Raw genomic sequence first — 57671 nt, forward strand, 5'->3', positions numbered from 1 at the left:
ACATGAGTTATTAAGAGTAACAAGCATACCCCCGTTTTCCAAATTGAAAACGGGGGATGTATGAATTAGCGCTGAATATTCGGCTGGGGAATGCGCTGAGGAGCGCCATTTACTATCTCAAGGGCAAGAAACAGCCTTGCCCTTGCCACCCACTCTGGAATGATGAATGATGAATGATGAATGATGAATGATGAATGATGAGTGATGAGTGATGAATGATGAATGATGAAAAAGATTGTTGGATTAAATACGCGACCTATCCTATTTTTCCGATCTTTATTCAAAATCAAAAGGAATGTACAAGGTCAGAAAAAACTTTGCCTCATCGCCGTTGTAATTCAGGATATCTCAAGGGCAAGAAACAACCTTGCCCTTGCCACCCCGATATCCCGCCGCCCCGATTTTTAATGCTTGAAGCAACGCATTCCCGTGAAGACCATTGCCGCGCCCTTCTCGTTGCAAGCTTGAACGGCGTCGGCGTCGCGCAGCGAGCCGCCGGGCTGAACGATGGCGGATACTCCTTGGTCTAGCAGGGCGTCCACTCCGTCGCGGAAGGGGAAGAAGGCGTCGGATGCGGCTACGGCGCCTAAGAGGCCGCCTTTGGTTTCTTCCACCTCGTTTTCGATCTCGTCGAGGACGGCGCCGTTCATCACGCCGGTTTTCACCTCCAAGACCAGGGCGTCGAAATTCATGCCGTGATTTTGAATGGCGATAAGCGCCCGGCGGGAGTCGTAGGCTTTGTTGACGCATTGCTTGGCCATCATGACGCGATCCTGGCCGCCCGCGCCGATGGAGACGGTGGCCAGATTTTTGGCCGTAAGCACGGAGTTGGAAATTACGCCCGTTTCCACCATCCAGGCGAACCAGAGGTCTTTCATCTCCGCCGCAGACGGAGAACGCTCGACGGAGACGGTTTTATCGCTGCGAACCATCTTGCCGTCCTGCATTTCCCGGACGGGGAGGTTGTGCGGCGTTTCGACGTTGGCGGAAAAATCCTCGAAGGAACGAATGGGGACGTTGTTAGGGCCGACGGTAGGAACGTAGGACCATTGTTGGATCAGGGAGCCGTCGGAAAGGGTTTTCATATCCAAATAACGTTCGCCAAGAGAATCCTTAAGGCGGTCGATATTCTTGAGACGCACGATGCGCAGGTTTTTGCGCTGCTTCAGGATGTCCACGGCGCCTTTTTCGTATTCGGGAGCGCAGACGACTTCGTAGTATTGCGAAGCGATCGCTTCCGCCGTTTCGGCGTCGACGGCCCGGTTGAGGACGACAACGCCGCCGAAGGGCGCGATGGGATCGGCTTCCCAGGCTTTCGCGTAGGCTTCCGCCAGCGAGCCGCCCAAGGCGACGCCGCAGGGATTGTTATGTTTGATGATGACGACGCAAGGCTCCTCGTGGAAATATTTGAGGATGTTGAGGCCGCTGTCGATGTCGGTCAGGTTGGTTTTGCTGGGATGCTTGCCGAACTGGATAAGCGACTCTTCGTTCATCGAGCCGACCAATTCGCGGCCTTTGTGGATAAATTCGATGCCCGCAAGGATGATGTTGCCGTTGATGGGGCGATAGAGCGCCGCTTCCTGGCCGGGATTCTCGCCGTAGCGCAGCCCGCGCTCTTCCACGCCCCCTTCGCTAGGCAAAGACCAGGTAACTTTTTCGTAAAGGCAGACCTGAGCTTCGAAAGCCCGCAACGCATTAGGATGTTCGGGATCGTCAGCGAATCCCACGAAGTAGTATTTGGGAAAATGATCGTCAATGATCGTGTGGTATTGCTTAACGTTCACTAGTTTGCTCCTGGATTGGGTGGATTATTATATTTATTGCAATTTTCGAAAACGCTTAATTTATAAATTATCTTCCGTTATTCCCGCTTGTTTAAGCAAATGCAGCAACAAGCCTCGCTTTAAAGGCCGATTGGCATGAATGGGAACGGAAAGACGAATATCGCTTCCCTCTCTGCCATAGATATAATGGCTTCCATGTATGCGCAAGAGCCGCCAACCATGACGTTCAAGCGCCTGCGCCAGTTCTTTGCCGGAAATGCACTTCATATAGCAATTTCTACAACGCGCGAATGGTTATCGGCGGAAGGCGTTTTCAAATCTACCGAGAGGCATCCTTCGACGGCTTCATAAAGGTTAGCAAGAAGTTCTTCGAAGGTTTCGCCTTGCGTAGCGCAGCCTGGGATAGCGGGTACTTCCGCCCAATAACCGCCTTCCTCCGCTTCATGCACGATGACTTTGATTTTCATGGCGATTATTCCTTCCGCGTAGTTTTTTCTATTCGATTTGACATCAATACAATGTCGTTTACATTTCAAAATTTTGTTATTGGATCGGATGATAATTGTAAGTATTGATAGATGATTTTATTAGTATCGGATTATCATAATCTTTTTCTCGTTTTCAATTTTTCAATTTCACGAAGAAACCTATTGTTTAGCTATTTGATCGTCGCCTTATGAAAATCTTACCCATTTCATCTCCCTCGCCATAGGGAGACGGATAGCGAATCATAGCCTGACGTTCGATGTTTGGCGCATTCGCACCGCCGAAGAGATTATTGACGGATTTTCACTTTTTCGGCTTATTCAATACCCCCTGCAATAAATCGAAAGGATTAAACGGCGCGGTTTTGGCGGGCGTGGCGGCTTCGAGTTCGCCCGTGGCGGCGGCGGGGGAGGCTTTTTGTTTAAGATTGAACAGGGGCGCCAAATTGGGGAGGCCTTTTTTCTGCAATTGCTCCAGCCCTTTGCCCAGCAGAGCGTTTTGCAGGATCTGCGCCAGGCTGGCGTCGGGCGCCGGTTTGATGTTGGGAAAGGCGCCGCTCAACGCAAAGGGGATAGCGATGCGGTTCTTCTCGTCGGCGAGATAGCGGAATAAGCTCGCTTTTTGGATAAGGTTATCCGAAAAACCTTTGGATAAATTCAACACGCCGGTCGAATCGACTAGCCGGTCGAAATTCATCCATCCCCCTCCATTCACCGTCCAGTCCGTGGCGGAAATGACGAGATCGCTGAATTGGATTTTCCCATCGCTGACAGTGAAAATCGCTTGGAGCGCGTTGAAAAGCGTATTGCGCGAAGCGAATACGCTGGGGAATTTCGCTTGCAAATCGGGCGCGATGAAGTTGGTTAATCCGGGCATTCCCGTCATGCCTTTCAGTACGCCGTCGGCGATGTTCGCATCGAGAATAACGCCGTCGAGAATTTCGATTTCGCCGTTTCCTTTCAGGGTGGATTGAATCGCCTTCCATTCCGCTCCGTTTCCTTCCAAGCCCAGATTGAAATTCAAGCGGCCTTCCATGCTCTTGGGCAGGGAGGAACCGGCGCCGGTGAAATATTCTGCGATATTCAGTTTTTCCGCTTGCGCGCCGATTGCAAAGCGGGGCGGCGAAGCATTGAAATCGTATTCCGCTTTTCCCTTCAAGGCGCCGCTTAGCGTCTCGGCGGCGAGATTGCCTATCGTCAATACGCGCTTCGCTAAATTGAAATCTCCTTTCAAATTAGAGTAATCCATGCCGGAGAATCTGCCTTTGGGCGAGACGAGGTTTCCTTTCGCGGCGTATCCGCCCTTATCCGACCAGAAGCGCCCATCGCAAACTGCATCGTTGAGCATGTCCGGTTTGGCGGACGCTTCCGCGTTTTGCCGCAGATCGTCCAGATAGAATTCCGGCGCAGAGACGCGGAAGGTCAAGGCGGGCGGATTGATTTTTTCCGCCTGAGCGGAGAGGTTTACCGCCGATCGTCCGATGTTGAAGGAGCATTCTTTGACTTCCGCCTTATCTCCGTTGAGCAGAACTTGGGCGTTCAGGTTGGAGATGGGCTTGGTCAGAGAAGGAACTTTGGCTTGAACCTGCTTCAGCCCCAGCGTTCCTTGCAGCGAAAGCGCATCCCCTTTCCGCTTGATCTCCAATTGCGCAGCCAGGCTGCCCACCGGATCGTATTTGGCTAATAAGGGACTGATTCTTTTTATATTGTCCAGTTTGGCGGATGGCATTGAGAGGGAGAATTCCAGCGCGCCGTTTTTATCACGCGGAATTTTACCGGAACCGGTTATTTCGGTTTTATCGATCCGGAGGTTGGTTTTATCTATGGCGACTGGCGTTTCGGCGAGCCGGGCGTCGGCGATCCAGCGAAAGGCGGTTCCTTTGGGTTTACGATAATAATCGGCGTATGCCATTTCGCATTCGGTTCCATCGATCTCGCCATGAAACTTGAGATTGCCGGAATTGCCTTCAAAATGCGCCAAACCGCTCAAGGATCCCTCGGCCTTCCATTCCGCAGGCAACGATTTCGAAAGCAACGGCATTTTCAGCAATTTTCCCGCGTCGATGGAATCGAATTGCGCGTCGCCATTTATGTTAATATCTTTCACTGAAGTCAACTTTTCGATTTTCCCTTTAAATAAAAAATTGGGTTTGGCGGAGCCGAACAAACCCGATTGGAAATCGATCTCCGGCAAGGATATGTTCTTTTCGTACATTTGAAATTTGGCGTTGGCTTGCATAGAGCCGGAAAGTTCCAGCCCATCGGGCAGATAATCCATCAAAAAAGGCAAGGCGTTAACGATTTTGTCCATCGGTAGGGAATCGATTTTCAATCTTCCTTCGACGGGATAAACGCTAAATGCGGATTCGGCGCTTTTATCTTTGTTTCCTTCTCCTTGGACGTCCAGGTTTCGTTTATCGGATAGAATGGCGGCGGAAAGATGAAAATTGTAAGGCTGAAGAGTAGAAAAGAAATTGGTTACGGATAGATCGCATTGGCTGACGCGAAGTTCCTTTCCTCCTTGTTTATCGACGAAGCGCAACTCGCCGTTGCGAACCTGAAAATTCGACAACATCAGCCGTTCTGTACTCTTCGGCGCGGAGTCGACGGAAGCGGGTGAGGGAACGCCTCCGGTCTTCGACGCTTCTTCAGGCTTTCCCAAACTAGCGGCGTTCCATTGTCCTTTTTGATCTCGAACGATTTCGATAACGGGGTCTTGCAGAATGAACCGGCCGACGGCGATTTCTCGTTTGAACAATAACGGCCATAGTTGGAGATCGATGAGCACGCTAGGAGTTTTGATGAAATCCTTGACGGAAAATTTGGGATCGTCCGCCAAAGAGAAGTTCGTTAGCCGGACGCCGATGCCGCTCCACAACGTTACGTCGATTTTTTCGACGGAAGGTTTGCGCCCCAGCGCCTTTTCCGCCTGCGCTAAAAGAACCTCCTTGTTGGAATCGACCAATCTGCCAAGATTGAGAACAACGGCCGCTGCAGCTATAAGAAAAAGCAGGCAAAGAATTCCAATAGCGATCAGCGCTTTTCGGTTGAAGATTTTGGTGATGTCTATCATTTTCTTCTCCCTGTTCCATTGAGAACGAAATCGCCAATAATCCTTATCCATCATTGAAGATGGAGTTATTTTGCTTATCGTATTGAATCACGAAATTAAAAATAAAAACACGAAAAAAAGGGAAAAAATATTGGCGAAAGGAATCGCGTTAAGAGATGGATTTTTCCATAGAAATTCCAAATCCCGTTTTTACAATGAACGGTAAACAATCTTCCGGCTGATTTGTTATTGACTTCCCTTTATTTTTCATAATACCATAACGTCGAATTGCGGCGGCGTTACAACGGACTTTTGGAGGAAATTTATGCGAAGAAAATTATATCTATCCATTATATTCGTTTTATTGGCGGCTTTTCGCCAGGGCGCGTCTCAAGACCTTTCGGGTTTGGAGCAAATCAAGCCGGGGCATTCGCGCGCCGTCACTTCCGCCGATCCCGATCCCAATAGCAATGCAGATAGAATCCGATACGTAAAATCCGGTGAGACGGCGGTACTGGCGGATATCAAGGGACCGGCGGTCATCCGCCACATCTGGCTGACGTTCAACGAGGCGCGTCCTAACTGGCTGGAAGCGGAAGGCTCGGCGCGTCCGGATGAGATCGTAATTCGGATGTACTGGGACGATAACACGGAACCCGCCGTTGAGGCGCCCCTCGGCGATTTCTTCGGCGCGGGATTCGGCCTGCGCCGGGAAATCGTTTCGGCGCCGGTGCAGGTGGAGAGCGGCGATGGGTACAACTGCTATTGGCCTATGCCTTTTCACAAGCGCGGGCTGATTACGATAACGAACGAAGGCGTAAAAAACGTACGCAGTTTCTACTACCATATCGATTATACGCAGGATGAGAGCCTCTCGGAGAAGACGGGATATTTTTGCGCGCAATACCGGAATGAATTTCCGGAGAAAACGGGGGGCGATTACTTGATTCTCGATGCGGAAGGGGAAGGCCAATATGTCGGTACGGTGATGTCCGTCCGCTCGCGCAGCCCCTTTTGGTTCGGCGAAGGCGATGCGAAATTTTACGTCGATGGCGAGAAGAAGCCTACGATTCAGGGGACGGGGACGGAAGATTATTTCTTGATGGCGTGGGGGTTGAACGAGAGACTGTTTCCCTATTTCGGCTGCACGTACATGAGCACGGATTTTGAAGATTTGGGCGTGGAGTATTGCCTTTATCGCTGGCATATCCTCGATCCCGTGCGCTTTACGAAATCGCTGCGGTTTGAAATCGAGCATACGGGATGGATCACCGCCGACGAAACGGAGAGCGGGAAAATCGAAGGCCATGTGGAGCGGGAGGACGATATGGCCACGGTAGCTTTCTGGTATCAAATCGGCCAGCCGAAGCGCTTCGCCAAACTGCCGCCGCTGGCGGAGCGGATATTGCCCAATCTCGACATCGTCATCGAAGGCAAGATATTGCAACCGACCGTTCGGCATTCACCCGGCATTCTCGAACTGCAGAAGGGATACGACTGGACCGGCGACGGCCAGATTTTCTTCATGCCAGCGAGCAGCAAGCCATATCTGGAGGCGGATTTCCAGGTCGATAAGGAAGAATATCGCGGCTTGATTTTGCGTTTTACCTACGCGAACGACTATGGGATATACCGGATTTTTCTGGACGGCAAAAACATCAGTCAGCCGGAAGATTATATGGCCGGTCACAAACTGAAAGATTACGATTTCTACTCCAAGGAATTGAAAGTGAAGGATATTTATCTCGGCAGTTTCGCGCTCACGGCGGGAAAACATACGCTGAGGCTCGAATGCGTCGGCCAGAATCCGCTTGCGAACGGGAACTATGCCGGCCTCGATTCCGTAAGGCTTCGAGAACGATGGAATACGAAACGAAAAGCTTTGCAGTGATTTGGATTCACATAATAAATAGTGGATTTTATGTGTATTCCATTATTCCATGTTGAGGGAATGGGATGGCCGTTCATGATGGATTAATACAAGTCTTATTAAGAATGCGACCTAAAATTCCCTTGCCCTTTGGGCTGATCTTTACCTAGAAGTTATTGTTAGTCCGAATCAAGATGGCCAGGATGAAAGGATGACCAGGATGGCTCGATGGCGTTTATTGGATTGAATCGCGAAAACGCGAAAGAAAAAGAAGGACACGAAAAAAGAAAAGAAAAACGGTTAGCGAAAGGAATAGCATTGCGAACGGAATTTTCTGAGATAGGCAATAGAATCCGAGATATCCGTAATTCGAATATTTCGTGGAATTCGAGTTATTTCGTAGTTTCGCAATTCAAAAACGCTGCAGAAATAAAGTCCATGCGCAGTTCTGGGACGGTTTTTCCAAATTGCAGGCGGGACGCCTGCACTCCCAGGTTGCGTAACATGAGTTACTTACTCCATCCAGAATGGTTCGATGCGCTTCCCTGCGGGCTGAATAGAGGCGATGTCATTGCAAAATCGAATTACGCCTCCACGAGAAGGGCGTATCTCTCGCGGGCGGCGTTGCAGATGTTGCAGATAGAGAGCATGACGGGGACTTCCACCAACACTCCGACAACGGTCGCCAAAGCGGCGCCGGAATCGGCGCCGTAAAGCGCGATGGCCGTCGCCACCGCCAATTCGAAAAAGTTGCTGGCGCCGATCAAAGCGCCGGGACTCGCCACGTTATGAGGGACTTTAAAGCGCCCCATCAATAGAAACGTCAAAGAAGCGTTGAAATAGACTTGAATCGCAATGGGAATCGCGATGAGAATCACGTGGAACCAACGCAGCGCGATATTCTCGGATTGGAAAGAAAAGATGCAAACCAGCGTGAGCAGAAGCGCAACGATCGTTACGGGGTGGAAGAAGGGAACGAATGTATTGTCAAACCATTCCCGCCCTTTGGATTTAATGAGAAGCAGGCGGGATATAAATCCTGCTAACAAGGGAATGACGATGAACAGGATGACTGCGTAGAAGAGAACGTCATACGGAACTTCAAGATTGGATGCGCCGGTAACCAGGAATTTCACGATGGGCGCGAAGGCGAACAACATGATGAGGTCGTTGACCGATACTTGAACCAGCGTATAGGCCGGATCGCCGTCGGTGAGATAACTCCATACGAATACCATCGCCGTGCAGGGAGCGGCCGCCAGGATGATGACTCCCGCGATATATTGATCGGCCAATTCGCAGCCAATCCACGGAAGAAACAACCAATTGAAAAACAGCCACCCTAACAAAGCCATGGAAAACGGTTTGACTAGCCAATTGTCGAAAAGGGTGATGAGGAGGCCTTTGGGTTTTTTCCCGACGTTCAAGATCGACGAGAAGTCCACTTTGACCATCATGGGGTAAATCATCAACCAGATCAGCACGGCGATAGGGATATTGATATGGCTGCCGGAACCAAACTCCGATTCTCGCAGAAATTCGGTGAAATGGGGAAATATCCGCCCGATGAATACTCCCAGGATCATGCAAATCGCTACCCATAAAGTCAGATAACGCTCGAAGATATTCAATCGTTTTTTGCTCATCGAAAACCTCTTGGAATAAGCGATTAAGTTCTATAACGCTTAGAAAGAAAGCGGTGGGCGGCGGCTTACGACATCGGCTTACGGGCGGATATCGCCATGCTGGCGGCGTAATCGCCGAGTTTGGCGCCGGGAGGAAGCGCCTCTTTGATTTTCTTATAGAGCGGGTCTTGGATTTCCTTCATGGAATCGATATAGGACTCTCGTTTTTCCATGCGGATGTCCGTCAGATTCGCTTGCGCCATCATGCGCCGCGTCTCATCGGCCAGGACGGCTCCGGCGACGCAGCCGACCAAGGCTTCCACCATTTCGGAGATTATCGGCGGCAACGGCTGCAACAAAGCGATGTCGGAGACGGCGGCGCGTCCACCCGGCTTCAAGACGCGGTATATTTCTCGCCAGACTTGGGGCTTGTCCGGTGAGAGGTTAATGACGCAATTGGAGATCAAGACATCGACGCTGTTGTCGGCGAGGGGAAGATGTTCGATCTCGCCCAGGCGGAATTCCACGTTGGACAGACCGGTTTGCTGGGTATAAGCCGCAATATTCTTGCGGGCTTTGGAAAGCATTTCGGGGGTCATATCCACGCCGATGGCGCATCCAGATGCGCCGACTTTGCGGCCGGCGATGAAGATGTCGAAGCCGCCGCCGCTGCCGAGATCGACGACGGTTTCGCCAGGTTGGAGCGAAGCCAGGGCTACGGGATTGCCGCAGGAGAGGCCCATATTAGCCCCTTCGGGCAAGCCCGCCAGATCGTCTGTGGAATAGCCGATGGTTTGCGCCAGTTGGCTGGCGGCGTCTCCCGAGTCCGCGCTGCAGCAGGAGGAGGGGCCGCAGCAGGAGGCGCCGGGGCTTATGGCGATGCGGCCGTAGCCTTCGCGCACTTTTTGGCGGATAGATTCTTGGTCTTGGAGATTAGTCGTTTGATTCATAGTAAAAATTCCTTTTGGAAAAATAATGGTGAATGATGAATGATGAGCCAGTCTGCCGAGAAAAAACTATCGACGATTTCAAGCAGAAAAAACCTTGCCTTTACGCCCCGCCGTTAAAACGGCGGGCTATTATCGTTTGCCCCTTTAAAGGGGCATTATAAAATAGCCCAGTCGCGTAGGATGGGTCGCGTTTTTTGACCCATCACTATTCCATAGAGGAGCAATTGATGGGTCAAACGACGCGACCCTTCCTACGATTTGATACTTGTCACCTTGTCCCCATTCATCATTAGTTTCTACCTATACCAGTCTTTGCGCGTTAAGGGTTGCTCGCTGCGGCCTTCCGCATCGCGGCGGACGAGCAGCGATTGATAGAGGTTCAGGCGCCCGACTTTGAAACGGTAGGCGGAGCCGGACATATACAGCCGCCAAACGCGATAGGTCGGCTCATCGACGTATAGCAGCGCTTGCTCATGGCGTTCTTCCAAACGCCGCACCCAATGGCGCAAAGTGAGGATGTAATGTTCGCGCAGGTTTTCTACATCGCGAACCTCGAATCCAGCCGCTTCCGCCTCGGCCAGCGTTGTAGAGATGGGCGTCAGTTCGCCGTCGGGAAAAACGTAAGCGCCGGTGAAGGAATCGCTATTTTCATTGCTTTCGCCGCAGCAATTGGCAATCCCATGATTCAAAAAAACTCCTCCCGGTTTGAGCAACTCATAGGCTTTGGCGAAATAAACCGGCAGTAATTTTTCGCCCACATGTTCGAACATCCCTACGCTGACCAATGCGTCGTAGGCGCCTGGATCGGACAACTCGCGGTAGTCGCGCAGGAGCGCGCAGCAGCGATTGGCAAGGCTGGCCCCGGCTATGCGTTGATTGGCGAGTTCAACCTGGGGCTGGCTGAGGGTGATACCCGTCGCGTCCACGCCATAATGGCGAGCGGCATGCAAAATCAGCGCGCCCCAACCGCAGCCGATATCAAGCAGGCGCTGTCCCGGCTGCAAGCGGAGTTTGCGGCATAAGTAATCCAGTTTGTCTTCCTGAGCCTGATCCAAGGAAACATCCGGATTTTGGAAATAGGCGCAGGAATAGGACATGGAGCGGTCCAGCCATAGGGCGTAGAAATCGTTGGATACGTCATAATGGTAAGTCACCGCCTCCCGATCCCGCTGGATGGAATGAAGTTTTCCTTTCAACTTAGCTGGTCCCCGATGGGCGTATCGGCGCTCTGGACCGGCGGGAAGTTGCAGCAATATCCCGGCGGCGCGCCATTTCTTCCCAAAACTTCTGGACCGGTTCGTTAGTAAGTTGGAGAGACTAAAGACATCTTCCGCATTTCCTTCAATATCGAAATCGTCGAACAAATACGCTTCGGCCAATCCCACTTCGCCGCCGGAAAGCAACATGCTGCGCAGCGAACCCGGATGATTGAGAACCATCGTCGCCTTGCGGGGAGCATCGTCTGGGAAGCAGGTTCCGTTCCACAAGCGAAAACCGACGTCGCGCGTAATCTTTTCGTCAACCATTTCGCGAAGCAAAGACAAGGTCAGTTCCGCCTCCTTGGCGCTGGCGTTCGTATTCATGATTCATCTCCTCCCGATGGTCATGATCCAAAACGTTAAGGCTTCTTACTAAACTATAACACTTGGAACCGCCTTGGGCATGGGAGTTTTCCTATCATGAGAACGAATTTTCAGCATGGATTTTTTTTACAAAGGTCTTCCGGTTTCATCTTCAATATTTGCTTCAGTTTTTTGCGGTCGCAGCATAATTGTTCGTCTTTATTCAGTTTCGGCAGGGCCATATCTTTTTCCAGGACGGCGAGCGCCGATTGGAGGATTTGGCGAAATTCCGGCGACGAAAGGCCGCTGGAAAGGCGGTAATGCACCCAGCGCCCGCGCTTTACGCTATCCACCCATCCCGCATGTTTGAGAATCGACATGTGTTTGGAGACGGTGGAGGGCGCCAGAGCGAGCAGCTCGACGATTTGGCAGACGCACAATTCCCCGTCTCGGAGCGCCAATAGCGCCCGGAGGCGATGCTCGTCGCCCAGGGCTTTGCAGACGGCCACGAGCCGTTGGAGTACATTTTTATATTTCGCCATATAACGAATTATAGAAGACGAAGCCATCTTGTCAAGCGGGAAATGGAATTGCGATTCCGAAAATATGAATTATGCAATAATACATTCCCGCTAAAATAAAAATGGTTCCCGTAACCATCCGCGCCCACCATTCGAATTGGGCAATGCGTTGATAAGCCCGGCCGAGAGAAAACGCGCCCAGCGCAATAATAAAAGCGAAAGCCGCAACCGGAAGCGCCGTTCCTGCGCCGTAAAGGGCGGGCGCGGCGAATCCCGATCGCATCTTGACGGCCAGGGGAATCAAACCTCCGAAGAACAACGCCGCCGAAACCGGGCAGAAGGCTAAAGCGAAGATCATACCCAATAGCCCCGCGCCCCAAAGGCCGCCGGAATCAGCTCGTTTTTGCGCCCATTGGCTCATCCGTCCATTGCCCAAATTCATACTCAACAGTTCAAGGAGGAACATGCCGGTCAGAATGAGCAGGGGTCCCAAAATTTTGTTCATATATTTTTGCAGGAAAAACGAGAGTTGCGGGATGGAAAGAAAACTGGACGCAATCAACGCGCCGAGAACCACATACGTTGTCATCCGGCCCAGCGTATAGAAGACGCCTGTCCCCAATACCCACAGCGGACGATCCATCTTGCGGCCAATATAGGACATAGCGGCGATGTTGGACGCCAAGGGGCATGGGCTGATCGAAGTCAAGATGCCCAGCCATAAGGCCGAAGCGGCGCCGAATAACCACTCAGCCATTGTCTTCTCCAAGAAATGTTTTAGCTTCCTTCTGGATATAGGCGATAAAGGCTTCCTTTTCGCCGGACAGACTCCAAATGTCATCCAGGTTTTTCCATTTCGTCTCTTTTCCGTCAACAATATCCGATAAAATAACGGACTTCGTCGCCAGCTGATAATCTTCTATAAAATGTTCGTTGCCGGGTTCTTCGACGTTGACGACTTTCCAAACCAGACGGCCAGCGTCAAGCGCGCCGGGAAAGCCGGTTTTAAGGGCTTCGTCCGCATAGGCTTCCATGTTCATGCAGGTTGTGCAGCGGGCGTTGCCGTGGAAGTAATAGGCGACGAGTTGGCGGCCTTCGCTGGCGGCAGGCTGCGATGAATCCGCCGCTTGTTTCTCAGCGGGCATCGTCGCAGGAGCGGATTTCATTTCGGAATAGAACATGGCGGCGACGCTTCCGACGACGAAAAGCAATAAAACGAATGTAACGATCCGCTTTGCATTCATGGGACGGCTCCTTTCAAGCCAATATAGTCAAACGCGCTTTGTTTAAGGCGGCTTCTATTCGTTCTTCCGTTAGGGGCGATTCTTTTTTCTTCATGCCAATCATTTCCAACTGAAGATGTTTTATCTTCGTAAATCCCGCTTTTTCCATAATGATTTTGGCGCAATCTTTGGGACAGCCGTCGATGACGAGAAGGCGTTCGGCGTTGCTCGTCATGTCCAGAATTTCAGGGATTTCCGCCGCAATGGCGGCGGCGCAGCACATGGAAGCTATTTTTTCCTGAGACAACCTGCGGGCGGTCTGATCCGCAATCGCGCCCACATCGGCGGCGCCGGAACAGGAAAAGACCATGTTGTATTTCATAGGTCCGCAAGAGCAATTGGGGGAACTCATGATGGATATCTCCTTTTATAAATGGATTGGCGGCCATAGGGGCGCCGCTGCGATTACGAAAAGAATTTCTTGATTTCATCGGCGGATAGCATCTTTCCCGCCGAGACGACTTTTCCGTTCAGCGCCAGGGCGGGGGTAGTCATCACGCCGAAGGAAACGATATCGTTGATGTCTTGCACTTTCTCGATGGCGTACTCGATTCCCGCCTCTTGGGCGGCGCGTTCGGCGTTGGCCATTAGGGTTTTGCATTTGGGGCAGCCAGTTCCCAGGATTTGAATTTTTTTCATGATGGATTTTCCTTTCTTGGTTCGAATCGGCGATCCGCCGCGATGGGATTCGATGGATCGATCTTCACCGCATCCATCCAACCGCAGCGCTCCGTCGGAAATGCGTCAAAACGGGGATTGTAGGGCTTGATATCCAGCAGCGGCGTTCGATCCAAAATATCCACATCGCTTATATGAAGAACGCCGCCTTCGACGGTGAGAAGCCGCACGCAGGAGAGTCCGATAGGATTGGGGCGGCTGGGCGCGCGCGTGGAGAAAAGGCCGCGAGGTTGTTCGTCCATGAATGGTTTGACTAAGAGGTTCGCAGGCGCAGCGCGATCGAACCAGTACAGCAGCCATAGGCGGTCGAATCCCTCCAAATCTTTCAATCCTTCCGTATATTCGGGATACAGTTCGATCCGTCCCGGCGAACCAGCGGCCATGCAGGATTGAATGGGCGTTCCAGCAGCTTGCTGGAAAGAAGAACGAATTACGCCGATAGGTTCGAGTATTATTGGTTTCATTTTCATTCTCTCTTTCAATGGATTATCCAGCCCCAGAACAAGCCGCTGACCGTCGCCATGACTACGACGAGAGAAACATAAAAAATAGTTTTCTTGGTTCCGATGACGCTGCGAATCACCAACATGCTGGGCAAACTGAGTGCGGGTCCCGCCAATAAGAGCGCCAGGGCTGGGCCTTGGCCCATGCCGCTGCCGATCAGTCCTTGCAGAATGGGGATTTCCGTTAGTGTGGCGAAATACATGAAGGCGCCGAAGACGGAAGCGAAGAGGTTAGAAAAAAGCGAATTGCCTCCTACCGCCGAGCTAACCCATTTTGAAGGAATAATTCCTTCCTGTCCGGGGCGGCCAAGCAGAAAGCCCGCCGCCAATACGCCTAAGAACAACAGCGGCAGAATCTGTTTGGCGAATCCCCACGAACTGGCGAACCAATCGCCTAGCTCATCATGGCGGGAAGCGATCAAAATCGACAAGCCAAGAAATCCAGCGGCGAAGGATGCCGCTGGAATATGAGGCAAAAGAAAGGCAAGCATGGCGGCGGGAGCGCTGGCGAATAGAACATTCCACCATTTTACACGAAACCAGAAAACGAGCATAACGGCCAAGCAGACCGAGAACAAACCGGTTAGCGGCCACTTGACGGAGTAAATCCAAAACCAAATCCCCGCCGAACTCTCCGGCTTAGCCCAGTTGGCGAAGACGAGAATCGCCGCCAGCGCGGCGAAGTAGAAAGCGTTTTGCCAAAGAGGGCGTGAGGGATCTGTTTCGGGTAAATCCGCCGCCGCATTCGCTTTGGCGATTTCTTCTTTGCGAAAAATGAAGTGCATGGCCAGGCCGACGACCACGCTGAATACGATCGCGCCCACTGCCCGCGCCAGTCCCATGTCAAATCCAAGAACCGCCGCCGTCAGGACGATGGCCAAAACATTGATGGCGGGGCCGGAATAGAGAAACGCCGTGGCGGGACCGAGTCCGGCGCCCATGCGGTAGATGCCCGCGAACAACGGCAAGACGGTGCATGAACAGACGGCGAGAATAGTTCCCGAAATAGAGGCGACGCCATAAGCGAGAACTTTCGGGGCTTTGGGGCCGAGATATTTCATAACGGCATTTTGACGGACGAAGACGGAGATGGCTCCGGCAATGAAGAAAGCTGGAACCAAGCATAATAGAACATGCTCCCGGGCGTACCACTTTACAAGATGCAACGACTCCAGCAGCGCGTTTAGAAAACGGCTATTATTTACCGGCAGATAATAGCAGCCGAGAAAAACGGCAGCGATGAGAGATAATTTTTTGCTTTCCGATTTCCAATTCATGGTGTTTTTGCCTAATTGTCCAAATAGCCAATGACTTGATAAAAAAAATTCAAACGAATTTCTTCTCCGACTGATGGGATTCTTGAAGGACGCTTTCCACGCAGTTGAAGAAATTCGTTATGCAATGCGTTCGCAGGCGATAGAAAACCTGGTTGCCCCGTTTGTCGTCCTGAATGACTCCCGCATTGCGCAAGATAGACAGATGCTTGGATACAGTGGAAATGTCCGAGCCGATCAACTCCGTCAGTTCGCAGACGCAACGCTCGCCGTCTTTCAGCGTCTCCACGATGAAAAGCCGCGCCGGGTGGGCTAAGGCTTTAATGATCCGGCAACGGGCTTCAAGCCGGCGTTTGGTTTTTTCTTCCATAATTTCACTTCCTATTTGGCATTTTAGCCAAATTGCCAATTAAAAGCAAGTGGCGAGTGAAAAGTGATGAGTGACGTTGATTGAATCCCATACCTAACCAGTCGCGCAGGGTAGGCTAAAAGCGAAGCGCAGCCCGCCAGAGGCGACTGAAGAGAGACTCCTTATTCTATCCCTTCCCCTCTTTCCGCAGTTTTTCCGCCAACTCGCTCCATAATTTCATTCGTTCCTGGATTTGTTTTTCACGCCCCCGGTCGGTGGGTTCGTAAAACGTCATACCCCGCAATTCGTCCGGCAGATGCTCTTGCGCCGTGAAGGCCTCTTCATAGTCGTGCGCGTATTGGTAGCCTTTGCCGTAGCCGAGATTCTTCATCAAGCGCGTGGGCGCGTTGCGGATATGCAAAGGAACGGGCAGGTAGCCGTATTGCTTCACCGCCTCCACCGCTTTGCCGTAGGCTTTGTAGATGGCGTTGCTCTTGGGCGCCGTCGCCATATAAACCGCCGCTTCCGCCAGCGCCAATTCCCCCTCCGGCGATCCCAGAAAATGATAGGCGTCCCGCGCGGCGATGGCCAACAGCAGCGCGTTGGGATCGGCCAGCCCTACATCTTCCGCCGCGAAGCGGATGATGCGCCGCGCCGCGTAGAGCGGGTCTTCCCCCGCTTCCAGCATCCGCGCCAGCCAGTAGAGCGTCCCCTGCGGGTCGCTGTCCCTCATGCTTTTGTGCAGCGCCGAGATGATGTTGTAATGCTCCTCGCCGGATTTGTCGTAGAGAATGCGCTTCTCTTGTATGGCGCGGGCGGCGTCTTCCCGCGTCAGCCGGATTTCGCTTCCCTCCGCCGCCAAAAACTCGACGACCTGCTCCAGAGTATTCAACGCCACCCGCGCGTCGCCGTGGGAAACGGACGCTATCGCTTCCAGCGCGTCCGCATTATATTGGATATCACTCCCTTCGTTTTGCAAAAACTCCACCCCACGCCGCAGGATGTTCATCTGATGTTCCAACGTCAACGGCTTCAGTGTAAACACCGTCAAGCGCGACAAAAGCGCCCCATTGACCTCGAAGGAGGGATTTTCCGTCGTGGCCCCGATCAACGTAACCAATCCCGATTCCACGTGCGGCAGCAAGGCGTCCTGCTGAGACTTGTTCCAACGGTGGATTTCGTCGATGAAGAGGATGGTTTTGCGGTTCTTCTTCTCGCGCAACTCCTGCGCCTGTACGACGATCTTGCGCAAATCCTTGATGCCGCTCTCCGTGGCGGATAGAGTCAAAAACGCCGCCCGCGTCAATCGCGCTAGCAGCCGCGCCAACGTTGTCTTGCCGCTGCCCGGCGGCCCCCATAAAATCATGGATGGCGCCCGATCCCGCTCGATGGCCTTGCGCAGCGGTTTATCCTCTCCCACAATCTCTTCTTGACCGAAGAACTCTTCCAACCGCGCTGGACGGCAACGCTCCGCCAGCGTTGCGCCGGGAGATGGCGGCGATTCCATTTCTTCTTCGGGAAAAAGGGAGTCTTGTTCTTTTTCGTTATTCATGGCAAGGTGAGCCTGGATAGAATGGGCGCTGCATACATCCATCTTACTCGCAACCAAGGGAAGGAAAAGATTTCCGGCGCTGTTGGAAATTGGAACCGATGAGCGATCTCGACCGTCTGCGCAATGCTTCCTATCAATTCATCCAACGTTATGTGGACGATATTTACGGCGTCGTCTCCTCTCCCCGCCATTTCTTTCGGCTTGATAAGGAAAAAACCGGATTTATAGAGCCGTCGGCCTTCGCCGCCTTTAATATTTTGATTCCCAAATTGTTTTACGCGCTGCTTTTGGCCCCGCTGACGCTGGGCTTCTCGCTTTTGACGGTGCTGCCCACCGTTCTTTACGGCTGCTGCACTCTTTTCGTCGCCGCCATCGTCATTTATGGCTTATTGCGCTACGCCGGGGGTAAAGAGAATTTCGAAACCGCCTATCGCAACGTCGCCTACTCCAGCGTCGCCTACTACGCTTGGCTCATTCCCGTGCCTTTCCTCAATTTGATCCTCTTTACCGCCTCTTATTGCGTCCTGCTTTATTTCGCCTTTCGCGAAGTTCACGAACTGGAACCCCAGCGCGCCATTTTCATACTCATCCTTCCCGCCTTCCTGATCCTTCTGATGGGCGCCATACTTTCTATAATAACGTTATGGGTTTTGATCGGCGGCGCCTGGACCTTGTTCCATTATTTCTACGCCTGATCCTAGCCGCATTCGATTCATAAACGATCTATGCAAAAACCAATTCCCGCCGGAAGAGTCAAGGATAAAAATGAAATCTCTTTTTTTCTATTCGATAGCGTTTCTTATAGCGGCGTCCACTGTCTGGGGCGAGGGGATTTTGATCCCGATGGAAGAATCCTCCCAGACGAATCACCTAAAAGCCTATGGCGTAACCTATTGGGCGCTGCAAGCTCCGCGCAAATACAAATGCGAGTGGCTCTTGAACTATCGCGGCGGCTCTTTCCTCATTTATGAAACGCAAAACACTCGCAGCCGCGCCGCTATGAAGGGCGTAACCGCCATTCCCGTTTCCGACGCCGAAATCGCCTCCATTCACGCCGCCATCGAAAAAGAGAACATGGAGGTCGTTCCTTTGGAAAAAGCGCCCAAGGTGGCCGTCTACACCCCGCCCACTGCCGATCCATGGGACGACGCCGTCACCCTTGCCCTCGAATACGCCGATATTCCCTACGCCAAAATCTGGGACGGCGAAGCGTTGCGCGGCGAACTTCCCCGCTACGATTGGCTGCATCTTCACCATGAGGATTTTACCGGCCAGTACGGCAAGTTCTACGCCAGCTACCGCAACGCGCCTTGGTATCAGGCGCAGGTTCGGGAATTTCAAGCCTCCGCCCGCAGCGCCGGGTTCAACAAAGTAACGCAGCATAAAGCCGCCGTCGCCAAAACCATCCGCGAATACGTCGAGCAGGGCGGCTTTCTCTTCGCCATGTGCGCCGCCACCGACTCTCTCGACATCGCTCTGGCGGCGGAAGGCGTCGATATCGTCGAAGCGCCCATCGACGGCGACGGCGTCACGCCCGGCTATCAGGAAAAACTCGATTTCTCCAAGACATTGGCGTTCCAGAATTTTAAATTAATCGCCAATCCCATGATTTACGAGTTTTCCGATATCGACACCAGCCCTAGCGCCGTCACCGAAGGCGCGCGCTACCAGGGCGACGTTTTTCAACTCTTCGAATTCTCCGCCAAGTTCGATCCCGTCCCCACGATGCTCACTCAGGATCACGTCATGAAGGTGAAGGATTTCTGGGGCCAGACCACCGCCTTCCGCAAAGCGCTGCTCAAACCGAACCTCATCGTCCTCGCCGACTTCCCCGGCTCCGGCGTGGCGAAATACATCCACGGAGTGCGGGGCAAAGGCACCTTTACCTTCCTCGGCGGCCACGATCCCGAAGACCCCCGCCACCTCGTCGGCGAAAAAGACACGGACCTCACCCAATACCCCAACTCGCCGGGCTACCGCCTCATCCTCAACAACGTCCTCTTCCCCGCCGCCAAAAAGAAGCCGCTGAAAACGTGATTCATTCATCATTCCAATGGGGTGGCAAGGGCAAGGCGTCAGCCTGCCCTTGAGGGATCAATCAAAGGCAGACTTCGTCTTGCCTTTGCCGCCCCGTCCATCCTGCATTTTTCATCATTCATCATTCATCATTATATTCATGCGCCATCCCCCCCTTTCCGTAGACTAGAGTAGGTTCACAGCAGAAAATAGGCCCCATCCGGCAAATCGATAAAGAAGGAGATGATAATTATGAAACGCGATATCTTCTTGGCGCTTTTCTGGTTAATGGTCTTGGGAACGGCGGTTATTGCGGCCAATACGGCGACGGTCGTTGCGAGTTCAGCCGCCGACCGCCTTTTGTTCGATTTTTCGGGCAATACCGTCCAAGAGAACCAAGTCACGCTGATGGGGGCGGGATTCGGACAGTATCCTTTCGCGAACGCCGCTTTTGGGGCGATTCCCACGGATCATGCGTTCAAGGGCGCGACGGACGGCAAGGGGTTGATCGTCCAGGCCGATCCCGGCGAAGGGATTATGATTTTTACCCCGCCCATTAAAACAACTAATTGCGCGTTGCTTCGCTGCTCTGTTCGCGCCAGCGCGTCTCACGCTTCCATCTATTTGGCGTCCGTCGATCTGGGCGAGAATGTTTTCGTTTCCACCCTTACCGTTAATAATGGAAATTATTTTGTGGATCAATACAGAAGACTCGCCGATTTCTTCTTGCCGCCCTCCACCGGCTTTCAAGGGATCGTCCAAATCATCAACACTAGTAAAACTGAACCACTTACGGTTTATGTGGATAACCTGGAAGCGCTCTTCATGAGCGCGGATAAGATCGAAGCCGCCGTTTCGGAAATTACTGGCGAGACTGAAGCGCCGGAAGCGACTTCGACGCCCGTTCCGCCAGTGGCAACGCCTACTCCTACACCTTCGCCGGGCGGCGAAACTTTTACCGTTTCTCTAACCAACCTCCCCGCCGGCGCCAAGCCGCTGGAGATGGTTCTCATCCCGGCGGGAACGTTCATCATGGGAAGTTCATCGACGGAACGCGGACGATATAAGGGACGTGACTGGTATCCTCACCAAGTGACGCTAACTAAATCTTTCTATTTGGGGAAATGCGAGGTGACGCAGGCGCAGTACCAAGCGGTGACGGGGAGCAATCCGGCGCGATCATACGGCGTTGGGGCGAATTATCCGGTTTATTATGTTTCTTGGTACGACGCGGCGAAGTTTTGCAATGCGCTGAGCCGGAATGAAGGTTTGACGTTGGTGTATACCGAAAGCGGCGATTGGGCGGCGAACATAAGCGCCAACGGTTATCGATTGCCGTCGGAAGCGGAGTGGGAATACGCCTGCCGGGCGGGAACCACTACCCGGTTTTCGTTTGGCGATGCGTTGGAGTGTGATGATTCATGTGGTTTTTGTGAATTGGCGGATAAACAAATGTGGTGGTGTGGAAATAATACTTATGGGGGGAATGTTTCTGGAACTAAGGAAGTGGGGAAGAAGTTGCCCAATCCCTGGGGCTTGTACGACATGCACGGCAATGTGTGGGAATGGTGCAGCGATTCGTGGCAGAGTCCGACAAATCGAGGCGCTCAAGTAGATCCAGCGGGACCGAATTCTGGAAGTTATTGGGTTCTGCGCGGCGGCTACTGGAGCTACGACCTCGGGATCTGCCGGTCTGCGGATCGGGACAGCCGCGACTCGGACTACACGTACTACTACGTTGGTTTTCGGGTTTCCAGGACTCCGTAGCCCTAGGCGCTATTACCCTGTTACCCTTTGCGCTTGAACGCTTTTCACTTTTTTTGCTGCGCCGAAGGCGCAGCTCGCGGGGAATTTTTTGAACCACGAAAGCGCGAAAGGCTCGAAAAGCACACAAAAAAAGCCGTTCTTCGTGAAATTCGTAGAAATTCGTGTTTTCGTGGTTCGGACGGAAGAGTCGGGTAGGGTGGGATCAAAGCGAAGCGTAGCCCACCATAATTTCCGCCTGATATAGCCCTCAAACCACGTGTGGTACTCCGCCAAGGATCATTCCCCCCGCAAACCGTAGCGCGCCATTTTGCGTTGGAGAGTGCGGCGGTCGATGGCGAGGATTTCGGCGGCGTTGGATACGTTGCCTTGGGTGAATTCGAGTGTCCGTTGGATGTGGGCTTTTTCCGCTTCATCTAACGTTGTGGGAGAGCAAGTTTGATCCGTCTTGATAGCAGGCGCTTCGCCGGAAAAGCTGGGCATGGAAAGAATGGAGGCGACAGCGTCCGCGGCGATAACGGGAGAGTTGGTCAAGAGGACGGAGCGCTCGCAGATATTGAAGAGTTCGCGTACGTTTCCCGGCCAGTTATAGCGTTGGAGAAGCTGCATTGCTTCCGGCGAGAAGCGAATCCCCTTCGCCGCGCCGGGCGAGCGCTGGAGAAAGGATTCGATCAGCAAGGGGATATCCTCCCTGCGCTCGCGCAGTGGGGGAGAATGGACGACGAGAACGTTTAGGCGATAGTAAAGGTCCTCGCGGAATCGTCCGGCGGCGACCCATTCGTCGAGAGGGCGATTGGCGGCGGCGAGGATGCGGGCGCTGGTGGTCTGAACTTTGGTGGCGCCCAGCGGGCGAAACTCGCCGGTCTCGATGACGCGCAAAAGGCTGGCCTGGACGTTGGGGTCCATGTCGGCGATTTCGTCAATGAATAGCGCTCCCCGGTCGGCGACGGAGAGCAAACCCTCCTTGTAAGCCGTGGCGCCGGTGAATGCGCCGGAGACGTGGCCGAAGAGTTCGTTCTCCAACAATTCGGGTTTTAGCGTAGCGCAATTGACGGCCACGAATGGATGCTCGCGCCGTTTACCCTGAAAATGCAGGGCGCGGGCGACCAGTTCCTTACCCGATCCGCTCTCGCCGGTGATGAGAACGGGCGCGTCGGCGTCTTTGATGCGGTTGATCAGATCGAGAAGGCGGCGGATGGGCGGACTCTGGCCCACGATGCCGTGAGAGGCTTCCGCGCATTGGATGGCGCGGCGCAAGCGGCGGTTTTCGCGCTGAACGCCGCTTTGTTCGACGGCTTTTTTCAGATAGATTTCCAATTGGGAGATGTCGCAAGGCTTGGTCAGGTAATGGAATGCGCCGAGTTTGATAGCGTCGATGGCCGTGTCGATGGAGCCGTAGCCGGTAAGCACGATGACCGGCAAATCCGGCACAGATTCGCGCAGACGCTCCAACAGCGCCAAGCCGTTCATGCCCGGCATATTCAGATCGATGACGGCGGCGTCGCAGTCGGATAGCGATTCGTTCCTCAGCGCTTCTTCGCCGTTGGCGGCGTATACAGCGGAATAGCCGCGCCGCTCCAGCGCCCGCCCCGCCGTTCGCAGAAAGACGGCGTCGTCGTCAACCAGTAGAATCGTTGCGTGATCGTTCATGATTTTAAAAACGGCAATTGGTAACTCACGGTAAGCGATTTAATGGAGATTGGTATATTTTTTTTGATTTTTATTTACTAACTCATGTTACGCGCTCTAGGAGTGCGGACGTCTCGTCCGCAAGTTGGAGCAGCCTATACAACGCAGCGCATAGGTTTTATTTTTCGTTGCGTTTTCGAATCACGAAATCGCGAAAAGGCTCGAATTCCACGAAATTTTTGAATCACGGATATCGAGGATTCTTTGGGATTTCACGGATAAATCTTTTTCGCAGCGCGATTCCTTACGTCGAATGCGGTTCTTTTCTTTTTTCGCGTCTTTCTTTTTTCTTTCGTGGTTTCGTGATTCAAACGACGAGGAAAAGAGATTCCTTTTGATTTTCCCTAGCGCGTAACATGAGTTACTAACCACTCGTCACTTTTCACTAATCACTGCTTTTAGAATGATGCGCCGGGAGCCATATTTTCGCCGTCGTTCCTTCGCCGGGACGGCTTTCGATTTCGAGACGCCCGCCTAAATCTTGCATGGTTCCGTAGGATACGTAAAGTCCAAGACCGGCGCCCTTGCCGATGGGTTTGGTTGTGAAGAAGGGTTCGAAAATGTGGGGCAGGTCTTTTTCGGCAATGCCGCAGCCGTTATCGGAAATGTGAACGCCGGCGGCATTGTTTTCTTGAAACGTCGCAATCGTAATTTTCTTCTCTCGCTCCAATCCTTCCACGGCGTCGATGGCGTTGACCAATAGGTTGAATACTACTTGTTGCAGGCCGCTGGTTTCGGTGAGAATTTCGGGAATAGCTTCATCATACTTTTCCGCTAGCGCCACTCCCCGGCATTTGGGGCGCACCAGTTCCACGGCTTGGTGGACGATTTCGTTGAGCGATCCGAAATCGCGCACCCGCTCCGGCTGGCGGGAGAAATTGAGCAAACCTTGGGTAATCTCCTTGCAGCGCAAAATCTGCTGGTGAATGGTCTGAAGCGCCTCGTCCACTTCGTCCGGCGGCGGACATTGGCGAGCCGCGATCGCCGAACGGATGATCTCGCGCGTCTCCTCGGCGAGAATGCTGATGGTTCCCAACGGAGTGTTGATTTCGTGCGCCACTCCAGCCGCCAGTTGCCCGATGGCCGCCAAGCGCTGGGCAAGCGCCCATTGCGTCTGGTTTTTTTTCTGTTCCGTAACGTCGAGGACAAGCTCGATTAATTGAAGCCATTCACCCTTGGAATTGCGGATGGGCGTGAGAATAATTTCAAAATCGCGAACGCCTTGGCCGACGGTGGGCAAGCGCATCTCGAAATAGTGTTTTCTTTCCGAATCCGGCGCGGCGGTCGTTTCCGCCAGGCGTCGGTATTCCTTGGCGGCGCCGCCGACGCGGTAACATGCCGACGCCTCGTCCTTGCCTTCGGAACCGAACCAGGCTTCGAGACGGCTGTTAACCCATTCCAACTCGCCCTGGCGGCCGATGACCAACATGCCGGTTTCCAAATGGCGCAGGATGTTATCGAGTTTGTCCAATTCTAATTCCGCCTGGCGGCGGGCGGCGCGCAGCTCCTTTTCGCGCTTGCGCAGATCGTTCATGATGACGGAGATGAAATAAGCGGTGATGGCCGTGGTCAGGACGAAACTGAGGGGAGCGCCGATCACGTGAAAGGAAAGGCCGCCCGCCCGCAGCAACCCTTCCTCGCTCAATTTCATATCCACGGGGACGACGTAATTGGAAAGACCTTGCAGCGCGAAGCAGATGGTTACGAAGACCGTAATGAACAGGCTTTCGCGGCGCGTGAGAATAATGCGGGCGAGAATAACGATGAAGAAATAAAACGTGAAGAAGGGATTGATGAATCCTCCCGTCACGAAAAGAATCAGGGAGAAGGCGATCACGTCGAGAACAATCTGGCGGAAGGCGATGCGGGGATCGAATTCCAGCGTTCGTATTTTCGCCGCATAATAAAAATTGTAGAGAAACATGCCCGCCGCCAGGGCGAGTACGACATGGACGGGAAAGCGCATTCCCAATCCATACCGCCCAATCATGGCGGCAAAGAGGACGCCGCCGATGGCGTGCCAGCGCAGGCCGGTCAGCCAGACCAGGCGGCGGCGGAGAATGGCTTGCGCATCGTTATGAGTAATATTGATTGGATCGAGAACCATGAAGCCATTTTCGCGTAGTTCTCAGGAAGGCGCAATAGGGCGCGGAGCGGTTTGATCAAATGCGTAGTTGAATCACGAAACCACGAAAAAAAGGAGAATACCACGAAGTTTTCGAATCACGGATTTCACGGATTATTTATGATTCCATGGAAAGAGGAATATAGATAACGTATTTTATGCTTTTCGAAAACTTTCAATAGTTCTCTGAAGTCTGGACTCGTCAGCATGTTTCCCTCGAATCAAGAAATAATCGTTTAGCATATCCTCGACGGCCTCAAAAATGGCTTTGTCTCCCTGCGATTGCCAAAAGCGGATATCGAAGGAACGGTTATCGTCCATTATGCGTTGGTAATTTTCTTCTATTTTTCTCATTTTTTTCTATAGGTGAACGTTTCGGAACGAAGGCTGCGAGTTTACTTCGCCTTAGTTCTACCCTTTTTGGGCAGCAGTGGAATTAAACACCGTAAAGCCTTATTTACAGATTCCGAGTCGGGAAAATACGCTCGAATATCAGGTTCTAAAATCACAACGCCTTCCTTTGGCATTACGTCTTTAACAACGGTCTCGCCATCCGCTTTATGAATAGTGATCGTATATCCCGCTTGCACGTCCCTATAATGCTTGCCGCGCGCTCCGCCCGTAAAATCGTATTCTGCGCGCATGGCGGTATCTTCTTCCTTACTCATCCTCTTCTTCATAACGTTACCGCTCTGATAAAATCGTCTTGCGATAACTGATTATACGAATATTCGACTTGCGCTCGGTGTAAACCACCACTAGCACACTGCCTTTGTCAGAACTGCCGATGTTAATATACCGTTGTTCATCCGCGGAATGGTCAGGGTCATGTATTGATATTGAGTAGGGATCGAAAAAAACCGTTATGGCTTTATTAAAACTGACTTTGAGCTTTATGAAATTCGTTTTGGCTTTTTTTTCATCCCACTCAAAGTTTAGTTCCTTTGCGGTTCCTTTGATCTATAAGCCTAACGCTATGATAAACCGGCTGGCAATGGAGCGTAGCGGAATTACCAGCCCGAGTTGAAGCATTTGTTATGCAATCTGCTATCATTTTTTGGTGCATAGGCATTCTCTCATTTTGTGAGTTCGTTTTCAGTGCTTTGGTAAAGATATTGAAGACCCTCAACATATGTTTCATAAATGGCTGACGGTTTCTTACCGATCCAATAGATATCATATCCAGGACAATTTGGTGCGGCTACATTCCATACATAGGGACTGATGTGTATCTTTCCATCAGGACGTTCCCAATCAATATATGAAGCCCCGAAGTATGGTGGCTCTTTGAATAGTCCAAGTTTGAAATCAGCGTCAGTGAATTGCGTCTTCAATTTGGCGAACAAATCCTTCCACTTTTGAACGCAATCCTTGACTAGTTGAGGAGTTGCTTGTGGTTTGGTCAAGTGAAGATTCGCATATACGTCAGGTGCGGGCATGAACACCCAAAAGCGTTTGAGTTGTTTTGAGAACTCGATTTCGCCTTCATTGAACTTTGATATAAACCTATCGCCAGTGAGTTGGATAAAGGCGATGTTGGTTCCTTTGTGAATCTGCTCACTGAAAGAGCCAACGACTTCCTTGGGCAGGGGTGTCAAGGTTGTCAACATCAATTGTTTCGCAATCGGGTCATCATTCGTCCAATAAGGCTGTGATGGTTCAAGCGATAGTTTGTAAACGAGTATTTGAAGACCATGCTTTGCATATACTTCTATTGGCCCAAGAAAATCAACTTTAACATCCTCAGAAAACAGAGGAGTGTTACAAGAAGGAGATTCACTTCCGACATATTCCCTAAAAGCTGCTTCCGAATAGAGGGTCTGACGTGGGTTTGCTGCATCCATCACCCGTTGTCCATAATTTATTGTATCACCGCATAAGTTAGCTTTGCCATTGATATCGGTGACGAGTTCGACAGCGCCGACATGAACACCAACTCTTATACTTACTAAATTATGAGGTGAGGACTGGTTGTTTGCCCATTGATGCATTCTGAGAATAAGGTGCAAAATAGTGGTGTGGCTCCAAGGGTGGTTAGTTCGATGAAGAAATGCCAGTGCGAGGCCATCGCCAGTCGGCAATGCAATAATACTCGGTGTATCCAACGGTGGGATCAACAATGTCCGCAACTCATGTACAACCTCGGATGTAAGAGACTCAACAAGTCGACGCTGTTCCGCTGTTGGCTTCTTGGAAAAGCTGACTATATCTGTGAATAAAATGGTAGCAGCGGACATTAACATTTTCTCCTTATTCATCAGGATCTTGATCCAACCATTTATCAAGATTAACTGGATCCCAAGTCAACTCTTTTGTTGATCGACCCATAAGGGCACTTGGCATTTTAGCGTTGTCGCAACCCTTAAGTTTCATTCCGCGGATTCTTTTCCAAGTATTGTCCCCCGAAAGGTCTTTTTTCATTTTGAAGAAGTTATCAATCTCCCATTCAACCCACTCACTCTTATGAGTATCATCTCCTATAAGGACTACAAGTTTTGAACACTTTTCAAATTTCTTGAGAATTTCATCTCGCACTGGTTTTGACCGATTGTCGCTTGGAGGGTATTTGATAGGCTTACCACTTCTGTCTATGACAGGTTCTTTCAATGAATGATCACGAAAATCTAATGGATGCTTGGGATTGTTATTGAGCAACTTAAATCCTCCTACCTGTTTTTGGTCATCATGATCAAAGCTGACGAATACATTCGCTGTCATGACTCATACTCCTTTCAGTTTTAGTATCGTTTAACAATAATTATATTAATCCGCATAAGATACGTAAAGTATCCCCGCCAACATAATACGCTGTTGGATTATCGGACAGAGGCGTACAAACCATTGAAAATTCTAGTACTTGCGTTCCGGCTTCGCGTACTTGTGGATGACTCCTCGCAGTTGAGCTTGTTCCCGCAGTTGGCACGCATAGACTGAACTGTCGCCGATATCGTCGCGATCTTGCCATAAGCCGATCAATCCCGACTGGCGTAAGCGTCCTACGGTCAAACGCTTGCTCGGCGTAGGGGCCGTAGGTTGCGGGAAAACGATGATCTCTACAGACTGTCCTTTCTTATAGGGCAAGCCTGTGAGCAACAATTCTCCATCCTTCGCCATGACTTGTTTCACCTGAACGGCTTCCATTTTACGATACCTCCCTACCTGTAAGACTAACGCCCCGCTTAACCGGCTTTCGATTTCATGCTGGCGCGAGTCGTCCGTCTTCCGTGACAGCGATTTCCGTTGTGCGTCCGGCGGCGAGGTCTGCGCGCGCCTCATGAGCCATTTCGATCATAGCCTGCTGCGCCTCTGGCTTTGCGAGCAATTGCTCCCATTTCTTATCGGCCTCGGAGTTTTGTTCCTCGTATACGGCAGGCTCGTTAGGCTTAACTACAAGTGAATGAAGGAAACGCGCGAAATCAATCAATTCCGAGACGCGTTCAGGCGGGAGCGTTCTCACAATATTAAGAAGCATTTTCTCGTATGAAGTTGACTGAATCTCTGCTTGCTTTGTCATCTTTTCACCTCACGCAAAATGGAAGGGCGTGACTGCACGCCTAACAATAATAAGGGTGATCCTCACAAAATGCGGAGTGTTTCCCTGCCCGCATAATCCACTGCTTAATTATTCGGATAGAGATGCGCCAAACAATAAATCCAATTATTTGCTCGATTATTTCTTCTATATTCGTACAGGCAGCATCTCTGCAACTTTTGAAGTAAAGTATAGCAGATATTACGCTTGATTATAGCCCAATTTTCCCGTTCTTTAACGAGGAAATAGCCCTAACGCTTTTATTCGGCTTGACAGGCGGGCGGGGGATTAGTAGTCTCCACATAATATAAACGCACTCCGTTTTCTCGGTGGAGAAAACGGTTCGAACCTCAATAAATCGAGAAACGTACATCAAGAAATGGAGGATAATCCCGTGGAAGGTAAAGCCCTGGGACTCGTTGAAACTCGCGGATTGGTTGGCGCCATCGAAGCCGCCGACGCTATGGTGAAAGCCGCCAGCGTAACGCTCATCGGCAAGGAAAAAATTGGCGGCGGCTACGTCACCGTCATGGTGCGCGGCGACGTCGGCGCCGTAAAAGCGGCGACGGATGCGGGAGCGGCGGCGGCGCGCAAAGTCGGCGAAGTGGTTTCCGTTCACGTCATTCCCAGACCCCATAGCGATATCGAAAACATACTGCCCTCCAAAGGGGAATAAGGTTAACGGACCGCGCTTTTCTTCGCGGGCCAAAATCCGAATCTTGATTGCTAAAGAGAACGATGTTTGTCCCAAGCGTGGCCGTTACGCCACGCTTGTTTTCTTTGGGAACGCGAAATCATGGCCTATCCTCCAATGGACGCAGCCCTTGTGGAACAAGTAACGCGCCGAGTCGTCGCCCGCCTGCGCGAGGCGGGCGGCGCGAGCTTGTCCGAAAAGCGGTTGGTTATGGTCAACCTGTCCGTTCGGCACGTTCATCTGTGCCGGGAGGATTTGGATGTCCTATACGGCAAGGGCTTCGAATTGGAGCCGCGCAATCCCCTCTACCAACCGAGCGAATACGCATCCAAGCAATCCGTTACTCTGGTGGGACCGCGAATGCGCTGCTTGGGGGAAGTGCGGGTACTCGGTCCCTTACGCCAGCATACTCAGGTCGAGGTATCCCGAACCGACGCCATCTACCTCGGCGTCGATCCGCCGGTGCGGCCTTCGGGCAATCATGAAGGCAGCGAGCGATTGATCCTGGTAGGCCCCGTGGGCGTCGTCCATTTGCAACGAGGCGTTATCATCGCTAACCGGCATATCCATCTTTCGACAAAATCGGCGGAAAAATGGGGACTGAAGGACAATCAAATCGTCAAAGTCCGCGTCGACTCGGAAAAGAAGACGCTGCTGGAAGACGCCCAACTGCGGGTCAGTGAAAAATACCTGGACGAGATGCACCTCGATACGGACGACGGCAACGCCTGCGGCCTGCGCGGCGGCGAGATGGTGGAAATCGTTCCTTAAAAAAAATTTATAAGGTATGCGAGTTTTTTTTCTCCCCCAAGATGGGGGAGAAACAGAGGGGGTTGATGCAGCCCGACGACAACCCCCCTCTAACTCCCCCCAAGTTTGGGGGGAGAAATGAATCATCTCGTTTACTCACATAATAAGTAAGCCTAAAAATAGCGATCGAAACGAGAAGCGATGGATTCAAGCACCCTTGAACGCATCATAACGGAAGAAGTGAATAAAATCCTGGCCGAACGTCGGCGAGGAGACGATGCCCTTCTTCCTCCCGATCAAAACGCAACCCTCGACTCGTTCGCCTGCCGGGGGCCGTCGTGCAGCGCGCCTGCGGCTTCTCTTGCCCCCATGAAAAAGGCGACGCCTCTTCCAATAGATGGCCCCGCCATTCTCGTTCTTTTCACGGGAGCGCGGGAAAAATGGGACGTCTTAACCGCCGCTTTTCGCATATGGCGGGAAGCGGGAATGCGGCTGGACGCTATTTTTTCCGATAGCGCCAAGTATGTGATTCCCATCGCCGAAGTTGAAGCGCTCGGCTTCCGCATGATCGATCAACCGGCGGAATTGAGCGAAATCATTTACGATATGAAGCGGTATGTTTCCGTCTTCATTCCCTCCATCAGCCGCACCCACGCCGCCAAACTGGCGTTGGGAATTACCGATAACGTTACCTTGAACTTGATGCTCGCTTCTTTAGCGCAGAACGTTCCCACTGTGGCGTCGGACGATGGATTGGGAGCAACCGCCTGCCTCGTATGCGGCAACCAGGTTCCAGGCATTCAGGAAATTTTGAGCAAATACCGCGAACAATTAGCTGTTATGGGATTGAAACTGCGCCCGGCGGAAGAGGCAGTGAAGGAAATCGGGCGGATAGCGATTAATAAAGCGGAGAGCGGCCCCGATTTGATAACCGCCCTGGTTACGGAAGAAGACGCCATTAAATTAAAGGGGCCGGTAGTGAAAGTCGCCCGCGGCGGATTGATTACGCCGCTGGCTATGGAATATTTGACGAAGCAGGGCATCGAAATCGTCATTGTTCCGCAACGCTAAAGGGAGACGAATCGATTCGAAATGGATGAGCAGCATATAGCGGAAATCGTGAAGCGAGTTTTGATGGAAATGCAGCAGTCTCCCCCAGCGGGCGGCGGACATGTCGCCACCTGCGCGGGCGGAGCGGTCAGCGGCGGACGGGATGGCGTATTCGAAGATATCGATCAGGCTATCCAAGCGGCAAAAACGGCGGCCGCCCTTTTCTATAATGTTCCGATGGAAGATCGAAAACGATTTGTCTCCATCATCCGCGAAACCTCGCGCCAGAATCTTCATCCCTGGGCGGAATTGATTGTCCACGACACCGGCATGGGCCGCGTCGATCACAAGATAATAAAAAACACACTCGCCCTGGAAAAAACGCCGGGGCCGGAGGATTTGGAAACTACTTGCCTGACGGGCGACAAGGGCATTATGTTGCAGGAATACGCCCCCTTCGGCGTCATCGGAACCATCACCCCTTCCACCAATCCCGTCGCTACCGTCATCAATCATTCCATCGCCATGCTTTCCGCTGGAAACTCCGTCGTCTTTTGTCCCCATCCCGGCGCGGTTCAATGCACGCTGGAAAGTATGCAAGCCATTAACCGCGCCTTGGTCGCCGCCGGAGCGCCCGCCAACTTGTTGACTTCCGTTCGCGAACCTAGCTTGCGCACGGCGAAACGGGTTATGGAGCATGACGACGTGAAACTCCTGGTCGCCACTGGCGGCCCCGGCGTCGTGCGCGCCGCTCTATCCAGCCCCAAGCGGGCGATCGTGGCGGGACCGGGCAATCCCCCCGTCATCGTCGACGAATCGGCGGATCTCGTCCATGCGGCGCAATCGATTTACGCCGGAGCCTCCTTCGATAACAACATGCCTTGCATCTGCGAGAAGGAATGCTTCGTTCTCAGCCAGGTTTATGACTCATTCATTTCCGCCATGCGTCAGCAGGGCGCCTATTTATTGGATAAAAGCCAAACCGATGCGTTGACCAACGTCATCGTTACTCCCGACGGCCACGCCAACCGCGATTATGTGGGCAAAGACGCCGCCGTTATCGCGCGAGCTATCAATGTCGCTGTTCCTACCAATTGCGAACTCCTGATCGCCGAAGTGGACGCCATGCATCCCTTCGTTCAAATCGAATTGCTGATGCCGGTTTTGGCGATCGTCCGCGTCCAAACCTTTGAAGAGGCGATGCAAAAATCGCTGCAAGCGGAACACGGCTTCGGCCATACGGCGATCATCCACAGCCGCCTCGTCGACCGCATCACCGCTTTCGCCAAGTTGATGCGCGTCAACCTCTTCGTCGCCAACGCTGCTTGCGGCGCCTGTTTGGGCAATGGCGGAGAAGGCTGGACGGCGTTTACGATTTCGGGAACTACGGGCGAAGGGCCTTGTACGCCGAAAACGTTCAGTAAAATCCGGCGTTACGCCGTCGCCGATTCGCTTCGTTTCGTGTAACTGGAATTAGTTAGTTATAAAATCGTCTGTCGAAGGGTTGTTCTGCCTGTTTCATACCATTGCTCCATCTCTTTGTATTCTTTTTCTATAGAAAATGGGGAAGGGGAGGCGTATGTTCAGATTTATGAAGGGGAAAATTTCCTTACGGATTCGTTTTTACGATATATTTGGGGATTGAACTGGAGAAAGAATTAAAAAATAAAATTTTTTTGTTATACTTCATATTGTATAGAAGACATATTTAATAGTACAATTTATAAGCGTTCATAATTCATTGATTCAAATGATTTCTGGGAATGTCATTCGTTTCGATTTTTGAGATGCGATTGGCCAATTCAAGATTAAAAAAAATATTTTTTACTATGCGATGCGGATCAGCCGGGCGCGGTAAATTCTTGCTTAGACGGTTTTCAAGCGCTAAATGGTTTGGATAAATTTCTATCCAAAAAGGTTGCCGGTAATTTACGATGAAGATGCTCCTTGACCGTATTCAATCCCGATTAAAAGAATTCGAGCAGCATCAATTGATGTATGCTTATAAACAATCGATCGAAAAAATCCGTTACGCCCAGGAACCTTTAAACAATCCCATGGATTTTTCCGAAAAGAGCGGCGTATGGAAGAATATGCGGGTAGGCGATGGCTGGCCGCAATTCGAAACTTATTATTGGATGCATGTTCCCGTCGTTATCCCTCCTTCCTTCGCCGGGCAAACCATCGATCTTCGAATCGCTTTATCGAGGGAATATACCCTGCACACGCCGGAAGGATTGGTCTACGTCAACGGCGAGTTGCGTCATGGGATCGACCGCAATCATTGCGCAATTCGTCTCGCCGAATCGGCTAAGGAAGGCCATTCGTTCGAAGTCGCCATCCGTGTTTATACCGGCGAACCCTATCAATTTCTCAAATTGAATAACCTGCCCCCTTATCAACTGGCGGAATGTTCGATCGCCGTTCTGAATCGGGACGCGCAGAATTTTTTCCATCTAGCCAAAACGCTTACCGGCGTCATTCTATCGCTCCAAGAAGATTCCCGTCTCCGTTGGGAGATGATGACGCTATTGGGCGACGCCTTCAACCGCATCGACTACAAACATCCGCGTTCCGAAGAATTTTATCGATCGATCCGTGACGTATTGCGTCAGTTGAAACAACAATTGAAAACGTTGGACGCTCCCCCCGCGCGGGAAAAAGTAACCTGCATCGGCCATGCCCACATCGACGTCGCCTGGTTGTGGACGCTGCGGCGGACGCGGGAAAAGGCGGTGCATACCTTCTCCACCGTCTTGGATTTGATGGAGCGCCATCCGGATTATCGCTTTTTCCAAAGCCAACCCCAATTGTATCAGTACGTCCGAGAAGAAAATCCCGCTCTTTTCCAACGCATTCTAAAGCGCATCAAGGAAGGCCGTTGGGAAGCGGACGGGGGCATGTGGATCGAATCGGATTGCAATTTGGTTTCGGGCGAATCGCTGGTGCGGCAATTTCTCTATGGCCGCCGTTTTTTCGAAGAGGAATTGAAAACGAATTGTTCCATCCTTTGGCTGCCCGACGCTTTCGGTTTTAATGCAGCGCTGCCCCAGATTATGCAAAAGGCCGAGATTCCCTATTTCATGACCACGAAGATTTCATGGAATCAATACAATCCCATGCCGCATGATACCTTCCGCTGGCGCGGTCTCGACGGGACGGAAGTCCTGGCTCATTTCATCAATACCCCTTCCGGCCAGTGGTTCAAGACGTATAACGGCCTCTTAACGCCGGAAGAAATTCAAGGAACGTGGAGAGACTACCGCCAAAAAGACGTCAGCGGCGAAGTGCTGCTCGCCTTCGGCTACGGCGACGGCGGCGGCGGACCGGTGGAAGAGATGCTGCTCTGCGCGGAAAATCTGAAAAACATGCCGGGATTCCCCCAAACGGAGCAAGGGCGCGCGGACGCCTTCTTCCAGCGTAAAGAGAAAGCGCGGGATCGGATGCCGGTTTGGGAAGGCGAACTTTATCTGGAGTATCACCGGGGAACCTATACCTCCCAGGCGCAGAATAAGAAATTCAACCGGGAAGCGGAATTGCGCATGCAACAGGCGGAATTCGTCGCAGCACTCGCCGCTTTGGCGGGAGAAGAATATCCGCGAGATCGCTTTCGGGCGATTTGGGAAAAAATCCTGCTCAATCAATTCCACGATATCATTCCCGGCTCTTCCATCCGTCAAGTCTACCTGGACAGCGCGGATGATTACGCCTGGATTCAGGCAGAGACGGAACGGATCGTTGCGCAATCCGGCAAAATCCTGGCGCAACGCTCTCAGCGCAAGGACGAAGTTTTTACGCTGGTAAACACATTGAGCTGGCGCCGCAAAGAGCCTTTTCTCATTCCTCTGCCTGACAGCGCCTGCGAAGCGTACGCCAGCGGCGGCGCGGCGGCGGAGACGCAGATCGTCGAAACCGTCGGGGGAGGGAAATGGCTGCTGATGGAAGGCGCAGCGCTGCCGCCGTTGAGCGCCAGCGTTTTTACTCCCGCGCCGGACGCCGCGCCGATGGAGCGGACGCTGAAGGCCGTGCGGCGCCGTTTGGAAAATTCGATGCTGCGGATTGAATTCAATGCGCGGGGAGAGATAGTGTCTCTCTATGACAAAGAAGCGCAGCGCGAAGTCCTGCTTCCTGGCCAATCGGCGAACGTTTTTCAGGCCTTCGAAGACAAGCCCATCGCTCACGACGCATGGGATATCGATATTTTCTATCAGGACAAATTGCTCTCCACCGGCGATAAGGCGGAAATGTCCGTCGTGGAGGAAGGGCCATTGCGCGCTACGATCCGCGTCAAAAAGACTATTCTCGACGGAACCATCGAACAGAATATTTCCCTCTATCGCCGTTCCCGCCGCATCGATTTCGATACGCGCATCGAGTGGGTCAACAAAGACGTATTGCTGAAAGCCGCTTTCCCAGCGGCGATTCGCGCCGTATCCGCGACCTACGACATCCAATTCGGCAATATTCAGCGCTCGACGCATTGGAACACAAGCTGGGATTGGGCGCGCTTCGAATCCTGCGCTCACAAGTGGGTCGATCTATCCGAAGGCGATTACGGCGTGAGCCTGATGAACACTTGCAAATACGGCCACGACATCCGAGGCAATACCATCCGGCTGACGTGCATCAAATGCGCCGGAGCGCCCGATCCCCTCGCGGACGTGGGCGTTCATCATTTCACTTACAGCCTCTACCCCCATCAAGGCGGTTGGCGCGACGCGGCGATTCCCCAGCGCGCCTACGAACTCAATTCGCAGCCGCTCATGCTTCCAGGACGCTTCTCCCATCCAATGTTGGTCGAAGGCGAATCGTTCGTTTCCGTGGATAAAGAACACGTCATCCTGGAAACCGTTAAATGGGCGGAAAAAGAAGACGCCGTCATCGTCCGCCTGCACGAAGCCTACAACCAACGAGGCCCGGTAACCCTCCAATTCCACCGCCCCCCAAAAAAAGCCGCCGAATGCAACCTGCTCGAACGCCAAGACGAACCTATAAAAATCGAAGGAAACCGCATCCAATTCTTTATCAAACCCTACGAAATCCGCACGGTGAAGGTCAAGTTTTAGATAATCAATGCCTAAGTACAAATTGGCGCCTTTTTTATCCGGGGTATCCGTGATTCGAAGACGAAAATCAGTTAGAATAGATTTTACGAATTGCGCAGCTAGAAAATTCTGGCGAGAAAGGGGATCATCGAAATGAATCCTCTCAAAGAAGAAGCCCAAAAACTGATCGAATTATTGCCCGAGGATGTTACTTGGGATGACATTATGTATGAATTTTATGTACGAAAAAAAATCGACTCGGCGATCCAAGCCGCGGAAGATGGAAGAATTCTGTCTCACGATGAAGTAAAAAAGAGATTGCTGAAGTCGATATGATTTACTGGACCGACATCGCTCTTGCGGATATGGAAAATATTCGGGAATTTATTGCTCGCGATTCGGAATATTACGCCTTGCGGTTTATAGAGAAAATGATCGAGTCGGTGGAAAAATTGCGTTGGTTTCCCGCTATGGGACGCAAAGTTCCCGAATATAGAGAAAAAGAAATTCGAGAAATCATTTTTCAAAGTAACCGGATTCTCTATCGCGAAGAATCCAACGATATTTTAATTCTTACGATTATCCATGCTGGACGGGATTTGGAAAGAATAGAACCAAAACCTTGGGAAATTCTGTGAATGGGAATTGGCTGGCCCGAATTGGATTTGATATCTCATGAAAAACCTAATCTGCGGCGCATTTCATCCAAAGAGACAATATCTTTTCCCCCATTGTTTTTCATGGCTTCATAGCGCCGGTCGGCTATAGCTGCATCTTCATCCAATCCGAGATCGTTATCCAAACCATCAATAAATTCCAAGACTTTTTGCATCTGTTCGGATGGGAGGCTGGGTGGCAAAGGCAAGGCGAAGCCTGTCTTTGATCTTGGCGGGATGGATGGGTAATAGGGCAAAGTACTTTTAATCTGCCCTTGTTTTCTCACTTTTTGTCCGAATCATGATAGCCAGGATGAAAGGATGCTCAGGATAAAAGATAACGAAATCCCGGTCATCCTGAAAATCCTGACGATCCTGTTTCGGACAATTATTTCCAATCGTTTCCTTCATCAATAGCATCAATCGAACGCCTTGCCTTCCCCCCTCAATACGGAAACCGGTATTGGAGCGGCGAGTAGTTGGTTTTCGCCGTAAGGGCGGCCAGGCCTTGCGAGATCAGATCGAGCCATCCGAATTCTTTCGGTTTTTTCTCGATAACCGTCGGCTTTCCGGGAATGCCCGCCAATTTCGCGGCCTGGCGGATGGCGTCGTCGAGAGCGCCGATCTTATCCACCAAGCCGATTTGCTGCGCCTGGCGTCCGGTGTAAATTTTCCCTTCCGCCAATTCCTTCGCTAAGGCAAGAATGGTTTTTTCGTCCGGTTGCAACGTTGCTTTTTGGGTTTTGGAACTATCGCTCGATTCCGCCGTGGCGTCTTTCACGGGGGCGGATGCCTGGGTTCGATCGTATTGCGCTTTCTTTTCTTGAAAATCGCCCAGGATGCCGCGCACGGCGTCCGTAAAGGGATAATTGCCGCTGACGCTGGATGGATTCCATTCCCGCAGCAGTTTGGAAAGGCTTTCCTTGCGTCCGTCGGCGACCGCTTCGAGGAATTGCTGGTAGGTGTCGTCGATGACGCCTTGCATCATTTCCCGTTCTTCGGGCGAAAGAGGACGTTCCATCGAACCGAAATCTTTATACTTTCCCGCTTTGACCGTCTCGTAGCCGATGCCGATTTTGTCCATCAAATCCTTCGCCAAAAGAAATTTGGAATAGACGCCGATGCTGCCGGTCAGCGCGCCGGGAGCGGAGACGATATGATCGGCGCCGCAGGCGATATAATAACCGCCCGACGCCGCTACGGAGGCGAAGGAAGCGACGACGATTTTGCCGTGCTGTTGGCGGGCGTCGCAGACAGCTTGGTATAAATCCTGGGAAGGACCCACCGCCCCGCCGGGGCTGTCGATGCGCAGGACGATGGCTTTAATGGTTCCGTCTTCCTGGTAATCCTTGATCTGATCGATCCATTCCTCGGCGTCGTAGATCAAGCCTTCCACCCGCACCAGGGCGACTCGCTTTCCGCCCAGAATATGAGGCGACGCGCCCTGCATGACCAATATCGCCACCGTGGCGAACAAGCCAACAAGAACGATGACGACGAAAAAGAACGTCAGGAGAAGTAGAATTCCCGTACTTTTTTTCACGATCGGCTTCAACCTTTTTCCGTTTTACCTGTATGATAATAACGCGATGGATTTCGGACAATAGGATGCCCAGCGAATATTGGATTATTCTCTTCCTCAGCGCCGCCGCCTCTTTCGCCGCTACGCCTTGGTTGCGGCGAATGGCGCTTCGGCTCGATATTACCGATCGTCCGTCGGCGCGGAAGATCCATGCCCGTCCCATGCCTTATCTCGGCGGACTCGCCTTTCATATCGCCATGACCGCCGCGTTGGGATACGTTTTTCTCTTTGCGCCCTATATGCTCGGCGTCGGCGAGCTGCGCGAGCGGCTATTGATATTATACTCGGTCGCCGCCCTCTTTTTACTGCTAGGCGTCGTGGACGACATTAAGCCTATTCCCGCTTCTTTGAAGTTGCTCGTCCAAATCGCGTTGAGTTTCCTCCTTGTTTCTTCCGGCTTCGGCGTCGCCCAAATGACCAGTCCCTTCGGCGGCAGCCTCGTCTTGGGATGGCTGGGGTATATACTCTCCCTCTTTTGGATTCTGACCATTGTCAATGCGATTAATTTTATCGATGGGCTGGATGGGTTGGCGGGAGGAATCGTATTCTTCGCCGCCCTGGCTAATCTCCTCATCGCATTACATCCCTGGCAGAATTTCGTATGCATCATTTCATTGATCCTCATGGGAGCGGTATTGGGATTTCTTCCCTATAATTTTTCGCCCGCCAAAATCTTTATGGGCGACGCGGGAAGCCTCTACTTGGGGGTTTTGTTGGCGGGAAGCGCCTTGGAAAGCAATGTTAAAAGCGCGACGATGTCTTCCTTATCTTTGCCGGTGGTGATCCTTTCCGTCCCCTTGCTGGACGCCTTTTTGACCGTCATCCGCCGCGGCCGCAAAGGGCGGCGGTTTTTTACGGCGGATCGGGAGCATCTGCATCACCGCTTGATCCGGCTGGGATTTTCGGATCGGCAGGCGGTGCTGTCCGTATACGGCCTCTGTTTTCTGCTTTCGATGTCCGCCGTGTTCGCGGCCCAGTTGCCCAATCGCTATTCGATCTTGTTTTTATTCGTTTTTCTGGCGGCGGCGGGTTGGGGACTAGCCGTGTTCAACGCTTTCGAACGCCGCATGATTGGCGGCGAGCGGGAAGAGGAATGATATCCAATAGCGAAAAATCAAAGGCAAGCTGCGCTTGCCTTTGCCACCCGGCCCAGCATTAGCAACGCAAGCGATATGTCAAGGCGGCAATAAAAGCGATAATCAAAAAAGCGGCGACTCCCAGCGAAATATATTCGACGGTGTGATTTTTCGGCCTTTCTGCATCCCGCTTTGGCGGCAATTGCAGCGGCAAAACGGCGCCGGATTCGGAAGATTCCGGCAAGGTTACTTTGATCTTGATCCCTTCCGTAGCGGGAACAAAGCCGGTTTTGTTGAGAATCTCATAATCGAATGGTTCGTATTCCGCATAGGGTACAAGCCCCTCGTAAACGGCGCCGTTCATCGTTTGCGCTTTGATCTGCTTCCAGCCGGGCGCCTTATTTACATTCGTATCTTCATATGAGAAATCGAGCGGAATCCCGCGCGGAAGATCTTCGGACAAAGAGCATAAGAAGCCGATATCGATTTTAATGACGCTGATGTCGTTATGGCCAAAGCTAGCGTAAGCGTCGCCGGTCTTGTACTCCAATTTCAAATCGCGTCCCCCCAGCCGCACAATCTGTCCCTGCGCGTATTGCTGCGCCATCTTCTCGATAAAAGCGCCGCGCTCCGCTTCCGTGATTTCGCCGTCGTTGTCGGGATCGAGTTCTTTCGCGGCGCGTTCGGTGGGATTAACGCCAAGTACGGTCGAATACATGATGACGAGATGGGATGGCGCGAACGTCAGCATGGCGAAGCGGTCGACGCTTTCGGGATGCAGCGCATGAGAATCGGCATAGGGCGCAGCGCAGAGAAGGCCAAACGAAGCCCAAAACGCAATAAAGACGATTCTCACGAAAAACCTCCGATTATACAAATCTGCATTGAGATCGCCGCTTTTCAAATTCCTCTCCCAAGATGGGGAGAGGTTAGGTGAGGGTTGATATTATTAGACTTATTATTCTCTCACCCTAACCCTCTCCCAGAGGGCGAAAGAATATATAAGCAATAATCCTAACGCATTCTTGTATTACTCCACGGAACGCAGCACCAGACCTGTAGGAATCTTGGGATAGAAATCGGTCGATTTTTGCGGCATCCGCACGCCGGTCAGCGAAACGTCGAAAACGGTTTGCGGAGAGATGCCCGCCAAGAGAAAAGCCGCATCGCTGGCGCCTTGCCGCACTCGATCGGCCGCCTCCTCCTCGTCGCGGACGTAGCGCACCGCTTCGCGCAGCGCCTCCTCCGGCAAATCGAGACAGGCGGCGAAGAAATGGCGGTGCAGGATGGCAACATTCAAATCGCGCAGACTTGCGGGGATGGCATCCATCGACGCAGGAGCGGCATGGGATTTCAACGTAAACATCGCGGCGTCCTGGCGCGACAGAACGGCGATGCTCCGGTTTCGGCCCGCTAAAGCCGAGCGCAGCGCCTCGCCCGAAACTTGGCGAATCGGTTCGATGTCGAAATCCGGCGCCGCCTTCTCGCGCAGCCGGTCGAACCAGCCGTTGGGCATGTTGGATAAAACGCGATGCGTGGGCAGAACCAACAGGCCGGGATCGGCGATGGGGACGATCAAAACCAGAAGGCTTCCCCACGCTTCGCGGCGGGGGTCTTTTCCCGTCTTCTCTTTCATCTCCCGGCAATAGTTCATCGCCGTTTCGTAGCGGTGATGGCCGTCGGCGATAACCAATTCCCGCCGTTGCAGAAATTCCTCGGCGGTTCGCAATTCCTTTTCGCCGGATATCCCCTCCAGGAGATGCTCCTGGCCGTCCAAATCATGGAAATGAATCAGTCTCTCTCCGGCGAGAGAGAAGATGGAATCCCACTCCGCCCTCCCGCCGTCCGCAATTAAAAAGATCGGGGAGAGATTGGCCTTCGCCGCCCGCAAGAGGCGCAGGCGGTCGGCTTTGGGACCCTCGAAGGTGTATTCGTGAGAACGAGGTCCCGATTGTTCGCCGAGTTGAAGCGCTCCAAATAAGCCCGTGCGGTTATAGGCATTTCCCCGGTAAGAAAAGGTTTGTTTATAAACATAAAGTTGGGCCAAATCGGTTTGGAGGATATTCTCTTTTCGCCATTCTTGATAAAGCCGGGCGGCGGAAGCGTACCAGTCTAGCGATTCGGCGTCGGTGGATTGGGTAACGGTGTCGATTTCCTTATCCCCCGGCGGCGGCAGGATGAGACGCACGACGTTGCGTTCGCTGCGCTTCCACAATTCCGCCCGTTCGGCGGCGGTTATTTTGTCGTAGGGCGGCGAGATCGCCCGCGAGAGGTCTTTCGTCTTTTCTGGGTTGAAGCGCAATCCGGCAAAAGGGGAAATGATAGCCATCGTTCGACTCGCTTATTATTAATGATGTTGTAGGCGTATGCCCGTGGATTCAGAGACGTAGGATGGGCCGCGTCGTTTGACCCATCAAACTTGTTATCGATAGGCTATATGCGGCCTCCCCCATTCTCTATTTACGCCCAGCGCAAATCAATACCCGGCGTTGAACGCATCCGACAATATAATCTTATTCGCGTCGGATTGGTATGGATCCGTTCTTTTTCTAATGGGAGATGACGGCGTATTGACAGGCTCCGTTCCCTCTACAAAGGGCGTCAAGATGAAGTCGGGATTAACCTTATCGGGATTATCCGGATCGACCAATCCCCCCGTTTTTTGGTTGATGGTTCGGAAAACGATTTTGTCCGGAGGCGGGATTTCCCCGAAAAGTTCGGGATGAATGGTATTGGTTTGTTCCATAAAATCCATCCAAACGGGAAGAGCGACTTTCGAACCCGTCATTTTCCGTCCCAGCGATAGCCCGAAATCGTCGTATCCTAAATAGACGACGCATAACAAATCGTTGGTATATCCCGCGAACCAGGCGTAAACGCAGTCGTCCGTCGTGCCGGTTTTACCCACGCAGTAGAAGGGAAGGTCTTTAGCCGGCGCCCCCGTTCCTTCATCTACAACGCCCCGCATCATGAAGGTCGTCAGGTACGCCGCTTCGGGCGTCATTCTTTGCACATTGAGATAAGGTTGTTTGAACTCGTAAAGCAGGGCGGGGTAATTGCTTTGAGAAGTCCTGCTCAACGAATCCTTGCGTTGATAGATGCGCTCCACCGTGTGCAGTTCGACGAAATTCCCCCGATTAGCCAGGACGGAGTAGGCCTGCGTCAATTCCATCGGCGTCGTACCCGATGTGCCGAGCGCGATGGACAAGTCGGGCTTATCGATGTTCAGATCGAAGACGTTCTTGCAAAAGCGTTGAAAATACTTGATTCCATCGCTCCGGCTGCCCATAAAATTGTCTAACAGCCAAACGCTGGCGGAATTGAGAGAATGCACCAGGGCGAAGCGCATGGGAATCAGGCCGTAATATTGGCCTTCGAAATTGCGGGGCGTCCAACCGCGCCAAAAATCCCTTTCTTCGTCTTTCAGCAAAGACGCAATGGTCCATTGGCGATTCGGCGCCGGCGCCGAGAGCGCGCAGGAGTAGAGCAATGGCTTGAAAGCGCTGCCCGGCTGCAGCGTCACCGATTGAATGGCGCGGATGAATTGCCCGCCGTTTTCGGCGTCGTTATAGTCGAATCCCCCCGCGATGGCTAGAACTTTGCCCGTCGTAGGCTGCACGGCGACTAAAGACCCCTGGACGTACCTGTCTTTCGCCAGTTTCCATTCCAAAGTTCCGTTTTCGCCTTCTATGGCCGCTACGCGGATGAAATAGCCCCTTTTCAACAGATCGAATTCGTCCAGCCACGTGGAATCCAGGTCTACGGGAATAGGAAACGGCCCCTCTCCCCCCTGTACGTTGGGCAGCTCGACGTTAATAGAACGGCTGTTGGGATCGTAATCCGAAACCGTCTTCGCGTCGTATTCGATTCCCGCTTTCAATACGTTCGCGGTCAAATAACTGTTCGCCGCTCGATAGGTGGGATGCCCCCAGTTGCGTCCGCCAATAGCGCGGCGCCGTTGTTCGTGCGCGATAATGCCTCGGCGCAAGGCGGCTTCGGCGGCCTCTTGCATGGCAATGTCGATCGTCGTATAGATATCGACGCCCTGACCGTAAATTTCGATGGGCAATCCTTCTTTGTTTTGTATCTGGCGATTCGCCAATTGCCGATGGACGGTTTCGGAAAAATAGGGGTATTTGGCGATTTGCGGGCGGCGGGCCATATCGGTTTTGAGATTGAACGGTTCCGCTGCCGCTAGTCGATATTCTTCCTCGGTAATGACTCCTTCGCGCTTCATCACCCGCAGCACCAATTCCGTCCGCTTTTGCGCTTTTTCGGGATGCTTGACGGGGGAAAAGGCGTTCGGCGCCTGAAGCATTCCTGCAAACAGGGCGCATTCCTTCAAATTCAAATCGGAAATAGGCTTCCCGAAATAAAATTCCGCCGCATTAGCCACACCGTAGATATTGCTACCCATAAACGCCTGGTTGAGATAAATCTCCAGGATTTCGTTTTTGGTGTACCGTTTTTCGATCTGTAAAGAGAGAAGGATTTCGTAGATTTTTTGGATGAAGGCTTTGGCGCTGGTTTGAGGGAGTTGATAGGGCAGCAGCTTGTTCAGAATCAAATCCTCCGCCAATTGCATAGTCAGCGTGCTTCCTCCCTGATCTCGCGTTCCCGTTTTCAAATCGTAAATGGCCGCCCTTATGAAGCCGCGCAGATCGATGCCGAAATGTTTGTAAAAACGGATGTCTTCCAACGTTACCACGGCGTCGATGAGATTTTTCGGCATCTCGAAAAGCGGCGCCATTTCCCGGTTCTGCCGGTCGTTGAAAAAGTCTGCGATCAATTCGCCTTCCGGATGGCCGGAAAACATGCGCGAAGGCATCCAAGGGCTGTAGTTTTCCAGGTAAGGGATGGTGGGCAATAAATCCAAATATTGATTGAGGATGCCGATTCCCAAGCCTACGACGACGCCCGACGACAGGAAAAAGATGCCCAGCATCCACAATATGGGCTTCCAAAACGATTTTTGTTTTTGGATATGCCGTTCGATCCGCTTCGGCAGCGGCCCTGCCTTGGAAAGCGGACGGGGCTTCTTCTCCGGCGTTAGCGTCTTAACGGGAGGCAATCGCTCGCCTTGACTGGCGGGAAGAAAATCGTCGATCGGTAGTTTCATAAAAAATCGTTCGTTTCTGGAGCGATAATGGCGGGCTGCGCTTCGCTTGAAGCCTGCTCCGCACCGCCGCAACCTATGCGCTTATATCGCATGAAACGGTATTTTATATGTTTTTACGAAAAAGAACCATTTCCCGTAACCATGAAATCAGAGAATTTTCGGCAAGATCGTTCTCTCCCTCGCAACAGCCTCGCGCAGCCGGTTGGGCGCATGGCGGCGGAATGCTATACTCATCCCATGAATATTATGGATAAGGGAGTACTCTAGGACATTTGTAATTGTCCCCTCGCCCTCCGGGAGAGGGTTAGGGTGAGGGGGCTCATTCAACAATGCAACGTTCAAAATCAAATGTCATTGAATAGGAGAATGTTGACCGATGAATCCGTCTATACGCCAAGTCGATTTTATTTGTCCTTTCCAAAATGGAGACGTTCATTGCCAGGAAATCATGTCGCCCATGCGTCCGGCGCCGAGTCACCGCGAAAAGAAACTATTCGTTTTAATGGGGCGCGATCTCAAGCCAACCAAAAACGCCTGCCCGCATTGCAGCGTCTTTATCGGAGCTTGGCGCCGCCGCATTGGCCTTTTTGGCCATATTCGATATTTCTTTATTTGGATAGCGAAAAAACAGATCCGTTCGCCCCAGCCGCAAAATTTATTGTAAATTTCGTTCCGTTATTCCATTCGCCAAAGACGCGAGAATGGAACTGGCGTAAAGCAATCTACTAATTCATGTTACGCAGCTAATAGACTCTTGCCTTTGGATTAAGTATTTTCTTGAAAATTAGAAGAACCTTTCAAGCAAAGCGCAGAGGCTGCATTTTTATTACGTTTTTGAATCACGAAATCACGAAAAGGCTCGAAATTCACGAAATATTCGAATCACGGATAGCGCGGATTCTTTTGGATTCCACGGAAAAATCGTTCTCATAACGCGATTCCTTGCGCCAACCTTTTTTCTTTTCTTTTTTTCGTGTTTTTCTTTTTCATTTCGTACTTTCGCGATTCAATGCGATAAGCAAAATAAATCTATCATGTTTTTTATCCTGCGTAACATTTATTAATTAATGCGTAGTATTACGGCCTAAGATAGGCATAACCAATTCCTCTTATGGATTCGCACGCGCTTCAAGTTCTCGAATTCGATAAAGTTAAAGAACTGCTATTGCGTTTTACCGCTTCCACGTTGGGACAGGAAGCGGTCGACGCATTGCGGCCCTATACCTACGCCAAAGCCGTCCGCGAGGCGCTGCAGGAAACTTCGGAAATGACGCGCCTGTACGAGGCGCATCAGGAACCTCCGCTGGACGGCGTTTTCGATGTGCGCCAGCCCTTGCGCCAAAGCGCTGTTCCCGGCGCCATTCTCGATCCGGCGGAAATTATTCTCATCGGCGAAACCGTAACCGCCGCCGGGCGCATCCGTTCCTGTCTGCGCAAAACCAAAGTAGACGCGCCTCATATCCGTATTTTCGGCGACCGGCTGATCCCCCATCCCGAAGTGGAAGAAGCGCTGAAAAAGGTTTTCGATGAACAGAAAAATATCCGCGATACCGCTTCCCATCACCTCGCCCGCGTACGCAAGGCCATCCGCCTTCAACGGGACGACCTGATCCGGCGGCTGGAAAAACTGATGCGCGGAAGTTGGAAAGAGTATTTGCAGGAACCGTATTATACGCAGAGGGAGGGGCGCTACGTCCTTCCCGTCGATACTCATCATCAGGGCAAGGCGCGCGGCATCATTCACGACCGCTCCTCTTCCGGAACCACCGTTTACATCGAACCCATGGAACTAGTGGAGGATGGCAACCGTCTAAAAGAACTGCATCGTGAAGAGGAGATCGAAATCCGCAAAATCCTGCGGGAATTAACCGCCCTCATCGCCGAATGCCATGAAGACCTGGAATTCAACCTGGAAATTTTTCGCCATCTGGATTTGTTAAGCGCCAAAGCCCGTTTCAGCTTGATTTACGGATTGAATCCGCCGGTCATAAGAGAAACCGGCGCGCTGCGGATTTTCGAAGGCCGGCATCCCCTGCTTCTGGCCAAGCGCGGATCCGACGGCGTCGTCCCCCTCAACCTGGATATGCCGGATAACGTCCGCGGCCTGGTCGTAACCGGTCCCAATACCGGCGGGAAAACCGTCGTCTTGAAGACCGTCGGCCTCTTGGTTCTCATGGCGCAATGCGGCCTTCCCATCCCCGCCAAGCCCAGCAGCGAAATTCCCGTCTTCGAATCGATATGGGCGGATATCGGCGACGAACAAAGCCTGGAACAAAGCCTGTCTACGTTTTCGTCGCATATGCAAAACATCCGTTCGTTGCTGGAGACGGCCAACCGCCGCTCCCTCGTGCTTTTGGACGAATTAGGCTCCGGCACCGATCCCGTCGAGGGTGGCGCGCTCTCCTGCGCCATCCTCCATAAGATTCGCGAACAGGGCGCCGTTTTTCTGGCGACGACCCACTTGCAGGAACTGAAGCTCTACGCCTATCAAACTCCCGGCGTGGTCAACGGGGCTATGGAATTCAACCTGCAATCTCTCGAACCCACTTATTCTTTTTCGATGGGGCTTCCCGGCCAAAGCAACGCCATTCAGATCGCCAACCGCCTCGGCTTGCCCGTCGAGGTTATCCAATGGGCGCGGGAACGAGTCAAGAAAATGGGAGACTCGCCCGAAGATATTCTGATCCAGATGGGGGAAGAACTGCGCCATACCCGCTCGCTGCGTCAAACCGCCGAGCAGGATTGCGAGAAAGCGCTCAATCTGAAGAAGGAAAGCGAACGAAAGATCGAAAAAGCGCTCGCCGAAGGACGGGAAATCCGGCTGCGGGCGGAGCGCAAAGCGCAGCATCTCATTCATGAACTGGAACGCAAGATTCAGGATATGGAAAAAAGCGAGGCGGAATTCAAGCAGGAATGGCGGGATAAACTGGCATCGGTTCTAAAAGAGCCAAGTCCCGCCAAACCGCCGGTATTGGCTATTCAAGATTTGAAGAAAGAACTGGCCGCCGTCAAGCAAAATCTCGAATTGGCGCATCCCAAGCCGCTGGAAGAATTCATGGAAGAGCGCCAATGGACCTGGGAGCAACTCCAGCCTGGCGTTCGCGTCCGCATCGCCGGGCTATCCGGTGCGGCGGAAGTCCTCCGCGCATCCCAATCCAAAAAAGAAGTGGAAGTAACGATTAGTTCCATGAATCTGCGGGTAAAATCGGACAGGATCGCCGCCATTCTCGGACCTCGCCTTCCCAAGATGGAAACGGAAGGCTCCGGCGTTTCCGTGGAACGTCCGGAAAACGTCAAGCGCGAAATCGAACTGCACGGCATGACGGTGGATGAGATGACGCCGCTGTTGCAGCAATATCTCGACCGCGCCTTCCTCGCCGGTTTGCCGTCGGTAACTATCGTCCACGGCTACGGCATGGGCATCCTCCGCCACGCCGTGCGAAAAATGCTCAAGGAGAATCCAACGGTGGTGAATTTCCGCAGCGGCGAGGATTACGAAGGCGGCATGGGAGTAACCGTAGCCGAATTCCGCCGCCAAGATTGATGATATTTTATTGTGCGTAATACCAATCTGCATTGAGATTGTCGCTTTTCAAATTCCTCTCCCAAGATTGGGAGAGGTTAGGTGAGGGTTGATATTATTGGACTTATTATTCCCTCACCCTAACCCTCTCCCAGAGGGCGAGGGAATATATAAGCAATAATCCTAACGCATACTGGTATAAAGTGGGTCGAGCAAAGCGAGCCTCACCCTTCATCATTCATCATTCATCATTCATCATTCTCAACATCACCTTCTTCGCGCCCGCCTGCGACGCCCTTTTCCAAGCCGCTTCCGCCTCTTTAAGGGGATAGACCGCTTCCACCAGCCTGCTGATAGGCAAAACGCCCCGCGCCAGCAAATGAATCGCTGGCTGCAATCGCCCGCAGCGCGAACCCGTAACGGCGATTTCGTCGATGACCAGCGGCGTCAGATCCAGCGCCTCCGACTGCGCCATCGTACTTTTCAAGACGATGACGCCGCGCGGCTTCGCCAGCTTCATCGCCAGGGCGAAGCCGGAACTTCGGCCCGTCGCTTCGATGGCGAAATCCCATCGTTTATATTCGGCGGCGTCGAGTTGCTGTTCCATTACCGTCCGCATACGATCGTTGACGATCGCCAAATTTTCCTCATGATGCCCGATCAACAGCAAATCGCCCTCATGACGATGCGCCGCCGCCAAAGCGATGAGGAGACCCAGCTTTCCGTCCCCCAATATGCAAACGCGATGGGTTGGCTGGATATGCCATTGTTCGAAAATCTCCAGCGCCGCCGCCAGCGGTTCGCTAAAGACGGCGTCTTCGTCGGATAGGTTGTCTGGTATGGCAAGCAGGTTCCGATTGGGCAGCGTCAGATACTCGGCCATGCAGCCGTCCCGCCCTAAAATGCCCAACACGGTTCGATGGGGACAATGGCGTTCCATATCCTGGCGGCAGGCAGGACATTCGCCGCATCCGGCGTTGATTTCCCCAACGACGCGCGTTCCGGCGGCGCCGATTTCGCCGTCTTCCGCCAACTCGCCCACGAATTCATGCCCTAAAATCCCATGAAATCCCATGTATCCCTTAGTGAGTTCCAAATCCGTCCGGCAGATTCCCGCCAAACGCGTTTTTACGAGGGTTTCGCCGCGGGCGGGAATGGGGAGAGGCGCGTTGGCGTCCAATTGCAGACCGGCGGGAGTATATCTCAAGGCTTTCATAAAAAAAATTCTCTTTCGGGTTTTTATCCATTTAAATTATTAAAAATTAGTTGATACTAATAATATCATGCGCTTGATGTTGCTAGTATAAGGATGGCGCGCTTTAATCGGCGATAGATTCGATAGTGGAAGAAATCGATAATGGGTGGAATGGGATGCAGATCAATCGAATGGATTATGGCGCCGTTACTGTTTTGTCTTTCGTGGAAGACGAACATCTCAACGAACCCGAAACCTTGCAAGAAGCGATGAAGGCGGCGATCGCTGAAGGCCGTTCGGATTTCCTCATCGACCTGGAGAATGTGGTATACGTAAGCAGTTCGGTATTGGGCTTTCTGATTACGACTTTCCGGCAAATGCAAAAAACAAGGGGAAATCTGAAATTGCTTCACGTCCAACCCTGCGTATCGAATGTTTTTCGCATTACCCGGCTTGACCGTATTTTAGAAATTTTCAACGATCTCGAAACCGCTTTGGCTTCCTTTTGAACTTTTTCATTAACGCAGGATGCGCCTCTGGGAGCGCAAGCGTCCTGCCCGCGTTGAAGCGGATATCCCCCCGATCAACAAATTATATGATAGGATGGAATCGGCGAAGAAATACGCTTCGATCCATTCGGCGCTTTGAGATTTATTAGAGCGGAAACGAATGGGCCAGCCTTGCTCTAGGATTGAAAACATGAAACCGATTTTTTCTATTCGCAAAAAAGTACTTAATGATACGGCGTTCGTTTCTCTATTGGTTTTGACTCTATCTTTCTTTGACGCAATGGAACTATACCCGGCGGCGCAGGGATTGGAGGGGGAATTTACTCATCCCCCGGATTCGGCTAAGCCGTGGGTTTATTGGTGGTGGCTGAACGGCAACGTTACCCGCGAGGGCATTACGAAAGATTTGGAGGAGATGAAGCGGCAAGGAATCAACGGCGTGTTGATCTTCAACGCCGGAGGCGCCGATTCTCCCTCCGGCCCGCCGTTCATGTCGCCCGCCTGGCGCGAATTATTCCGCTTCGCATTGCGCGAGGCGGATCGCCTGAGAATGGAGGTCAGCGTCAATCTTTGCGATGGATGGGACGCGGGCGGCCCCTGGATTACGGCGGAATATGCGAACAAAAAATTGGTTTATTCGGAAATACAAGTGGATGGCGCAAACCATCTGTCGCACGAGTTGCCGCTGCCTCCGCTCGTGGACGGCTATTACCGCGAAATTGCCGTCATTGCCTTTCCCGAAAAAGCCTCGCGTCCATTAACTCCAGCGAGAGTAACCGCCAGCTCGTCTTTAGCGGGATATTGCGAAGAATGGAACTATCCGCCGGAAGACGCCGCCGATAACGATCCGGAGACCTTTTGGTCTTCGGCCAATGCGGAGCTATCCGCCAAGACGCCGGTCTGGCTGACTTTGGCTTACCATGAACCTCTCAATGCGAATGGTATGTTCATCTCGGCGGGGAAAGAGAACGGACCCCGCGAATGCGAATTGCAAGGCTCAATAGACGGCGCCGAGTTTTCGCCGATATGCCGTTTTACCTTGGAAAAGGGCGAGTCGAAACGCATCGATTTCGCATCCGTCCTAGCCCAACAATTTCGACTGACGATCGATTCGGCCTATGGCGCGCCCGTCCAAATTGCGGAAATGCAGATTCTGCGCCCTGGCGGCGAACCTTACTTGCGTCCAGGGATCAAGTGGTTTCATTTCAAATCGGGCAACCGCAGTTTTTGGGATTATCCCCGCCAAGGACCGATCGTCATGAACGATGAATATCCCGATGACGGCGCCTGGGATTGCCGCTCTGAGGATATTTGGGATTTAACCTCGCGCATGGATGCCCAGGGACGGATCGAATGGGACGTCCCTCATGGACGATGGACGATTCTTCGTTTCGGCTATACGTTGGAAGGGCAAAGAACGCGTTGCGGCACGACGGTTATCGGCTACGAATCCGATATGCTCAGTTCCAAAGGCATCGAGCGCCATTTCCAACATACCGCCGAACCAATACTGGAGGAAGCTGCCGCCGCAGGCGCGAAATCGCTGAAGTATTTCCATATTGACAGTTACGAGTTAGGCGCCGACATCCGAGGGCAGCAGCCCACATGGTCGGAAGCCTTTCGCCAGGAATTTAAAATCCGCCGTGGCTACGATCTCTTGCCCTATCTCCCTGCGATGGCCCGCCGCATCGTAGACAACCGCGAACGAACCAATCGCTTATTTTGGGATTTCCGGCACACGATCGGCGACCTGATGGCGGAGAAATTTTTCCGCCGCTTCAACGAACTGGCGCATGAGCGCGGGATTGGGGCGCATTCCGAAACCGGCTATGGCACCTACCCCTATCCCCATATCGACGGTTTGCAATGCGCGGGGACGAACGACATAACGATGGGGGAATTCTGGCAGGGAACGGACATCATGTCCCAGTTCAACCATTTCGGCAATGTCATCCGTTCTGTCGCTTCGGCGGCGCATATCTACGGACGCCGCCTCATCCAGGCGGAAGCGTTTACCTCCTGGAACCATTGGGTGGAATACCCCTTCGCCCTCAAGCCCACAGGAGACGAGGCCTTTTGCAATGGACTCAACCGCATGGTCTTTCATCAATACACCCATCAGCCGCTGCTGCAAGGCAAGCCCGGCTGGCAATACGGCGCCGGAACCCACTTCGACTGCAACATCACTTGGTGGGAGCAAAGCCAAGCCTTTTTCCAATATCTCGCCCGCTGCCAGCATCTCTTGCAACAGGGAAAGTTCGTCGCCGATGTTTGCTATTTCTATGGAGAAGGCGCAACGTCGTTCGTTCCCTCCAAGGAATTCTTGCGTCCGTCTCTGCCTTATGGCTACGATTTCGACGCCGTTAACGCCGAGGTTTTACTGACGCGCATAAGCGTGAAAAACGGGCGCCTAACGCTGCCGGACGGCATGAGCTACCGGCTGCTCGTTCTGCCAGAAGACGCCAAGATGTCCCCCAAAATAGTGAAGAAGATTGAGGAATTGCTCCAAGCGGGCGCGGCGGTTTCCGGCCCCAAGCCAAAACAAACGCCGGGCCTGACGGACTATCCCAACGCCGACATGGAATTGAAGCAACTCGCCGATTCGCTTTGGGGAGAAGAGGATAAGGCTTCCGGCCATAAAACCATCGGCGCCGGGAAACTCTTTTGGGGCGAACCGTTAGCCGATGTTCTGGCGCAATTGAATCTGCCGCCCGACGTAGAATTCCAAAAAGGCGAGAAGGAAGCGCGAATGGAGTTCATCCATCGAAGCATCGAGGATCAGGATTTCTATTTCTTGTCCAACCAAACGGAAAAGCCGTTTTCTGCGCAATTCCTTTTCCGGGTCAGCGGCAAACAGCCTGAACTATGGGATCCTGTAACCGGCGAGAGGCGCGATTTGCCGCAGTACGAATATATAGAAGGACGCGCATCGGCGCCGCTGGAGTTCGCGCCCTATCAATCCTATTTCATCGTATTCCGCAAACCGGCGTCTTCGGAAAAATCCCCAGGCCGCAATTTCCCGGCGCTCAAAGCAGTGCAGGAACTAGGCGGTCCCTGGACGCTGCATTTCGATCCTCAATGGGGCGGTCCGGAAGAGATCGTTTTCGATAAATTGCAAGATTGGACTAAGCGCCCGGAAGAGGGTATCAAGTATTATTCGGGAACCGCAACGTATCGCAAAACCTTCAATCTTCCTGATGCGCTGCGTCAGCCTGGCCAACGCCTTTATTTGGACTTGGGAAAAGTCGATAACGTCGCCGTAGTTCGCTCGAATGGCAATAACCTCGGCGTTATTTGGTGCGCTCCCTGGCGCGTGGAGATCACTAACGCCGTTCAAGCAACCAACAACAAGTTGGAAATCGACGTAGTCAATCTCTGGCCGAACCGCCTCATCGGCGACGCAAAACAGCCCAAAGAGAAAAGATTCACGCTAACCAATATCGTCTTCAACGCCGATTCCCCCTTGCTTGAATCCGGCCTGCTCGGCCCCATAATTTTATTGACGGCGGAAAACGATCATTAGCCGAAGATTGATTAATCCGTCGAGATTCGAAGCGCGAAAGGTAAACTCAAGTCCACCCTGCCTTTCTTTGAGCCTATGTTATGCAAATTTGATTTTACTTAATCGAATTTGTTTGCATTGCAGATATCGCGGATGAATGGGAATTAGGGGGACGAACATTGGCAATATGAGTTTAGGACGCCGCTATGTTGGAGGATTTTTATGCCTTTTTTGCCTAAAACGTCCCGCGAGAGATGGATCTTGGCGCTGCTGTTGGCGGCGCTGGCGTGGATCGGATTAGAAATCCGTTTGGGCGCTAAATATTCCACGCAGCGCGAGAGCAATATGAACTGCTTTCGCTGGGATTCTCGGACGTTGTGGACGTTTCGACCGTCCTTTCAAGGGACGGCATGGAATCAAACGATCCATACCAATTCGCAGGGATTTCGCGGCGGCGAGGAATATGCGCTGAAGTCCACCCATGCGCTGCGGATTCTGGCTTTGGGCGATTCGCGGACGTACGGCTTTCACGTTAAGGATAACGAGACGTTTTCATTCGTCTTGCAGGCGGAATTGCGGCGGCGGGGAGTGGACGCGGAAGTTATGAACGTGGGCGTTTTCGGTTTCACGGCCATGCAATGCCTGGCGAATTTGGAACGGCTGCTGCCCTATAAGCCGGATATCGTCCTCTTCGCGCCGGGATACAACGACCGGCGTTATCTTGTAACGCGGGGGGAAGATTCGGACGCCTCGTTCCGGTCGATCGCGCGATTGCGGCGCATTGCGGGCGTCCTGGAATGGAGCAATGCCTTTTTTGCGCTGATGCAGGAGATCGGCGAACGGAAGTTGAAACCGTTGCGGGAGCATCCGCCGGGATTGGATCGAGTCGCCGCGCGGGTATCAGAAAAGCGTTTCGGTGAAGAATTACGTAAAGCGGGCGAGCTGTGCCGGGATAACCATATCCGCATCGTTTATATGAAAATCTACGGCAATCCTTCCGCCTACGGCCTCGCCGAACAGGCGGCGGCGCTTTACGATGCGCAAAACTACGCCGAGGCGGCGCGGATGCTGGAGGAGAAGCGCAGGAAGTTGGCCCAACAGGCGCATCCACTGGCGATGTATTATCTTGGATTGTCTTATCAAGCGCTGGGCGAGAAGGAAAAAGCGGCGCAAGCGTTCGCCAGCCACAAGCCTTCTGGTTCCATTATGGGGGAAGCGGTTTTGCGCAGCGAGAGGCGCTATTTCGCGATAATGGACGAAGCGGCGCGCCAGTTTTCCGCGACGGTAGTCGATGGCCGGGCGGCGGCGGGCGTTATTGCATCCACCAGCGAGGATCAAGCATTCGCCAGCCTCTTTTACGACGAATGCCACTACCTGGCGGAAGGACATCGGATTATGGGATTGGCGCTGGCGGACGAAATGTCAAAAGATATCAAGAAACAATAATAAATTGAAATTTCGACTTAGGAAATGGTATCGGAAGAAGATGAAATTTTATCCTGTTTTATATACGTCATTTGATCGACGATCCGATGGGGATGTTCGGATTCTTTCCGCCGCAGACGTTCTCCCAGCGTTGTCAAATCGTTATTGCATTGGGCTAATAGATCGGCGCGCCATTCGTGGATTTCATCGATTAAATCACTTTCTCGTTTCGGCATGATTATTCCACCGAATCTTGTAAACCCTTTTCAGATTAAATATAAATCAGATATTGGAGATTATACTTTCCTATCAGATAATAGTAAGATAATTTGGTTTGCTTGATCGTCAATCAAGGCATCCGCATCGATCGTTCCATCCGCCGGGGAGAACAATTATGACCCAGACGCGGCGCAACCGTTCCGCCTTTACTCTCATCGAACTACTTATCGTCGTCGCCATCATCGGGGTATTGGCGGCCATCGCCGTACCTAATTTTCTCAATGCCCAAATTCGCGCCAAAGTAGCCCGCTGCTACGCCGATATGCGTTCTCTTGGCTCCACGATGGAGATTCTGCGCATGGACAAAGGGGTGATGCTGGTGGATTGGTGGGACGACGATCTGGAAGCGGGCCATACGCGGCTGCGGGAAGTGTTCAACATGGTCGGCGCCGGGCCGGATTTCGAAATCCGGGGCTGCGAGGCGGTGCTGGCGCCGTTGACCAGCCCCATCGCTTATATGTCTTCCATTCCCTTCGATCCTTTCCAAAAAAGCGGCTATTACTACTATGTGGATAACGATCCGGAATTCGACGGCCCCGACCACGATTTTCCCGCTTATAAGGATCCAACTGCCGTCATGTACGGCAACAAACCCCTCGAGCCGGGCGATTGGGCCTTGGGCGGCATCGGTCCCGATCAGGCTTGGTACGGCAAATCGTGGACCGACGACATCTCCAACGCCAGGGGCAGCAAATACGCCCCTACCAATGGTCTCAGCAGCCGGGGCGATATTATGTTGACTAATCGGGGGGTGGATTGAGGAAGGCGTAGGATGATCGATTCGCGCACAACCTTTAACTTACTTTAACGAACTCTGCTTGACAGTGTTGAACATTGTTGTACAAACTTTAACTTACTTTAACTTACTTTAACGAACGCTAGCATAAATTTATCTTCTTAAAAAACAAGCACTTACAGAAATACATCCCGTTTTTTTTACTTAAAACTTTTACTAATTTTTCTCTTCAAGTTCTTTTCTAGTTAAAATCCATTTCGCCGATCTTGTTGTTCCACTGGTATTAATACTCCCCTCAACTTTCATTTCTTGAAGCAGATTTCTAACCAAATTATTCTTCTGTTTCATCGTGAGAACATCAGAAACCTTATCAACCAACAATTTTTCGATATCCGCTCTTTTAGCCTGTCCAAATTTCTCTAAATATAAAATAATCAATTTCTTATAATACCCTCTATCAAATCCTCGATACTTAATATAAGCCGCTTTATCGCCCGTAATAGCTGCAATCTTGGCGGAAACAAATAGATTCGGACGGCGGCCTTCTATTAACCTTAAAGCTTTAAGCCGTTTAACCTCTTCTTCAGAGATGGGGCGCTTTTTTTGTATTTTATCCAAGCCAACGACATCCATCAAAGGAATATCCGTTTTCTCGATCAGATGGCGAGTATAATTCTCGTCCAAAATTTTCCCATAAAGCCGCACCTTAACCTTATCCTGAACGCTTAGATCGTAATCGGGCATTGGAAAAAAACGCCGGCATTGGATCTTGAAAATTTTTCGTATTCCGCTCCCAATGGTATCGATCATATTCAAATTAACCATCGCTTGCGCCAAAAATGGATTACGATATTGCTCTTGCGGCGCATCTTGAAGAAGCACCTTTTCCACGGAACCGGGTATGAAATGTCCCAGGTTAGTAAAGAGAAGCGAATCGGGTTCCTCGACGAGATTGATTCGTCCGCCTTTCGTATAATCCTGATGGGCGATGCAGTTATTCAGCAATTCCCTAATTACCCAAGGATCGTATTTCGTTACCTCTGTCGGGAACAGACTATTGTTAGACATATAACGGTAAGTAAGATTTTGAATTTTCTTATAAATCCGAGTAATTGATAAAATCAAAGGTGGGCCAAAATGCTGATAATCCCTCTTCTCCCCCGATTCATCTTGTAAAATCCAACTAATTCTCGCAACGGCAGGCGAGAGAAAATGCTCCGATTCTTCCTTTCCTAAAAGTAATAAAGATGAATTAGTAATCCTACCTTTAATACATACTTTAACTTTATTTAGGAATGTTGCGTCATCCCACTCATCGATTTCTTCAGTTTTTTTTGGATTTTTTTTCTTATACTGCTTTCGGGCAAATCGAATAGCCTTTAAATCGAGATCGGCGATAGACGCCTTTTCGCAAATCTTCGCAGACCAATCTTCAAGCGTATTCTGATTTCGGATCGTTTCAATCTCATTAAGATTCAAAGCTCCGATGGATTCTCCATTACGTCCGTAGAAATGGCCATTAAAGGATGTTGGATTACCGCGAAGGGCGGGAGGAATTTGAAACAACAATACTCTGCCTTGCGGCTGAGGGAGCTCGTGGATTTCAATAAAAGTGAGACGATTATTCGTCTTTTCGGCTATACCTTGTTTTTAAGGCGTATAATGGACCCCAAAAACTAGACAGGGAGTTAAGGTGGAAAACCGAGGAGCCGAAAGTAGGCGAGGAGGTTTTCCCAAATGAACAAGACGCGAAAGAAATTTAACGAAGGCTTCAAAGCGAAAGTGGCGTTGGAGGCGGTGAGAGGCGAGAAAACGTTAGCCGAAATCGCCAGCCATTACGGGGTACATCCCAACCAAGTGACCCAATGGAAGAAGCGATTGGAGGAGTCCGTTCCCCAATTGTTCAGCCGAAAAGG

Annotated in this window: 52 protein-coding genes (1 of these 52 running past the window's edge); 20 read left to right on the plus strand and 32 right to left on the minus strand. The window is 52.0% G+C overall.

The features are described from left to right. Nucleotides 1-404: 404 nt before the first annotated feature. The 4 genes from AB1656_12555 to AB1656_12570 all read right to left on the minus strand — a co-directional run bounded on the left by AB1656_12555 (nucleotide 405) and on the right by AB1656_12570 (nucleotide 5342). Nucleotides 405-1784 carry an IMP cyclohydrolase gene (locus AB1656_12555; GenBank protein ID MEW6236208.1) on the minus strand — a complete coding sequence of 460 codons (1380 nt, stop codon included), beginning with the start codon at nucleotides 1782-1784 and terminating at the stop codon, nucleotides 405-407. A 60-nt stretch (nucleotides 1785-1844) separates the two neighbouring features. After that, entirely contained in the window at nucleotides 1845-2051 is a 207-nt protein-coding gene (locus AB1656_12560) for a type II toxin-antitoxin system HicA family toxin (GenBank protein MEW6236209.1), read from the minus strand. Beyond that, the gene (locus AB1656_12565; GenBank protein ID MEW6236210.1) at nucleotides 2048-2251 is read right to left on the minus strand and encodes a type II toxin-antitoxin system HicB family antitoxin; all 204 of its coding nucleotides are present in this window, start codon (nucleotides 2249-2251) and stop codon (nucleotides 2048-2050) included. The genes AB1656_12560 and AB1656_12565 overlap by 4 nt, the downstream gene beginning before the upstream one ends. A 322-nt stretch (nucleotides 2252-2573) precedes the next feature. Then, nucleotides 2574-5342, minus strand: a complete 2769-nt coding sequence (locus AB1656_12570) for an AsmA family protein (protein MEW6236211.1) — start codon at nucleotides 5340-5342, stop codon at nucleotides 2574-2576. A 304-nt stretch (nucleotides 5343-5646) separates the two neighbouring features. On the opposite strand from AB1656_12570, the gene AB1656_12575 reads away from it, so the two are divergent. Continuing rightward, nucleotides 5647-7212: a glycoside hydrolase family 172 protein gene (locus AB1656_12575; GenBank protein MEW6236212.1), complete on the plus strand. Its 1566-nt coding sequence runs from the start codon at nucleotides 5647-5649 to the stop codon at nucleotides 7210-7212. A gap of 563 nt (nucleotides 7213-7775) precedes the next feature. On the opposite strand, the gene arsB is transcribed toward AB1656_12575, so the two are convergent. The 12 genes from arsB to AB1656_12635 form a co-directional block, all read right to left on the minus strand. Further along, nucleotides 7776-8837 (minus strand): ACR3 family arsenite efflux transporter, encoded by a 1062-nt coding sequence (arsB, locus tag AB1656_12580; GenBank protein MEW6236213.1) that lies wholly within the window; start codon nucleotides 8835-8837, stop codon nucleotides 7776-7778. A 65-nt stretch (nucleotides 8838-8902) separates the two neighbouring features. After that, nucleotides 8903-9766, minus strand: coding sequence for an arsenite methyltransferase (gene arsM, locus AB1656_12585; GenBank protein ID MEW6236214.1), 864 nt, complete (start codon nucleotides 9764-9766; stop codon nucleotides 8903-8905). 296 nt (nucleotides 9767-10062) lie between these two features. Then, nucleotides 10063-11349: a cyclopropane-fatty-acyl-phospholipid synthase family protein gene (locus tag AB1656_12590; GenBank protein ID MEW6236215.1), complete on the minus strand. Its 1287-nt coding sequence runs from the start codon at nucleotides 11347-11349 to the stop codon at nucleotides 10063-10065. Nucleotides 11350-11459: 110 nt separating this feature from the next. Further along, a complete protein-coding gene (locus tag AB1656_12595) occupies nucleotides 11460-11870 on the minus strand; it encodes a metalloregulator ArsR/SmtB family transcription factor (GenBank protein MEW6236216.1) in 411 nt (136 codons plus the stop codon). 31 nt (nucleotides 11871-11901) lie between these two features. Then, a complete protein-coding gene (locus tag AB1656_12600; protein MEW6236217.1) occupies nucleotides 11902-12606 on the minus strand; it encodes an aromatic aminobenezylarsenical efflux permease ArsG family transporter in 705 nt (234 codons plus the stop codon). Next, entirely contained in the window at nucleotides 12599-13093 is a 495-nt protein-coding gene (locus AB1656_12605) for a nitrophenyl compound nitroreductase subunit ArsF family protein (protein ID MEW6236218.1), read from the minus strand. The genes AB1656_12600 and AB1656_12605 overlap by 8 nt, the downstream gene beginning before the upstream one ends. A gap of 13 nt (nucleotides 13094-13106) precedes the next feature. Further along, on the minus strand, nucleotides 13107-13484 hold the full coding sequence (locus AB1656_12610; GenBank protein ID MEW6236219.1) for a putative zinc-binding protein: 378 nt from the start codon (nucleotides 13482-13484) through the stop codon (nucleotides 13107-13109). A gap of 53 nt (nucleotides 13485-13537) precedes the next feature. Continuing rightward, the gene (locus AB1656_12615; protein MEW6236220.1) at nucleotides 13538-13771 is read right to left on the minus strand and encodes a thioredoxin family protein; all 234 of its coding nucleotides are present in this window, start codon (nucleotides 13769-13771) and stop codon (nucleotides 13538-13540) included. Beyond that, nucleotides 13768-14274 carry a tRNA (N6-threonylcarbamoyladenosine(37)-N6)-methyltransferase TrmO gene (gene tsaA, locus AB1656_12620; GenBank protein MEW6236221.1) on the minus strand — a complete coding sequence of 169 codons (507 nt, stop codon included), beginning with the start codon at nucleotides 14272-14274 and terminating at the stop codon, nucleotides 13768-13770. Before tsaA ends, AB1656_12615 begins: the two co-directional genes overlap by 4 nt. Before the next feature lie 14 nt (nucleotides 14275-14288). Beyond that, nucleotides 14289-15590, minus strand: a complete 1302-nt coding sequence (locus AB1656_12625; protein MEW6236222.1) for a permease — start codon at nucleotides 15588-15590, stop codon at nucleotides 14289-14291. Between the two features lie 49 nt (nucleotides 15591-15639). Next, the gene (locus AB1656_12630; GenBank protein ID MEW6236223.1) at nucleotides 15640-15957 is read right to left on the minus strand and encodes a metalloregulator ArsR/SmtB family transcription factor; all 318 of its coding nucleotides are present in this window, start codon (nucleotides 15955-15957) and stop codon (nucleotides 15640-15642) included. 166 nt (nucleotides 15958-16123) lie between these two features. After that, nucleotides 16124-17443, minus strand: coding sequence for a replication-associated recombination protein A (locus AB1656_12635; protein MEW6236224.1), 1320 nt, complete (start codon nucleotides 17441-17443; stop codon nucleotides 16124-16126). Nucleotides 17444-17586: 143 nt separating this feature from the next. Between AB1656_12635 and AB1656_12640 the strand changes: the two genes are divergently transcribed. From AB1656_12640 to AB1656_12650, 3 genes are all read left to right on the plus strand, one after another. Beyond that, a complete protein-coding gene (locus AB1656_12640; GenBank protein ID MEW6236225.1) occupies nucleotides 17587-18183 on the plus strand; it encodes a YIP1 family protein in 597 nt (198 codons plus the stop codon). A 70-nt stretch (nucleotides 18184-18253) separates the two neighbouring features. Further along, nucleotides 18254-19525 (plus strand): asparagine synthetase B, encoded by a 1272-nt coding sequence (locus tag AB1656_12645; protein MEW6236226.1) that lies wholly within the window; start codon nucleotides 18254-18256, stop codon nucleotides 19523-19525. Nucleotides 19526-19756: 231 nt separating this feature from the next. Beyond that, a complete protein-coding gene (locus AB1656_12650) occupies nucleotides 19757-21271 on the plus strand; it encodes a formylglycine-generating enzyme family protein (protein ID MEW6236227.1) in 1515 nt (504 codons plus the stop codon). 276 nt (nucleotides 21272-21547) lie between these two features. Here AB1656_12650 and AB1656_12655 read toward each other — a convergent pair whose 3' ends face one another. The 8 genes from AB1656_12655 to AB1656_12690 form a co-directional block, all read right to left on the minus strand. Then, entirely contained in the window at nucleotides 21548-22918 is a 1371-nt protein-coding gene (locus tag AB1656_12655) for a sigma-54 dependent transcriptional regulator (GenBank protein ID MEW6236228.1), read from the minus strand. Nucleotides 22919-23342: 424 nt separating this feature from the next. Further along, entirely contained in the window at nucleotides 23343-25064 is a 1722-nt protein-coding gene (locus tag AB1656_12660) for an ATP-binding protein (GenBank protein MEW6236229.1), read from the minus strand. Between the two features lie 413 nt (nucleotides 25065-25477). Beyond that, nucleotides 25478-25750 carry a hypothetical protein gene (locus AB1656_12665; protein ID MEW6236230.1) on the minus strand — a complete coding sequence of 91 codons (273 nt, stop codon included), beginning with the start codon at nucleotides 25748-25750 and terminating at the stop codon, nucleotides 25478-25480. A gap of 16 nt (nucleotides 25751-25766) precedes the next feature. After that, complete coding sequence (locus AB1656_12670; GenBank protein ID MEW6236231.1) at nucleotides 25767-26042, minus strand: BrnT family toxin; 276 nt, start codon at nucleotides 26040-26042, stop codon at nucleotides 25767-25769. A 116-nt stretch (nucleotides 26043-26158) separates the two neighbouring features. Beyond that, a complete protein-coding gene (locus AB1656_12675) occupies nucleotides 26159-27319 on the minus strand; it encodes an adenylate/guanylate cyclase domain-containing protein (protein MEW6236232.1) in 1161 nt (386 codons plus the stop codon). Between the two features lie 13 nt (nucleotides 27320-27332). Then, nucleotides 27333-27800 carry a TIR domain-containing protein gene (locus AB1656_12680; protein ID MEW6236233.1) on the minus strand — a complete coding sequence of 156 codons (468 nt, stop codon included), beginning with the start codon at nucleotides 27798-27800 and terminating at the stop codon, nucleotides 27333-27335. A 132-nt stretch (nucleotides 27801-27932) separates the two neighbouring features. Then, the gene (locus AB1656_12685) at nucleotides 27933-28223 is read right to left on the minus strand and encodes a hypothetical protein (protein MEW6236234.1); all 291 of its coding nucleotides are present in this window, start codon (nucleotides 28221-28223) and stop codon (nucleotides 27933-27935) included. Between the two features lie 55 nt (nucleotides 28224-28278). Beyond that, on the minus strand, nucleotides 28279-28596 hold the full coding sequence (locus AB1656_12690) for a hypothetical protein (protein ID MEW6236235.1): 318 nt from the start codon (nucleotides 28594-28596) through the stop codon (nucleotides 28279-28281). Nucleotides 28597-29008: 412 nt separating this feature from the next. On the opposite strand from AB1656_12690, the gene AB1656_12695 reads away from it, so the two are divergent. The 7 genes from AB1656_12695 (at nucleotide 29009) to AB1656_12725 (ending at nucleotide 36791) form a co-directional block, all read left to right on the plus strand. Next, the gene (locus AB1656_12695) at nucleotides 29009-29290 is read left to right on the plus strand and encodes a BMC domain-containing protein (protein ID MEW6236236.1); all 282 of its coding nucleotides are present in this window, start codon (nucleotides 29009-29011) and stop codon (nucleotides 29288-29290) included. Between the two features lie 120 nt (nucleotides 29291-29410). Then, complete coding sequence (pduL, locus tag AB1656_12700) at nucleotides 29411-30079, plus strand: phosphate propanoyltransferase (GenBank protein ID MEW6236237.1); 669 nt, start codon at nucleotides 29411-29413, stop codon at nucleotides 30077-30079. Between the two features lie 180 nt (nucleotides 30080-30259). Continuing rightward, nucleotides 30260-31129: a hypothetical protein gene (locus tag AB1656_12705; protein ID MEW6236238.1), complete on the plus strand. Its 870-nt coding sequence runs from the start codon at nucleotides 30260-30262 to the stop codon at nucleotides 31127-31129. 21 nt (nucleotides 31130-31150) lie between these two features. Then, nucleotides 31151-32575, plus strand: coding sequence for an aldehyde dehydrogenase family protein (locus AB1656_12710; GenBank protein ID MEW6236239.1), 1425 nt, complete (start codon nucleotides 31151-31153; stop codon nucleotides 32573-32575). Nucleotides 32576-33042: 467 nt separating this feature from the next. Next, the gene (locus AB1656_12715; GenBank protein MEW6236240.1) at nucleotides 33043-36174 is read left to right on the plus strand and encodes an alpha-mannosidase; all 3132 of its coding nucleotides are present in this window, start codon (nucleotides 33043-33045) and stop codon (nucleotides 36172-36174) included. 132 nt (nucleotides 36175-36306) lie between these two features. Next, nucleotides 36307-36489 (plus strand): hypothetical protein, encoded by a 183-nt coding sequence (locus tag AB1656_12720; GenBank protein MEW6236241.1) that lies wholly within the window; start codon nucleotides 36307-36309, stop codon nucleotides 36487-36489. Next, nucleotides 36486-36791, plus strand: coding sequence for a type II toxin-antitoxin system RelE/ParE family toxin (locus tag AB1656_12725; protein MEW6236242.1), 306 nt, complete (start codon nucleotides 36486-36488; stop codon nucleotides 36789-36791). The genes AB1656_12720 and AB1656_12725 overlap by 4 nt, the downstream gene beginning before the upstream one ends. 35 nt (nucleotides 36792-36826) lie before the next feature. On the opposite strand, the gene AB1656_12730 is transcribed toward AB1656_12725, so the two are convergent. Together AB1656_12730 and sppA are read right to left on the minus strand one after the other, a co-directional pair. Continuing rightward, the gene (locus AB1656_12730; protein ID MEW6236243.1) at nucleotides 36827-37096 is read right to left on the minus strand and encodes a hypothetical protein; all 270 of its coding nucleotides are present in this window, start codon (nucleotides 37094-37096) and stop codon (nucleotides 36827-36829) included. A 158-nt stretch (nucleotides 37097-37254) separates the two neighbouring features. Beyond that, a complete protein-coding gene (gene sppA / locus AB1656_12735; GenBank protein ID MEW6236244.1) occupies nucleotides 37255-38364 on the minus strand; it encodes a signal peptide peptidase SppA in 1110 nt (369 codons plus the stop codon). A 53-nt stretch (nucleotides 38365-38417) separates the two neighbouring features. Here sppA and AB1656_12740 point away from each other — a divergent pair, with 53 nt between their 5' ends. Then, nucleotides 38418-39488, plus strand: a complete 1071-nt coding sequence (locus tag AB1656_12740) for an MraY family glycosyltransferase (GenBank protein ID MEW6236245.1) — start codon at nucleotides 38418-38420, stop codon at nucleotides 39486-39488. Nucleotides 39489-39546: 58 nt separating this feature from the next. On the opposite strand, the gene AB1656_12745 is transcribed toward AB1656_12740, so the two are convergent. The 3 genes from AB1656_12745 to AB1656_12755 form a co-directional block, all read right to left on the minus strand. Beyond that, nucleotides 39547-40323: a hypothetical protein gene (locus tag AB1656_12745; protein ID MEW6236246.1), complete on the minus strand. Its 777-nt coding sequence runs from the start codon at nucleotides 40321-40323 to the stop codon at nucleotides 39547-39549. Between the two features lie 174 nt (nucleotides 40324-40497). Next, nucleotides 40498-41796, minus strand: a complete 1299-nt coding sequence (locus tag AB1656_12750; protein MEW6236247.1) for a DUF1015 domain-containing protein — start codon at nucleotides 41794-41796, stop codon at nucleotides 40498-40500. A gap of 147 nt (nucleotides 41797-41943) precedes the next feature. Further along, nucleotides 41944-44586: a transglycosylase domain-containing protein gene (locus AB1656_12755; protein MEW6236248.1), complete on the minus strand. Its 2643-nt coding sequence runs from the start codon at nucleotides 44584-44586 to the stop codon at nucleotides 41944-41946. A gap of 27 nt (nucleotides 44587-44613) precedes the next feature. Here AB1656_12755 and AB1656_12760 point away from each other — a divergent pair, with 27 nt between their 5' ends. The 3 genes from AB1656_12760 to AB1656_12770 all read left to right on the plus strand — a co-directional run bounded on the left by AB1656_12760 (nucleotide 44614) and on the right by AB1656_12770 (nucleotide 48130). Next, a complete protein-coding gene (locus tag AB1656_12760) occupies nucleotides 44614-44853 on the plus strand; it encodes a hypothetical protein (protein ID MEW6236249.1) in 240 nt (79 codons plus the stop codon). 109 nt (nucleotides 44854-44962) lie between these two features. Next, complete coding sequence (locus tag AB1656_12765; protein ID MEW6236250.1) at nucleotides 44963-45250, plus strand: hypothetical protein; 288 nt, start codon at nucleotides 44963-44965, stop codon at nucleotides 45248-45250. Between the two features lie 447 nt (nucleotides 45251-45697). Continuing rightward, the gene (locus AB1656_12770) at nucleotides 45698-48130 is read left to right on the plus strand and encodes an endonuclease MutS2 (protein ID MEW6236251.1); all 2433 of its coding nucleotides are present in this window, start codon (nucleotides 45698-45700) and stop codon (nucleotides 48128-48130) included. 220 nt (nucleotides 48131-48350) lie between these two features. Here the strand turns inward: AB1656_12770 and AB1656_12775 are convergent, their stop codons facing one another. Continuing rightward, nucleotides 48351-49325, minus strand: coding sequence for an alcohol dehydrogenase catalytic domain-containing protein (locus AB1656_12775; GenBank protein ID MEW6236252.1), 975 nt, complete (start codon nucleotides 49323-49325; stop codon nucleotides 48351-48353). Nucleotides 49326-49480: 155 nt separating this feature from the next. On the opposite strand from AB1656_12775, the gene AB1656_12780 reads away from it, so the two are divergent. From AB1656_12780 to AB1656_12790, 3 genes are all read left to right on the plus strand, one after another. Then, nucleotides 49481-49813, plus strand: coding sequence for an STAS domain-containing protein (locus AB1656_12780; protein ID MEW6236253.1), 333 nt, complete (start codon nucleotides 49481-49483; stop codon nucleotides 49811-49813). Nucleotides 49814-50003: 190 nt separating this feature from the next. Continuing rightward, nucleotides 50004-53336: a glycosyl hydrolase gene (locus AB1656_12785; protein MEW6236254.1), complete on the plus strand. Its 3333-nt coding sequence runs from the start codon at nucleotides 50004-50006 to the stop codon at nucleotides 53334-53336. A 201-nt stretch (nucleotides 53337-53537) separates the two neighbouring features. Beyond that, nucleotides 53538-54761: a GDSL-type esterase/lipase family protein gene (locus AB1656_12790; protein ID MEW6236255.1), complete on the plus strand. Its 1224-nt coding sequence runs from the start codon at nucleotides 53538-53540 to the stop codon at nucleotides 54759-54761. 17 nt (nucleotides 54762-54778) lie between these two features. Here AB1656_12790 and AB1656_12795 read toward each other — a convergent pair whose 3' ends face one another. Beyond that, on the minus strand, nucleotides 54779-54976 hold the full coding sequence (locus AB1656_12795; GenBank protein ID MEW6236256.1) for a hypothetical protein: 198 nt from the start codon (nucleotides 54974-54976) through the stop codon (nucleotides 54779-54781). A gap of 158 nt (nucleotides 54977-55134) precedes the next feature. On the opposite strand from AB1656_12795, the gene AB1656_12800 reads away from it, so the two are divergent. Then, nucleotides 55135-55779 carry a prepilin-type N-terminal cleavage/methylation domain-containing protein gene (locus AB1656_12800; protein ID MEW6236257.1) on the plus strand — a complete coding sequence of 215 codons (645 nt, stop codon included), beginning with the start codon at nucleotides 55135-55137 and terminating at the stop codon, nucleotides 55777-55779. Nucleotides 55780-55971: 192 nt separating this feature from the next. Here the strand turns inward: AB1656_12800 and AB1656_12805 are convergent, their stop codons facing one another. Beyond that, a complete protein-coding gene (locus AB1656_12805) occupies nucleotides 55972-57321 on the minus strand; it encodes an ATP-binding protein (protein ID MEW6236258.1) in 1350 nt (449 codons plus the stop codon). Between the two features lie 171 nt (nucleotides 57322-57492). Here AB1656_12805 and AB1656_12810 point away from each other — a divergent pair. After that, nucleotides 57493-57671, plus strand: a protein-coding gene (locus AB1656_12810) for an IS3 family transposase (protein ID MEW6236259.1) (it continues 944 nt past the right edge of the window). Within the gene, nucleotides 57493-57671 belong to an annotated coding region that runs on past the window's edge; the region does not span the whole gene.

The organism is Candidatus Omnitrophota bacterium (genome assembly GCA_040755155.1).
Lineage (GTDB): Bacteria > Hinthialibacterota > Hinthialibacteria > Hinthialibacterales > Hinthialibacteraceae > JBFMBP01.

What these genes read in the sequence shown, in the direction of transcription:
- AB1656_12560 (MEW6236209.1), bottom strand. Translation starts at nt 2,051, where the DNA reads ATGAAGTGCATTTCCGGCAAAGAACTGGCGCAGGCGCTTGAACGTCAT.
- AB1656_12565 (MEW6236210.1), bottom strand. Translation starts at nt 2,251, where the DNA reads ATGAAAATCAAAGTCATCGTGCATGAAGCGGAGGAAGGCGGTTATTGG.
- AB1656_12570 (MEW6236211.1), bottom strand. Translation starts at nt 5,342, where the DNA reads ATGATAGACATCACCAAAATCTTCAACCGAAAAGCGCTGATCGCTATT.
- AB1656_12575 (MEW6236212.1), top strand. Translation starts at nt 5,647, where the DNA reads ATGCGAAGAAAATTATATCTATCCATTATATTCGTTTTATTGGCGGCT.
- arsB (MEW6236213.1), bottom strand. Translation starts at nt 8,837, where the DNA reads ATGAGCAAAAAACGATTGAATATCTTCGAGCGTTATCTGACTTTATGG.
- arsM (MEW6236214.1), bottom strand. Translation starts at nt 9,766, where the DNA reads ATGAATCAAACGACTAATCTCCAAGACCAAGAATCTATCCGCCAAAAA.
- AB1656_12590 (MEW6236215.1), bottom strand. Translation starts at nt 11,349, where the DNA reads ATGAATACGAACGCCAGCGCCAAGGAGGCGGAACTGACCTTGTCTTTG.
- AB1656_12595 (MEW6236216.1), bottom strand. Translation starts at nt 11,870, where the DNA reads ATGGCGAAATATAAAAATGTACTCCAACGGCTCGTGGCCGTCTGCAAA.
- AB1656_12600 (MEW6236217.1), bottom strand. Translation starts at nt 12,606, where the DNA reads ATGGCTGAGTGGTTATTCGGCGCCGCTTCGGCCTTATGGCTGGGCATC.
- AB1656_12605 (MEW6236218.1), bottom strand. Translation starts at nt 13,093, where the DNA reads ATGAATGCAAAGCGGATCGTTACATTCGTTTTATTGCTTTTCGTCGTC.
- AB1656_12610 (MEW6236219.1), bottom strand. Translation starts at nt 13,484, where the DNA reads ATGAGTTCCCCCAATTGCTCTTGCGGACCTATGAAATACAACATGGTC.
- AB1656_12615 (MEW6236220.1), bottom strand. Translation starts at nt 13,771, where the DNA reads ATGAAAAAAATTCAAATCCTGGGAACTGGCTGCCCCAAATGCAAAACC.
- tsaA (MEW6236221.1), bottom strand. Translation starts at nt 14,274, where the DNA reads ATGAAACCAATAATACTCGAACCTATCGGCGTAATTCGTTCTTCTTTC.
- AB1656_12625 (MEW6236222.1), bottom strand. Translation starts at nt 15,590, where the DNA reads ATGAATTGGAAATCGGAAAGCAAAAAATTATCTCTCATCGCTGCCGTT.
- AB1656_12630 (MEW6236223.1), bottom strand. Translation starts at nt 15,957, where the DNA reads ATGGAAGAAAAAACCAAACGCCGGCTTGAAGCCCGTTGCCGGATCATT.
- AB1656_12635 (MEW6236224.1), bottom strand. Translation starts at nt 17,443, where the DNA reads ATGGAATCGCCGCCATCTCCCGGCGCAACGCTGGCGGAGCGTTGCCGT.
- AB1656_12640 (MEW6236225.1), top strand. Translation starts at nt 17,587, where the DNA reads ATGAGCGATCTCGACCGTCTGCGCAATGCTTCCTATCAATTCATCCAA.
- AB1656_12645 (MEW6236226.1), top strand. Translation starts at nt 18,254, where the DNA reads ATGAAATCTCTTTTTTTCTATTCGATAGCGTTTCTTATAGCGGCGTCC.
- AB1656_12650 (MEW6236227.1), top strand. Translation starts at nt 19,757, where the DNA reads ATGAAACGCGATATCTTCTTGGCGCTTTTCTGGTTAATGGTCTTGGGA.
- AB1656_12655 (MEW6236228.1), bottom strand. Translation starts at nt 22,918, where the DNA reads ATGAACGATCACGCAACGATTCTACTGGTTGACGACGACGCCGTCTTT.
- AB1656_12660 (MEW6236229.1), bottom strand. Translation starts at nt 25,064, where the DNA reads ATGGTTCTCGATCCAATCAATATTACTCATAACGATGCGCAAGCCATT.
- AB1656_12665 (MEW6236230.1), bottom strand. Translation starts at nt 25,750, where the DNA reads ATGAGTAAGGAAGAAGATACCGCCATGCGCGCAGAATACGATTTTACG.
- AB1656_12675 (MEW6236232.1), bottom strand. Translation starts at nt 27,319, where the DNA reads ATGTCCGCTGCTACCATTTTATTCACAGATATAGTCAGCTTTTCCAAG.
- AB1656_12680 (MEW6236233.1), bottom strand. Translation starts at nt 27,800, where the DNA reads ATGACAGCGAATGTATTCGTCAGCTTTGATCATGATGACCAAAAACAG.
- AB1656_12685 (MEW6236234.1), bottom strand. Translation starts at nt 28,223, where the DNA reads ATGGAAGCCGTTCAGGTGAAACAAGTCATGGCGAAGGATGGAGAATTG.
- AB1656_12690 (MEW6236235.1), bottom strand. Translation starts at nt 28,596, where the DNA reads ATGACAAAGCAAGCAGAGATTCAGTCAACTTCATACGAGAAAATGCTT.
- pduL (MEW6236237.1), top strand. Translation starts at nt 29,411, where the DNA reads ATGGCCTATCCTCCAATGGACGCAGCCCTTGTGGAACAAGTAACGCGC.
- AB1656_12705 (MEW6236238.1), top strand. Translation starts at nt 30,260, where the DNA reads ATGGATTCAAGCACCCTTGAACGCATCATAACGGAAGAAGTGAATAAA.
- AB1656_12710 (MEW6236239.1), top strand. Translation starts at nt 31,151, where the DNA reads ATGGATGAGCAGCATATAGCGGAAATCGTGAAGCGAGTTTTGATGGAA.
- AB1656_12715 (MEW6236240.1), top strand. Translation starts at nt 33,043, where the DNA reads ATGAAGATGCTCCTTGACCGTATTCAATCCCGATTAAAAGAATTCGAG.
- AB1656_12720 (MEW6236241.1), top strand. Translation starts at nt 36,307, where the DNA reads ATGAATCCTCTCAAAGAAGAAGCCCAAAAACTGATCGAATTATTGCCC.
- AB1656_12725 (MEW6236242.1), top strand. Translation starts at nt 36,486, where the DNA reads ATGATTTACTGGACCGACATCGCTCTTGCGGATATGGAAAATATTCGG.
- AB1656_12740 (MEW6236245.1), top strand. Translation starts at nt 38,418, where the DNA reads ATGCCCAGCGAATATTGGATTATTCTCTTCCTCAGCGCCGCCGCCTCT.
- AB1656_12750 (MEW6236247.1), bottom strand. Translation starts at nt 41,796, where the DNA reads ATGGCTATCATTTCCCCTTTTGCCGGATTGCGCTTCAACCCAGAAAAG.
- AB1656_12755 (MEW6236248.1), bottom strand. Translation starts at nt 44,586, where the DNA reads ATGAAACTACCGATCGACGATTTTCTTCCCGCCAGTCAAGGCGAGCGA.
- AB1656_12760 (MEW6236249.1), top strand. Translation starts at nt 44,614, where the DNA reads ATGGCGGGCTGCGCTTCGCTTGAAGCCTGCTCCGCACCGCCGCAACCT.
- AB1656_12765 (MEW6236250.1), top strand. Translation starts at nt 44,963, where the DNA reads ATGAATCCGTCTATACGCCAAGTCGATTTTATTTGTCCTTTCCAAAAT.
- AB1656_12770 (MEW6236251.1), top strand. Translation starts at nt 45,698, where the DNA reads ATGGATTCGCACGCGCTTCAAGTTCTCGAATTCGATAAAGTTAAAGAA.
- AB1656_12775 (MEW6236252.1), bottom strand. Translation starts at nt 49,325, where the DNA reads ATGAAAGCCTTGAGATATACTCCCGCCGGTCTGCAATTGGACGCCAAC.
- AB1656_12780 (MEW6236253.1), top strand. Translation starts at nt 49,481, where the DNA reads ATGCAGATCAATCGAATGGATTATGGCGCCGTTACTGTTTTGTCTTTC.
- AB1656_12785 (MEW6236254.1), top strand. Translation starts at nt 50,004, where the DNA reads ATGAAACCGATTTTTTCTATTCGCAAAAAAGTACTTAATGATACGGCG.
- AB1656_12790 (MEW6236255.1), top strand. Translation starts at nt 53,538, where the DNA reads ATGCCTTTTTTGCCTAAAACGTCCCGCGAGAGATGGATCTTGGCGCTG.
- AB1656_12795 (MEW6236256.1), bottom strand. Translation starts at nt 54,976, where the DNA reads ATGCCGAAACGAGAAAGTGATTTAATCGATGAAATCCACGAATGGCGC.
- AB1656_12800 (MEW6236257.1), top strand. Translation starts at nt 55,135, where the DNA reads ATGACCCAGACGCGGCGCAACCGTTCCGCCTTTACTCTCATCGAACTA.